69 protein-coding genes and 1 tRNA gene (2 of these 70 cut by a window edge) are annotated in these 55,640 nt (G+C 43.8%); 56 read left to right on the top strand and 14 right to left on the bottom strand.

Features of this window, described 5'->3' with window-relative positions; all coding sequences use genetic code 11:
- From NFX39_RS02315 to NFX39_RS02150, 34 genes are all read left to right on the top strand, one after another.
- A protein-coding gene (locus tag NFX39_RS02315) for a RusA family crossover junction endodeoxyribonuclease (RefSeq protein WP_252442652.1) crosses the window boundary here: on the top strand, positions 1–145 show its final stretch. 326 nt of this gene lie to the left of the window's left edge; 145 of the gene's 471 nt are visible here — the last part of the coding sequence; its start codon lies off the left edge, out of view; its stop codon occupies positions 143–145.
- 14 nt (positions 146–159) lie between these two features.
- On the top strand, positions 160–591 hold the full coding sequence (locus NFX39_RS02310; protein WP_252442650.1) for a RinA family protein: 432 nt from the start codon (positions 160–162) through the stop codon (positions 589–591).
- Between the two features lie 380 nt (positions 592–971).
- Entirely contained in the window at positions 972–1,385 is a 414-nt protein-coding gene (locus tag NFX39_RS02305; RefSeq protein WP_252442649.1) for a hypothetical protein, read from the top strand.
- On the top strand, positions 1,382–1,531 hold the full coding sequence (locus NFX39_RS02300) for a hypothetical protein (RefSeq protein ID WP_252442647.1): 150 nt from the start codon (positions 1,382–1,384) through the stop codon (positions 1,529–1,531). The genes NFX39_RS02305 and NFX39_RS02300 overlap by 4 nt, the downstream gene beginning before the upstream one ends.
- 2 nt (positions 1,532–1,533) lie before the next feature.
- Positions 1,534–1,728, top strand: coding sequence for a hypothetical protein (locus tag NFX39_RS02295; RefSeq protein ID WP_252442645.1), 195 nt, complete (start codon positions 1,534–1,536; stop codon positions 1,726–1,728).
- Between the two features lie 219 nt (positions 1,729–1,947).
- On the top strand, positions 1,948–2,310 hold the full coding sequence (locus NFX39_RS02290; RefSeq protein ID WP_252442643.1) for a hypothetical protein: 363 nt from the start codon (positions 1,948–1,950) through the stop codon (positions 2,308–2,310).
- Between the two features lie 163 nt (positions 2,311–2,473).
- The gene (locus NFX39_RS02285) at positions 2,474–3,304 is read left to right on the top strand and encodes a terminase small subunit (RefSeq protein ID WP_252442641.1); all 831 of its coding nucleotides are present in this window, start codon (positions 2,474–2,476) and stop codon (positions 3,302–3,304) included.
- On the top strand, positions 3,301–4,536 hold the full coding sequence (locus NFX39_RS02280) for a PBSX family phage terminase large subunit (RefSeq protein WP_252442639.1): 1,236 nt from the start codon (positions 3,301–3,303) through the stop codon (positions 4,534–4,536). Before NFX39_RS02285 ends, NFX39_RS02280 begins: the two co-directional genes overlap by 4 nt.
- The gene (locus NFX39_RS02275) at positions 4,536–6,041 is read left to right on the top strand and encodes a phage portal protein (RefSeq protein ID WP_252442637.1); all 1,506 of its coding nucleotides are present in this window, start codon (positions 4,536–4,538) and stop codon (positions 6,039–6,041) included. The genes NFX39_RS02280 and NFX39_RS02275 overlap by 1 nt, the downstream gene beginning before the upstream one ends.
- Positions 6,022–7,359, top strand: coding sequence for a minor capsid protein (locus tag NFX39_RS02270; RefSeq protein ID WP_248657289.1), 1,338 nt, complete (start codon positions 6,022–6,024; stop codon positions 7,357–7,359). The genes NFX39_RS02275 and NFX39_RS02270 overlap by 20 nt, the downstream gene beginning before the upstream one ends.
- Positions 7,349–7,561 carry a hypothetical protein gene (locus NFX39_RS02265; RefSeq protein WP_248657290.1) on the top strand — a complete coding sequence of 71 codons (213 nt, stop codon included), beginning with the start codon at positions 7,349–7,351 and terminating at the stop codon, positions 7,559–7,561. The genes NFX39_RS02270 and NFX39_RS02265 overlap by 11 nt, the downstream gene beginning before the upstream one ends.
- Before the next feature lie 191 nt (positions 7,562–7,752).
- On the top strand, positions 7,753–8,304 hold the full coding sequence (locus NFX39_RS02260) for a DUF4355 domain-containing protein (RefSeq protein ID WP_248657291.1): 552 nt from the start codon (positions 7,753–7,755) through the stop codon (positions 8,302–8,304).
- 13 nt (positions 8,305–8,317) lie between these two features.
- A complete protein-coding gene (locus NFX39_RS02255; protein WP_248657292.1) occupies positions 8,318–9,301 on the top strand; it encodes a phage major capsid protein in 984 nt (327 codons plus the stop codon).
- 11 nt (positions 9,302–9,312) lie between these two features.
- A complete protein-coding gene (locus NFX39_RS02250) occupies positions 9,313–9,642 on the top strand; it encodes a phage head-tail connector protein (RefSeq protein WP_248657293.1) in 330 nt (109 codons plus the stop codon).
- A 263-nt stretch (positions 9,643–9,905) separates the two neighbouring features.
- On the top strand, positions 9,906–10,289 hold the full coding sequence (locus NFX39_RS02245) for an HK97-gp10 family putative phage morphogenesis protein (protein ID WP_213792970.1): 384 nt from the start codon (positions 9,906–9,908) through the stop codon (positions 10,287–10,289).
- The gene (locus NFX39_RS02240) at positions 10,286–10,666 is read left to right on the top strand and encodes a hypothetical protein (RefSeq protein WP_252442635.1); all 381 of its coding nucleotides are present in this window, start codon (positions 10,286–10,288) and stop codon (positions 10,664–10,666) included. Before NFX39_RS02245 ends, NFX39_RS02240 begins: the two co-directional genes overlap by 4 nt.
- 15 nt (positions 10,667–10,681) lie before the next feature.
- Positions 10,682–11,257 (top strand): phage major tail protein, TP901-1 family, encoded by a 576-nt coding sequence (locus tag NFX39_RS02235; RefSeq protein WP_252442634.1) that lies wholly within the window; start codon positions 10,682–10,684, stop codon positions 11,255–11,257.
- A gap of 68 nt (positions 11,258–11,325) precedes the next feature.
- The gene (locus tag NFX39_RS02230; protein WP_252442632.1) at positions 11,326–11,733 is read left to right on the top strand and encodes a tail assembly chaperone; all 408 of its coding nucleotides are present in this window, start codon (positions 11,326–11,328) and stop codon (positions 11,731–11,733) included.
- A gap of 35 nt (positions 11,734–11,768) precedes the next feature.
- Positions 11,769–12,083, top strand: coding sequence for a hypothetical protein (locus NFX39_RS02225; protein ID WP_252442631.1), 315 nt, complete (start codon positions 11,769–11,771; stop codon positions 12,081–12,083).
- On the top strand, positions 12,083–14,353 hold the full coding sequence (locus NFX39_RS02220; protein ID WP_252442629.1) for a phage tail protein: 2,271 nt from the start codon (positions 12,083–12,085) through the stop codon (positions 14,351–14,353). Before NFX39_RS02225 ends, NFX39_RS02220 begins: the two co-directional genes overlap by 1 nt.
- The gene (locus NFX39_RS02215; RefSeq protein WP_252442627.1) at positions 14,350–15,069 is read left to right on the top strand and encodes a hypothetical protein; all 720 of its coding nucleotides are present in this window, start codon (positions 14,350–14,352) and stop codon (positions 15,067–15,069) included. Before NFX39_RS02220 ends, NFX39_RS02215 begins: the two co-directional genes overlap by 4 nt.
- Positions 15,069–16,988 (top strand): phage tail spike protein, encoded by a 1,920-nt coding sequence (locus NFX39_RS02210; protein WP_252442625.1) that lies wholly within the window; start codon positions 15,069–15,071, stop codon positions 16,986–16,988. Before NFX39_RS02215 ends, NFX39_RS02210 begins: the two co-directional genes overlap by 1 nt.
- 2 nt (positions 16,989–16,990) lie before the next feature.
- Entirely contained in the window at positions 16,991–17,725 is a 735-nt protein-coding gene (locus tag NFX39_RS02205) for a hypothetical protein (RefSeq protein ID WP_252442623.1), read from the top strand.
- Positions 17,726–17,735: 10 nt separating this feature from the next.
- A complete protein-coding gene (locus NFX39_RS02200; RefSeq protein ID WP_252442622.1) occupies positions 17,736–18,191 on the top strand; it encodes a hypothetical protein in 456 nt (151 codons plus the stop codon).
- A gap of 8 nt (positions 18,192–18,199) precedes the next feature.
- Positions 18,200–18,532, top strand: coding sequence for a hypothetical protein (locus NFX39_RS02195; protein WP_252442621.1), 333 nt, complete (start codon positions 18,200–18,202; stop codon positions 18,530–18,532).
- On the top strand, positions 18,532–18,666 hold the full coding sequence (locus tag NFX39_RS02190; protein WP_252442620.1) for an XkdX family protein: 135 nt from the start codon (positions 18,532–18,534) through the stop codon (positions 18,664–18,666). Before NFX39_RS02195 ends, NFX39_RS02190 begins: the two co-directional genes overlap by 1 nt.
- 3 nt (positions 18,667–18,669) lie before the next feature.
- Positions 18,670–18,921, top strand: coding sequence for a hypothetical protein (locus tag NFX39_RS02185; protein ID WP_252442619.1), 252 nt, complete (start codon positions 18,670–18,672; stop codon positions 18,919–18,921).
- 29 nt (positions 18,922–18,950) lie between these two features.
- A complete protein-coding gene (locus NFX39_RS02180) occupies positions 18,951–19,262 on the top strand; it encodes a phage holin, LLH family (protein WP_252442617.1) in 312 nt (103 codons plus the stop codon).
- Complete coding sequence (locus NFX39_RS02175) at positions 19,262–20,329, top strand: GH25 family lysozyme (protein ID WP_252442615.1); 1,068 nt, start codon at positions 19,262–19,264, stop codon at positions 20,327–20,329. Before NFX39_RS02180 ends, NFX39_RS02175 begins: the two co-directional genes overlap by 1 nt.
- Before the next feature lie 93 nt (positions 20,330–20,422).
- Complete coding sequence (locus NFX39_RS02170) at positions 20,423–20,860, top strand: Panacea domain-containing protein (protein WP_252442613.1); 438 nt, start codon at positions 20,423–20,425, stop codon at positions 20,858–20,860.
- A 3-nt stretch (positions 20,861–20,863) separates the two neighbouring features.
- Positions 20,864–21,892: a hypothetical protein gene (locus NFX39_RS02165; RefSeq protein ID WP_252442611.1), complete on the top strand. Its 1,029-nt coding sequence runs from the start codon at positions 20,864–20,866 to the stop codon at positions 21,890–21,892.
- 492 nt (positions 21,893–22,384) lie between these two features.
- The gene (locus NFX39_RS02160) at positions 22,385–22,555 is read left to right on the top strand and encodes a hypothetical protein (protein ID WP_252442609.1); all 171 of its coding nucleotides are present in this window, start codon (positions 22,385–22,387) and stop codon (positions 22,553–22,555) included.
- Between the two features lie 331 nt (positions 22,556–22,886).
- On the top strand, positions 22,887–23,147 hold the full coding sequence (locus NFX39_RS02155) for a hypothetical protein (protein WP_252442607.1): 261 nt from the start codon (positions 22,887–22,889) through the stop codon (positions 23,145–23,147).
- A 75-nt stretch (positions 23,148–23,222) separates the two neighbouring features.
- The gene (locus NFX39_RS02150) at positions 23,223–23,378 is read left to right on the top strand and encodes a hypothetical protein (RefSeq protein ID WP_252442605.1); all 156 of its coding nucleotides are present in this window, start codon (positions 23,223–23,225) and stop codon (positions 23,376–23,378) included.
- Between the two features lie 163 nt (positions 23,379–23,541).
- Here the strand turns inward: NFX39_RS02150 and NFX39_RS02145 are convergent, their stop codons facing one another.
- Positions 23,542–24,519, bottom strand: a complete 978-nt coding sequence (locus NFX39_RS02145; RefSeq protein WP_252442603.1) for an Abi family protein — start codon at positions 24,517–24,519, stop codon at positions 23,542–23,544.
- A gap of 747 nt (positions 24,520–25,266) precedes the next feature.
- Between NFX39_RS02145 and NFX39_RS02140 the strand changes: the two genes are divergently transcribed.
- Together NFX39_RS02140 and NFX39_RS02135 are read left to right on the top strand one after the other, a co-directional pair.
- Entirely contained in the window at positions 25,267–25,896 is a 630-nt protein-coding gene (locus NFX39_RS02140; protein WP_252442601.1) for a hypothetical protein, read from the top strand.
- A gap of 98 nt (positions 25,897–25,994) precedes the next feature.
- Positions 25,995–26,471 (top strand): pyrimidine dimer DNA glycosylase/endonuclease V, encoded by a 477-nt coding sequence (locus tag NFX39_RS02135; RefSeq protein ID WP_252442599.1) that lies wholly within the window; start codon positions 25,995–25,997, stop codon positions 26,469–26,471.
- Between the two features lie 36 nt (positions 26,472–26,507).
- Here the strand turns inward: NFX39_RS02135 and NFX39_RS02130 are convergent, their stop codons facing one another.
- The 6 genes from NFX39_RS02130 to NFX39_RS02105 all read right to left on the bottom strand — a co-directional run bounded on the left by NFX39_RS02130 (position 26,508) and on the right by NFX39_RS02105 (position 29,810).
- Positions 26,508–26,831, bottom strand: a complete 324-nt coding sequence (locus NFX39_RS02130) for a DUF898 family protein (RefSeq protein ID WP_252442597.1) — start codon at positions 26,829–26,831, stop codon at positions 26,508–26,510.
- Between the two features lie 102 nt (positions 26,832–26,933).
- Positions 26,934–27,173: an NINE protein gene (locus tag NFX39_RS02125; protein WP_252442595.1), complete on the bottom strand. Its 240-nt coding sequence runs from the start codon at positions 27,171–27,173 to the stop codon at positions 26,934–26,936.
- 112 nt (positions 27,174–27,285) lie between these two features.
- Positions 27,286–28,341 carry an ABC transporter permease gene (locus NFX39_RS02120; RefSeq protein WP_252442593.1) on the bottom strand — a complete coding sequence of 352 codons (1,056 nt, stop codon included), beginning with the start codon at positions 28,339–28,341 and terminating at the stop codon, positions 27,286–27,288.
- A 141-nt stretch (positions 28,342–28,482) separates the two neighbouring features.
- Entirely contained in the window at positions 28,483–29,070 is a 588-nt protein-coding gene (locus NFX39_RS02115) for a TetR/AcrR family transcriptional regulator (RefSeq protein ID WP_252442591.1), read from the bottom strand.
- Positions 29,071–29,114: 44 nt separating this feature from the next.
- Complete coding sequence (locus NFX39_RS02110) at positions 29,115–29,639, bottom strand: GNAT family N-acetyltransferase (protein WP_252442589.1); 525 nt, start codon at positions 29,637–29,639, stop codon at positions 29,115–29,117.
- Between the two features lie 99 nt (positions 29,640–29,738).
- Positions 29,739–29,810, bottom strand: a tRNA-Gln gene (locus NFX39_RS02105).
- Between the two features lie 254 nt (positions 29,811–30,064).
- Between NFX39_RS02105 and NFX39_RS02100 the strand changes: the two genes are divergently transcribed.
- The 6 genes from NFX39_RS02100 (at position 30,065) to NFX39_RS02075 (ending at position 33,265) form a co-directional block, all read left to right on the top strand.
- Positions 30,065–30,763 carry a GntR family transcriptional regulator gene (locus tag NFX39_RS02100; protein WP_252442587.1) on the top strand — a complete coding sequence of 233 codons (699 nt, stop codon included), beginning with the start codon at positions 30,065–30,067 and terminating at the stop codon, positions 30,761–30,763.
- Between the two features lie 170 nt (positions 30,764–30,933).
- Positions 30,934–31,077 carry a bacteriocin gene (locus NFX39_RS02095; RefSeq protein WP_252442585.1) on the top strand — a complete coding sequence of 48 codons (144 nt, stop codon included), beginning with the start codon at positions 30,934–30,936 and terminating at the stop codon, positions 31,075–31,077.
- Positions 31,078–31,093: 16 nt separating this feature from the next.
- A complete protein-coding gene (locus NFX39_RS02090; RefSeq protein WP_252442583.1) occupies positions 31,094–31,258 on the top strand; it encodes a hypothetical protein in 165 nt (54 codons plus the stop codon).
- A 108-nt stretch (positions 31,259–31,366) separates the two neighbouring features.
- On the top strand, positions 31,367–32,011 hold the full coding sequence (locus tag NFX39_RS02085; RefSeq protein ID WP_252442581.1) for a CPBP family intramembrane glutamic endopeptidase: 645 nt from the start codon (positions 31,367–31,369) through the stop codon (positions 32,009–32,011).
- Positions 32,012–32,091: 80 nt separating this feature from the next.
- The gene (locus NFX39_RS02080; RefSeq protein WP_252442579.1) at positions 32,092–32,466 is read left to right on the top strand and encodes a helicase HerA domain-containing protein; all 375 of its coding nucleotides are present in this window, start codon (positions 32,092–32,094) and stop codon (positions 32,464–32,466) included.
- 61 nt (positions 32,467–32,527) lie between these two features.
- The gene (locus NFX39_RS02075; RefSeq protein WP_252442577.1) at positions 32,528–33,265 is read left to right on the top strand and encodes an ATP-binding protein; all 738 of its coding nucleotides are present in this window, start codon (positions 32,528–32,530) and stop codon (positions 33,263–33,265) included.
- A 49-nt stretch (positions 33,266–33,314) separates the two neighbouring features.
- On the opposite strand, the gene NFX39_RS02070 is transcribed toward NFX39_RS02075, so the two are convergent.
- From NFX39_RS02070 to NFX39_RS02040, 7 genes are all read right to left on the bottom strand, one after another.
- Positions 33,315–33,980: a YoaK family protein gene (locus tag NFX39_RS02070; RefSeq protein ID WP_252442575.1), complete on the bottom strand. Its 666-nt coding sequence runs from the start codon at positions 33,978–33,980 to the stop codon at positions 33,315–33,317.
- 114 nt (positions 33,981–34,094) lie between these two features.
- Positions 34,095–34,790 (bottom strand): methionine ABC transporter permease, encoded by a 696-nt coding sequence (locus tag NFX39_RS02065; RefSeq protein ID WP_252442573.1) that lies wholly within the window; start codon positions 34,788–34,790, stop codon positions 34,095–34,097.
- Entirely contained in the window at positions 34,787–35,866 is a 1,080-nt protein-coding gene (locus tag NFX39_RS02060) for a methionine ABC transporter ATP-binding protein (protein WP_252442571.1), read from the bottom strand. Before NFX39_RS02060 ends, NFX39_RS02065 begins: the two co-directional genes overlap by 4 nt.
- A gap of 70 nt (positions 35,867–35,936) precedes the next feature.
- Positions 35,937–36,776: a MetQ/NlpA family ABC transporter substrate-binding protein gene (locus NFX39_RS02055; RefSeq protein ID WP_252442569.1), complete on the bottom strand. Its 840-nt coding sequence runs from the start codon at positions 36,774–36,776 to the stop codon at positions 35,937–35,939.
- A 9-nt stretch (positions 36,777–36,785) separates the two neighbouring features.
- Positions 36,786–38,117, bottom strand: coding sequence for a M20/M25/M40 family metallo-hydrolase (locus tag NFX39_RS02050; RefSeq protein ID WP_252442567.1), 1,332 nt, complete (start codon positions 38,115–38,117; stop codon positions 36,786–36,788).
- A 211-nt stretch (positions 38,118–38,328) separates the two neighbouring features.
- Positions 38,329–39,168 carry a MetQ/NlpA family ABC transporter substrate-binding protein gene (locus NFX39_RS02045; RefSeq protein WP_252442565.1) on the bottom strand — a complete coding sequence of 280 codons (840 nt, stop codon included), beginning with the start codon at positions 39,166–39,168 and terminating at the stop codon, positions 38,329–38,331.
- Positions 39,169–39,607: 439 nt separating this feature from the next.
- The gene (locus NFX39_RS02040) at positions 39,608–40,051 is read right to left on the bottom strand and encodes a hypothetical protein (RefSeq protein ID WP_252442563.1); all 444 of its coding nucleotides are present in this window, start codon (positions 40,049–40,051) and stop codon (positions 39,608–39,610) included.
- 384 nt (positions 40,052–40,435) lie between these two features.
- Here NFX39_RS02040 and NFX39_RS02035 point away from each other — a divergent pair, with 384 nt between their 5' ends.
- The 14 genes from NFX39_RS02035 to NFX39_RS01970 all read left to right on the top strand — a co-directional run.
- Positions 40,436–41,779: a lyase family protein gene (locus NFX39_RS02035; RefSeq protein WP_252442561.1), complete on the top strand. Its 1,344-nt coding sequence runs from the start codon at positions 40,436–40,438 to the stop codon at positions 41,777–41,779.
- Position 41,780: 1 nt separating this feature from the next.
- The gene (locus tag NFX39_RS02030) at positions 41,781–42,590 is read left to right on the top strand and encodes a transporter substrate-binding domain-containing protein (protein WP_252442559.1); all 810 of its coding nucleotides are present in this window, start codon (positions 41,781–41,783) and stop codon (positions 42,588–42,590) included.
- 1 nt (position 42,591) lies between these two features.
- Entirely contained in the window at positions 42,592–43,266 is a 675-nt protein-coding gene (locus NFX39_RS02025) for an amino acid ABC transporter permease (protein WP_252442557.1), read from the top strand.
- A complete protein-coding gene (locus NFX39_RS02020) occupies positions 43,263–43,928 on the top strand; it encodes an ATP-binding cassette domain-containing protein (RefSeq protein WP_252442555.1) in 666 nt (221 codons plus the stop codon). The genes NFX39_RS02025 and NFX39_RS02020 overlap by 4 nt, the downstream gene beginning before the upstream one ends.
- A gap of 319 nt (positions 43,929–44,247) precedes the next feature.
- On the top strand, positions 44,248–46,944 hold the full coding sequence (locus NFX39_RS02015) for a cation-translocating P-type ATPase (RefSeq protein ID WP_252442553.1): 2,697 nt from the start codon (positions 44,248–44,250) through the stop codon (positions 46,942–46,944).
- 4 nt (positions 46,945–46,948) lie between these two features.
- On the top strand, positions 46,949–47,386 hold the full coding sequence (locus NFX39_RS02010) for a chemotaxis protein (protein ID WP_252442551.1): 438 nt from the start codon (positions 46,949–46,951) through the stop codon (positions 47,384–47,386).
- A 109-nt stretch (positions 47,387–47,495) separates the two neighbouring features.
- A complete protein-coding gene (locus NFX39_RS02005) occupies positions 47,496–47,963 on the top strand; it encodes a DUF805 domain-containing protein (protein ID WP_252442549.1) in 468 nt (155 codons plus the stop codon).
- Positions 47,964–48,127: 164 nt separating this feature from the next.
- Entirely contained in the window at positions 48,128–48,592 is a 465-nt protein-coding gene (locus NFX39_RS02000) for a DUF805 domain-containing protein (RefSeq protein ID WP_252442546.1), read from the top strand.
- Between the two features lie 152 nt (positions 48,593–48,744).
- Entirely contained in the window at positions 48,745–49,341 is a 597-nt protein-coding gene (locus tag NFX39_RS01995; RefSeq protein WP_252442544.1) for a helix-turn-helix domain-containing protein, read from the top strand.
- 684 nt (positions 49,342–50,025) lie between these two features.
- Positions 50,026–51,474 carry an ABC transporter substrate-binding protein/permease gene (locus NFX39_RS01990; RefSeq protein WP_252442542.1) on the top strand — a complete coding sequence of 483 codons (1,449 nt, stop codon included), beginning with the start codon at positions 50,026–50,028 and terminating at the stop codon, positions 51,472–51,474.
- On the top strand, positions 51,471–52,220 hold the full coding sequence (locus NFX39_RS01985) for an amino acid ABC transporter ATP-binding protein (protein WP_252442540.1): 750 nt from the start codon (positions 51,471–51,473) through the stop codon (positions 52,218–52,220). The genes NFX39_RS01990 and NFX39_RS01985 overlap by 4 nt, the downstream gene beginning before the upstream one ends.
- A 39-nt stretch (positions 52,221–52,259) precedes the next feature.
- Positions 52,260–53,705, top strand: a complete 1,446-nt coding sequence (locus tag NFX39_RS01980; RefSeq protein WP_252442538.1) for an ABC transporter substrate-binding protein/permease — start codon at positions 52,260–52,262, stop codon at positions 53,703–53,705.
- A 298-nt stretch (positions 53,706–54,003) separates the two neighbouring features.
- A complete protein-coding gene (locus NFX39_RS01975) occupies positions 54,004–55,077 on the top strand; it encodes a hypothetical protein (protein ID WP_252442536.1) in 1,074 nt (357 codons plus the stop codon).
- On the top strand, positions 55,074–55,640 hold the start of the coding sequence (locus NFX39_RS01970) for a DUF1542 domain-containing protein (RefSeq protein ID WP_252442534.1). Its footprint extends 6,699 nt past the window's final position; only the first 567 of its 7,266 coding nucleotides appear in the window; the start codon lies at positions 55,074–55,076; its stop codon lies beyond the right edge, outside the window. The genes NFX39_RS01975 and NFX39_RS01970 overlap by 4 nt, the downstream gene beginning before the upstream one ends.

Here is a 55,640-nt window from a genome sequence, read left to right as displayed (position 1 = left end):
CTACATTAAGAGTACCGAGGACGCCTTAAATGGCATTCTGTGGAAGGACGATGCCATGCTGTGTGACATCAACGCTAAGAAGCGGTTTAGCGACGAAGAGAAGATTGTCATTGAGGTAAGCAAGATTAACGATAATCAGTATTAAAGGGGGTGATTAATTTGGCGGACGAAATTGACCGATATTTTAAGGCATGTATCTCAGGTAAAATTGATTCACTAATCAAGTGTCGAATCAAAAAATTAGAGGAAGATACTGGTAGTGCAGATGAGAACTATGGCGGAGGAAGAGTTCAAAACGTCAACGTTGCCAAAAATGGCATTGAAAATCGAATCATCAAAAAGACGGACGACTGGAATATTGCGCAGTGGAACAAGGACAAATGGAACGTGAATCAGTTTATGCTTACGCTAACTCAACATGAACAACAACTTCTTCTAATGCGATACCGACGTAAGCCTTACAGTTGGGATAAAGTGGCCAAAGAACTCTACAAATCAAAGCGTCAGTGCTACAACGACTTGAAGCGAATCAAGCAAGAATTTTCAGAAGGGGCTTACTGGGATCCATCATTCCTGTGGAAAACTTTGTAGTGTCAAAAGACTTCACTTTTATTGCACTTTTTATCCTAAAAAACGTGGTATATTTGTATTGTGGTTATTTCAGATAGATAGGGAATGAGCAGACATGTTTTCTTGTTCATATGCTCTCTTGTTTATAGTTATTTCGCAAATTTGTGAACTCATTTCCTGGTTGGAATAGCCACGGTACATATCGGTGGTTAAATGTGGCGTTCAATCTCGTTAATTCGAGGAAAAAGAATGACCCAGTCGGATTGGTGCCTTGCCGGCTGAAATATATGTTTACTGAATATATGCCTACCAATGGGTGCATTGGATATGCAGGGTCGCTCCCTGTGTACATAACGAACTATTTCCAATAAGGAAATGGTTCTTTTTATTTGGAGGAAGTTATGGAAAAAATCGTCTTCAAAAAAGAAAAAATGAACAACCAACTACCTGAAACTTTGTATGCGGTTGAAAGTCATATGGGTGGTGTTTATTTTGAAGACACTGATTTAGATGTAGACGATGATTATTCATGTAGTGCTGACGACCCTTATTATTGTGAGACCTGTTGTGATAGTGACTGGCCTCTTGGTCCAATTGATACACCATTAGAGATGTTAGCACTACTAGTTGAACGATATGACTGGCGTGAGGACATTAGGGAGATGTCCGATGAAGACGTTTCGGATTGCTTGGTTCGATTTATTGACGATGGTGGTGATGAGATTGTTGTTGAAAAGAAAGATTTTAACGATGCGGTACAGTCGTTGATTGAATACAGAGAAAGTGAGAAACAAAACGCAGGAGGTGAGTCATGAAAGACTATTTGAAATTTAAGTTCACTAAAACAATGGCACACATTGCTAATGTGGCGGCTTACATGTTATTAGGTGGTCTACTTGCCGGATCATGTGGTGTTATGATCATTGGCGCTAAAATGCTGTGGTTTGGAGTGACATTCTAGCTATGGAAGTCAGTAGTGAAGTGGCAGCACAGTATCTGCCTAAGGAAGTCGTTCGGAAGATACAGTCAACGGAAGTTAACCAGCGTGAGATTAAGAAGAGCGACCGCAGTATGGAAGACAGAAAAAGACGACATGCAGCAATGCGTGATGAGTTGAAGAACAGTAGCATGTATGCAAAGCACATGAGTTGGTTATAAATGGTATATTAGTTCCTGAATAATATTTTTAGGAGAGTATGCTATGTCGATTCTTTATACTATATTACAAATTGTGGGTATGTTAATTTTAATATTTGCTGTGGTAACAATTAAACAGATACCATCGGCAGTATCGAAAAAGTAAGTGACGAGCGGTCCTTTTATAGTAGCAAACAACTGCAAATTGATAATTATTTTCGTCAAAGTAATGGTAAGAATATGCAAGAAGTATTGCGTGAGTGGGTTAAAATCATTAATGATGTTGACCATTCTGTTATGCAAAAGCCAAGAGATTTGCAGAATTTATTAAATCAGACATTGACCTATTCATCTGGAAAGACGATTAAATTAATTGGAATATTTTTGCAATCAGTTTATAAAAATGGGGATGAAATTACCGATGATGTTAGCCAGCTTGTATATGTTGCATTAATTGTTGAAAATCTAAAAATCGATTTCACTGGTGAAAAAATTGATGCAATCGATCTATTAAAAGTGAAATATAATGATTATGATCAGCAAAAAGAAGCTTTGTTAACTGCAGAAAAAGAGATAAAAAGACGTTTAGAAAGTGAAGTCTAAATGAATGATATTATTACACAATATGCAATAGGCATGATACTTGTTGCTGTGCCTGTTTTTTATTTATTTTATAAAGTTTATAAATGGTTAAAAAAATGATTTAGACAGCTTAGGCTGTCTTTTTTAGTACATATATCAAGATGAAAGGAGGAGTGGCGATGACATGACAAAACGTGATGAAGCTAAGCAAGACTACTTAGCTGGTATGAAGTATAAGGAGATTGCAGATAAGCATGGTGTGTCTGTTTCAACGGTCAAGATGTGGAAGTCACGTTATTGGTCACAAAACGTCACAGATGGTCACAAAAAAGGTCACAAGGTCACAAAAAAGGTCACACTTGAAAAAGAGTTACATCCTGCCATTCAAGAGCTAGAGAATAGCGACCTTAATGACAAGCAAAAAGCCTTTGTTATGGAGTTTGTCAGACTTTCGAATGCGACACAGGCATACATCAATGCTTATGATGTAACGTACAATACTGCCATGGTTCAAGGTTCTGTGACCCTAAGAAACCCTAAGATAAAAAAAGAAATTAAACGTCTGCGTCAGGCTCGATTAAAAGAGCTTGGCATAGACGTTTTTTCGTTGGTTGATGATATGGCCAAAGAGGCCAAGGCTGATATTGGATCGTATGCCGATTGGGGTTCTGATGAGTTTCAATATACAGATGAAGCGACCGGAAAAGAGCTAACAGGACACAAGTCTTGGGTTGCTTTAAAAGATAAGTCAAAGGTAGATACCAAGGCTATTAAGAAGATTACCGTTGGTAAAGATGGCCCAATTGTAGAATTGCACGACCGAAACAAGGCTCGCAAGGAACTTCTAGAGTATTTGCGAGATAGCGGAGAAATAGCTATTGAAACAAACAAACAACGCAAGGATAAGGCAGAAGCAGACTTGTTTGAAGCTAAGGCTAAGGAACTGCAGGGTGGAGGCGATAACCAAAATGACATGTTGCACACCTTGGTTGACGGTTTAGGAGATGTTAAATGAAACTATCAGCTAAACAACATCAAGTGATTGCCGAAGTAAACCGTAATTTAGAGGATTTGAGTTTGATCGTCTTGTACGGAGCTAAGCGAAGTGGAAAAACGTTCTTAAACAACTTACTTTTCCTCATGATGGTGGCTAATGCTAAGAAGAACGCTGACGAAGTTGGCGTAGCTAACCCGCAGTACATTATTGCAGGATATACGATGTCCAACATTAAACGTAATATTATTGCCGAATTACAGAATATGGGTATTAAAATTCAAATGAACAAGTACAACGAGTTTGAATTGATGGGTGTTCGTATTGTTCAGACTTCCACTGGTTCAATCTCCGGCATTGGTCGTATTCGTGGAATGACAGCATTTGGGGCTTACATTAACGAGGCGAGCCTTTGCAATCGTCTTGTGTTTGATGAAATCCGTTCTCGTTGCTCCGGTAAAGGTGCGGTTGTTATTTGCGACACTAACCCGGACAATCCTGAACATTGGTTACTTAAGGACTACATCGAAAAGTCAGGTGAGGATGGTATCCGGGCTTATCACTTCGAGTTCGACGACAACGAGATGTTGGACGAAGGTTACAAGAAAAACTACAAGGCAACTGTTCCAACTGGCATGCTTTATGACCGCAACATTAAAGGCCTATGGGTCAGCGGGGAAGGTGCTGTCTATCCTGAATTTAACAAAGACACCATGACTGTCACTCGTAATAATGCGTTCGAACAAAGCTATGAACGATTTATGGTTGGTGTCGATTGGGGATTCAATCACCCGACAGCGTTTGCTGTGATTGGATTTAAAGATGGCAAATATACGTTGATGGAAGAGCATGTTGACAACAAGAAGCCGATTGACCATTGGATCAACGTTGCTAAAGATATTCAAGAACGCTTTGGCGATATTATCTTCTATTGTGATACGGCCAACCCAGAGCATATCTATGACCTGAAGCAGAATGGTATCAGGGCGTTTAAGGCAAACAAGAATGTAGCGAATGGTATTGAAGCGGTTGCTGACAAAATTCACAACAATAAGTTCAACGTAGTCTATGACGACTGCCCGACATTTAGGAGTGAAATATACCGCTATGTGTGGGGTAAGAACGGCGATGTAGTGAAGGAGAATGACCACTTGATGGATGCCATTCGCTATGTGATTTATAACGACAAGCTGGCCATGGAGCAGAACACAATGGACATTGCTGACTTGGCTAAGCTGAAAGGATATATGTAATGGCAGTAGTTAATAATTTTGAAAGGGACATTAAGTCGATTATGAACGGTGAGTCATTCCCGTTTGATACGGCAAGTAATATCAATTATCTGGTCAGTTCATTAGACGACCTAACTAATAATAACTATCTGATGCTTGGTAAAATTATCAAGCATTTTTTAGATCACCAAGTCCCACGGTTGCAAGTACTAGACGAGTACTCAAAAGGACTTAATTCAACAATTTATAGCCGCCCTAAGCGCCAGGAAGAAAATAAAGCTGATTACCGTAGGGCACACAACTTTGGCAAGATTATTGCCCAGTTTGTTGCTGGTTATACGACCTCTGTACCAGTTAAGTACACCGTTGGAGATGACAGCGAACAGGAATTAATCGATACGTTCAATCAATACAACGATGTAGCGACACTTGATAATGAGCTGATGTATGACGTGGCCAAATATGGGCGAGCATATGAATTGCAATATCGTGATGAAAACTCGAACAACAACGTTAAGTTATCTAATGTATTCGAAACATTCGTTATCTATGACAACACGATTGAGCGTAATCCATTAGCTGCGGTTCGAATTGTTGAAATTGATACGCTGGACAATAACCAGACACAGTACAGTGTTAGCTTGTACACAGCTAATGAGATTATCACGTTCGCTAACATTACACAGGCTGTTGGTTCGTTGAAGGAAACAGACAGCACGCCTCACTTCTACAACCAAGTGCCAATTATCGAGTATTCAAGCAATCGTTACCGCACAGGTTGGTATGAAGATGTGATTAGTCTGATTGATGCTTATGATGCGGTTAATTCAGACACGTCCAACTATATGACTGACGTGGTTAATTCGTTGCTGGTCATTAGCGGAGATTTCCAAGCTCCCAATGGTAAGGATGGTGTAAGCCAGCTCATCAACAATATTAAGCAGTATGGTGTTCTGGCATTGCAGTCGGGAACTGACAGAGAGGGTAACAGCACAAGCATTGACGCCAAGTACATCAATCCAGAATTTAATTCCACGGCTAGTGAGAACTATCAGCAACGTTTGTTCAAGGATATCTTCATGATGTCCAACGTGCCCAATCTGGCTGATGAATCATTTGGTGGCAATGCTAGTGGCGTTGCAATGCGCTATAAGATTTTTGGTTTTGAGCAGGCGATTGCCCAGACGATGAATTCTTTCAAACGGTCACTTGGTCGGCGGTATGAATTGTTAGGCACATTAACTTCTAATTTGAAGGGTGGATTGTCTAACTATATGCCAGTCAATGTCACGTTTACACCGAACTTGCCATATGCAGTAAGCGAAGAGGTTCAAATGCTTACAAATGCTGGTATTCCACTATCTCGTAAAACAATGTATGACCAGACCCACTTCACGGATGCTACTACCGAAGAAAACAACTTAGCCATTGAACGTGAAGAAGGACTTGATCAGTCAGAGCCAATGGATAATATCAAGTTTGACTCCGACAAAGGAGATGAAGTAGATGGCGGACAAGCAGAGTAAATCATATTGGGTGCAACGTGAGTTAGATCATGCTGACGACATCAAGAAGTCGTCTGGTGAGCAGCTAAAAGTGCTGAACAAGCTATATGACCAAGCACTTAATGATATTACTGACGATATTAACCGCAATTTCATTCGATACGCCAAAGGTCAAGGAATGACGATGGATGAAGCGATGAAGTTGGCAGATAAGACCGATGTGACTCGATTCGTTGATAAAGTGAAGAAATATGTTGCTGATAAGGACTTTTCTGACAACGCTAATGCTGATTTGAAAATGTACAATCTTAAAATCCGTGTTAGTCGGCTCAAGTTATTACAACTTGAAATGGAGCTTGAAATTGATAGATTAAATGGTCGAATAACAAATAGTACAGAAGACTATTTAACGCAGCAAGCTATTGATGAATACAAGCGACAGTCAACGATACTTGGACAAAGTGTTGCTTACACCATGGAATCTGCGTCTCAACTCGTTAATACCGCTTATTCGCTCGCTGGTGAAGGCTCTTATACGTTTAGTACAAACATATGGAAAAACACAGAACAGCTTAAGAACAAGCTAAGCGAGACGTTGAATAAGGTTATCTTGCAGGGTAAGAACCCTAATCAATTCAACAAGGATTTTCGAGATGTATTCAACGTTCAGCCATCACAAGCGGGACGTTTGTTAATCACAGAAACAGCCAGAGTTCAAGGTGACGTTCAGCGTGATTCTTACAAGCAGTCAGGAATTGACATGTACGACATTGTGTATGAACGAAGAGCTTGCCAAACGTGTATTAGCATTGCGAGGTCTGGACCATATAAACTATCAAAAGCAGAAGTTGGTACGAACATGTACCCTTTTCATCCGAATTGTATGTGCTCAATTATGCCAGCTACGGAGAATACGAAAGATGAAAAAATTCATGTTATTAATAGCTCAGGGAAATTAATAGAACGTCTTCGCAAAATTGATTACAAAAACAGTGACACTGGTACTCAGGATACAATTAACAAGTTGCTTAGCGGCGAGTGGACGAGTAAAATCAATAATGAAAAGCAGGCGCCTCATATTGAGAGCACGCGTCAAAAAGGGAAAAGTTATTTTGCGGATGATGTGGATGTTCAAAAGTTGTTGGATAAGTATGCAGGCACTGGTAAACGACAAACTACTTTTTCTGGTAATTTAAAAAATACTGAAACAATAAACATTCCCAATTTAAAGGGTGAAGTGATTAGTAAACAAGGTTCTTTTGATATTGATGGTATCAAGATTCATTATTCAAAAGATAGATTGCATATTGTCCCGTGGAGAGATACAAATGAAAAATAATTTTAAAGTTAAATATGATTTTTTAGGAAAAAGAATTAAGGCAGTTTCTACTGAAGGAGATGTAGTTTACGGAACATTAACTACTCAAAACAACCCATTAGATACTGAAAGCGGTGAAGTTGAATATGACATTCTGGGAGACAATGGTCAACGATATTCCGCTTCTGAAAGTGAGATAAAGTCAATGACTGTAATTGACTAAACTAAGCATTCACATTTGTGAGTGCTTTTTTTGTGACCTGAATATGTCCTAAAACTGTTCGAATAACAATTATCGTGTACGGACTAGTATTTGATAGCAATAAGAATTTAAAGACGTGTATGGGGCTCTGTGAGTCGTGTATGGGTCTTTTTATTTTGCTGTCGATTAGGTGTGTATGGGAGGAGTAAGAAATGGAAAACAAAGATTCACAAACCGAAGTTGTAGAAGAGCAGAACGAAGATAAACAAGCTGAAACCAAGAAAAACGGCATTAGCTTTGAATCTCAATCTGAACTCGATAGCTTTATGGACAAGAAAGTTTCAAAGGCAATTGAAACGGCCCGTAGTAAGTGGGAAGAAGAAGCCAAGGAACGTGAAGACAAGGCTAAGAAGCTGGCCCGCATGACAGAAGCTGATCGAATTAAGGCAGAACAAGCTGACCGAGATAAGGAATTATCAAAGCGTGAGCAGGAATTGAAGCGACTCGAATATTCAATTCAAGCCAAGTCTACATTGGCTGAAGCTGGCCTACCTAATGAAGACGAATTGGTGTCGTTGATTCTAAGCGATGACGTGGAGACAACGAACAATAACATCAACTATCTCAAGAAGGTGATTGCTGATTCTGTCAACAAGCGAGTTGATGAGCTGTCCAAGCAAAAGACGCCTAACGCTTCATCTACCAAGCTAAGTGGTGCTGTTTCAATTGCTGAATTGGCACAAAAAAACCGTGTAATTAAATAAAGGAGAATAAAACATGGTACAACAATTTAACCCGAACAACGTGATGACCACTCAATCTGTTCCATCAGACGTGGCCACAACTATTATTGACCGAATCATGGGTCAATCAGCTATCTTGCAAGTCGCTAAGAACGTTGAAATGCAGGGCCAAAAGACGAAGAAGTTCTCGTTCATGACTGGAGTGGGCGGTGCTTACTGGACTGGTGAAACACAACGCATTGCCACTTCCAAGCCTACATTCTTGCAAGCAAAGTTGGAAGCAAAGAAGTTGGCCGTCATTATTCCTGTGTCTAAGGAATTCTTGAACTATTCCTACTCTAACTTCTTCTCAGAAGTAACACCATTGATTGTTGAACAAATGGACAAGGCAATTGACTTGGCTGTCATCAAGGGAATTAACACCCCTTACGCTGATTCTTTGGCTAACGCTGCTAAGACGAATGGGGCAGTGTTGACTGGCGATATCAACTATGACAACATTTTGGCTTTGGAAAACAAGCTCTATGACAAGGGATTACAAGGTAACGCCTTCCTGTCAACTTTGACGAATAACCCAGCCTTGCGTACATCTATTCAAAAGGATGCTGGTTTGTATCCAGACAAGTTGTATGATTCAGCAGCAAAGACATTGGACGGAATGCCTGTTGTTGATACGCAACAAGGCGTATTGAACAAGGGCGACTTGGTATTTGGTAACTTTGATTACTTGTACTACGGATTGCCAGGTAATTTGGAAGTTGAACTGGACAAGTCAGCTCAATTGTCAACATTGACGAACGCTGATGGTACTCCAATCAATTTGTACGAACAAGACATGGTAGCCATGAAGGTGACAATGGACGTTGCCGTATTGCCAGTACGTCAGGATGCGTTTGCAACTCTGAACGTAACCACTGGTGATGATGTTCTTGGTGCCGTTCCTGGAGAAGGAACAGACTCTAATGACAAGAACGCAAAGGCTAACACTAAGGCAAAGCCAGCTACTGAATCAAAGTAAGGAGGCCTTAAATGACTGATAAGCCAAGTGTCCTTGATACAGTCAAGACATTGGCGGGCATTAAGGACAATTTACAAGATGATGTGATCAAAACGCTAGAAGTAATGACTTGCGACCAATTGGCCATGTTAGTTGATGAAGACTCAGTCCCTAAGAAGCTCGAACCGATTATTCAGCATGTTGTTTTGGCTCGATTTAATCGGTTGGGTAATGAGGGCTATTCTTCGTATTCACAAGAGGGAGAGTCAATCAGCTATCCAAGCAGTGACTTTGATGAGTATTCATCAACAATCTCTCGATATATGGCCGAGCAGAACCGTGGAAAGATTATCATGTGGTGATTATATGCGGTATAACAAGCGATTGCAGTTCGTTGACGACAAGTTAGTCAAGCAACAGGAAGTATACCCAGTCAACGTGACGAGTATGGGAGTTAAAGCCCAGAATCTAGTGTTTGGTTCGGTTAAGCAGGGACGGATTGCGGTTCGATTCCAAAACAAGGTGAATGTGCGGTCAGGGTACATGGTAATTGATGGCGATAATTTTAAGATTGAGAACAGTACCTATACTGATCGTGCTTCAACTATTTACGGGGTAGAATATCGTGGCAGACTTTGAAGTAAAATTTGATGGTTTTGATGATTTGATTAAGCGAATTGATGAAGTTGGCAAGATGAAAGAAGCCAAAGAAGCTGTCAAAGAGTCAACAGTCAATGTTGCAAGAAAGAGTTTGGAACTTGTTCCTGTTGGATATGGCCAGCGCTACTCTGTTAAGTCAAAGAAGCCAAAAGGATATGTAGGTGGAACATTAAAGCGCAGCCAAAAAGTAACAATTACTGACTACACTGGCATGGTTTCATTCAATACTGATTACGCAGCTTATCAGGAATATGGAACACGTTATCAAACGGCCCGTAAGTATCTTGGCACGCCGTTCATCAAAGAAAGAAGTAGCTTTATTTCAAAGCTAAAGAGGTTGGCAAAATGAGCAACCCGTACAACGAAATATTTCAGACAGTAATTGAACTGTCAAAAAAACAAGGATATGACACATTCGACTATTTGCCGGATGAAAACCAGTCATATCCTTTTGTTTTTGTCGGTAATCAGCAAAACACAGATATTCAAACTAAAGGGCGGATGTTAGGGACAACACATATTCAAATCGATGTGTATGCGGAGTTCAATCACCGTTCTGAAGTGCTAGATATCATGGATGATTTACAAGCCACAGTTATCAATTATCAACATACAGATAACTTCAAATATCAAGTGACCAACACCAGTCAGCAAATGATTGCTGATCAATCAACGGATATCCCGTTGTGGCACGGGGTTTTGGAACTTGATATTCAGTATTTATAAGAAGGAGATACAAGAATGAATACACCACTTAAGGGTAAGGACAAGGTCTTGATGTTCCGCTTGTTCCAGGATAAGGATAAGGCGAGTGCAACACGATTGGCCTTGCAAACGACTCATTCAATTAAGAATAGTCGCAAAAATGATTCAACGCCAACTAAGGATGGCAACATCGTTTCTGCTGGAACGTTGGAAACGACTATCGACATTGAGGCCATTGCTTCGGATGATTTGACAAATCAAGTTTTGGCTTATGCCCAAAAGAAGGGCCTGGAAGTTGAAGTATGGGAAATTGACTTTTCTCAAGATCCACAAAATGGCAAGTATGTGGCGCAATATGGTGTCGGGTACTTGTCTGATTGGGAAGTTCCAGCCGAAGTTGATAGCAACACCACGATCAAGACCACTTTGACCATTTCTGGTGAATTGGTTAAGGGTCTTGCAACGGTATCTGCCGTAGACGTTGCTACTGTTAAAAACTTCTTCCGTGACACAGTGAAGAACCCAACAGAAGTTACCCCAATTGATGAAGCACCAGATTATGGTACGGAGAAAAAGGGTACACAATCTTCATCCGCTACACCATCTAAGTAAATTAACTAAACGTCGCCGAGTAAATACACAGTACTGGAAAGGGCGGCTGATTATGAAAGGAATTAATTATGGCACAAACAACGATTACTATTAACGGAAACCAATACGACTTGAAGGTTACATTTAAGTTCTTGTCTGCTTTTGGAATTGTGAAGAACGATTTTGAAAACAATATCGAAGCGATGGGAAACATCGTCATGGGAATTGTAGGTGGGGACGCCTTCGCTCTTACAAAAGCATTGTCTGCAATGTCAGGTAAAAGCGAAGCAGATGTTCAAGCGGACGTTGAAAATGCGGACGATTTGGACGAGGCATTTGAAGCCGTTGAAAATTTATTAGTAACCAGTCCATTAACCAAGACGACGGTGTCAAAGATTATCAATCCAATCAAGGAAACGTTCGACAACATGGACAAGAAGATGGAAGAAGCAATGAAGGACGGAAGCCTGACGGCAAACTCAAATACTCCAGCTTAATTCGTCGAGCATTCTATGTATGGCCTAGTGCCAGCATGGAACAAATTGAAATGATGACTATGGAGGAGCTTCATCTAAGGGAGCAGGCCCATGATTTGCACTCGATTGACAAGAAAGAGTTAATGACAAACTTTGCTTTTGAGAATCGCATGGTTCAGGGCGCAGATGAGCAAGGTAAATATGTTATTAAGGAACCTTCGCAAATGTACGACTTCAAAAAAATGCGCAAGCAAATTACGGGCGAAATTGCGCAAGATGAAGTGAAGGTCAATCATCTAAAAGAATTGTCCGAGCGAGCCAAAAAAGCTCGTGAAGAAGCGTTAAAAGAATTGAGGAAAGGAGGTAATTAATGGCAGATAATTACAGCATTAATGCTGTTTTTAGCTTAAAGGATATGTTTTCCGGTCCGCTTGATAAGATTAAGCGGAATATGCACGATACCGCTCAAGAACCTAAAAAGCTGACGGATAGTTTAGCTGGCATCGCCAAAGGAGCTGGTGTTTTTACTGTTGTTAGTAAAGGACTAGATACCGTTAAAGATAGCGTAGGTAGTGCGGTTGCCCGTTTTGATACGTTGAATCAATACCCAAAAGTGATGAAGCAAATGGGCTACAGCACTGATGACACAAATCAGGCTATTAATGTTTTGAAGAGCGGAATTGAAGGTCTTCCAACTGCTTTACAAGACATCACTAAAAACGCACAAAGCTTTGCTATATTGACCGGTTCTGCCAAAAAAGGTGCAGATACCGCTAACGCTCTTAACGATGCTTTCTTGGCTTCTGGTGCAAGCGCGGCCGATGCAAGCCGTGGTGTTCAGCAATACAGCCAAATGTTGGCTGCTGGTAAGGTTGATATGCAATCTTGGAAAACGCTTCAAGAAACAATGCCTTATGCCTTAAACGAAGTGGCAAAGTCCTTTGGTTTAACCGGGGATTCTGCTCAAAAAGACTTGTATGCCAAATTGCAAAGTGGAGACATAACAATGTCTCAACTAAATGACCGATTTATGCAGCTTGATGGAGGATTAAACGGCTTCGCAACAACCGCTCGAACCGCAACTGGTGGAATTAACACGTCATTCGCCAACATGAAGAACGCCATTGTCAAAGGGATTACAGATTCTCTGACATCCGTTGATAATGGGCTTAAGTCTGCAGGTATTAACCGAGGAATTGCAGGACTATTGGATCAAGTGACAACTACTATCAAGTCAGCCTCTGCTAAGATTAATACATTTATAGGTTCAGCTATTCCTGAAGTTGTATCCATGCTAAGCGGTTTGTTCAGTTTTGTTGAAAACAACAAAGATTGGCTAGGTCCTTTAGTAGCCGGAATATTGTCAGCTACAATTGCTTTTAAAGCATTCATGATAACGATGAAAGCAACCGCCGTAATATCAAGTATTGTTAAAGAAATCCAACTAATTGTATTTGCATTTAATAACGTTCGTGCTTCAATAGGCGCAGCTAAAGCGGCCATGTTTGCTTTTAATGTTGCTACTGGGGCTAACCCTATCGGAGCAATTGTGTTAGCAGTCGTAGCCCTTGTTGGTGCCCTAGTTTGGTTCTTTACCCAGACAAAAATAGGAAAGCAATTGTGGGCAGACTTTGTAGAATTCTTAAAAAACTCTCTAAGTGCTTTAGCTCCAATTTTTAACGAAGCGATGAACGCTCTAAAAGAAGTAGTTTTGCCAGTGTTGGAAGTCATTGCTTCTGAGATTGGTATGTGGATTAGTGTTATTTGGAACATTATTACAACGGCTTTTAATTCAATCATGATTACGATAAAAACGGTTTGGAATATCATTGTTATCGTAATCTCAACGGCATGGAACAATATTACGGCGATTATCTCAATAGCAATTAATGTGGTTGCTAACCTCATCAAGCTAGCCACGAGCCTTATAACCGGCGATTGGTCCGGAGCGATGGAGGCTATCTCAAACATTGCTGGAGCAATTTGGGATGGTGTAACATCGATTTTTTCTAATAGTCTAAATGCTATTGGACAAATTGTTGGCCAAATTGGAAATTGGATTGTAAGTCAGTTTAATAATGCTATTAGTGGATTTTCAGATATTGCAAGGTCTATCTTTAATGGTGTTCGAAAGACTATCAGTGAAGCTATGGATATTGATTTGTTCCGAGCAGGTAAGGCAATTATTGATGGTTTTGTCAAAGGAGTGAAGGAAACCTGGGAAAAGGGAAAGAAAATTTTTAAAGATATCACCGACGCCATCCCTAAATTGAAGGGGCCTTATTCATACGATAAGGTTTTGCTAACCCCGGCAGGTAATGCCATTATGGATGGGTTGAACAACGGTATTATGAATGGCTACAAAACTGTTAAATCTAATCTTTCAGGTATGGCTGATAATCTTGAAAGCGAGTTTAGCGGACAGCTAAGTGCTGATACAAGTCAGACAAACCGAAGTATTAACCAAGTTGAATTGACGGCTAATAACTCAACCAATGGGTTATTGCGAGAAGTCGTGAAGGCTATTCGCGAAGGCCAAGTGATTACTATTAACGGTAATCAAATGATTGGCGCAACGGCCAATGGATATGACGGCGCACTGGGAGACATTATGACTGATAGGAGGCGCAACCAACTATGATTGACATTGTTGAAAAAATAGAATTTGGTCAGTTTGATTCTAAGGAAGAAGGTTTTTATTTGGTCGAGCGAGACGCGCCCACTCCTTCGGAAAAGACGGTCACTGAAAACTTAAGTTATGCCAACGGAATCTTGGACTTCTCCAATATCACTGGTGAACGCTTTTATGACCAGCGAACGATTACTTATCAATTTACGATGCCAAACGTTGCTTATTCGGAGCGAAAGCTCGTAGAAAACAAGGTTAAGCGAATGATTATGGCGCCGTTTGACCAACGCCTCTATGACAGTCACGATAAGGGTTATTACTGGGTTGGCAAAGCCAAGAACGTTAAAATTGATGATGACCAAGCTAACAACAAGTTAGTTTTAAGTATCGATTTTGACCTCTACCCGTTTGCTATCAAAAATAATAGCAGTGTTGATAACTATGACGATTGGGATAGCTTTGACTTCGATAACGATTTCATTCAACCGTTTTCATACGAAGTTGACGGGCAACGTGAACTTGATTTGATGAACATTGGCGAAAATAGCCTAAGTCCAACCGTTGTGACGAGTGATGTCATTGAAGTAATCAAGAATGGGCAGTCGTACCAATTCAGCCCTGAGAAGGCGAAGGACTACCTATTTTCTCTGGAGCGTGGCAACAACCATGTGACGATTAGGGGCAAGGCAACGATTCGTTTTGTTATTCAAAGTGAGGTGTTGCTCTAATGTATCGAGTAATTGTTTATAAAAACGCCAGTGACCAAGTGGGCGAGGTTCTTCATGAACCACGTAACTATGGCAATAAGGCCATTTCTGGTGAATTGGATATGCAGTTTAACGGCGTATCGACCGCCTCATTTACTATCACAATGAAAAATAGCCTCTATCGTCAGTCAGAAGCCATTGCTAACCTTGTTAAGGTGATTGATACCAACACAGGGAAAGTCGCCTTTGACGGGCGCGTGGTAAAGATTGACGGGGCGTTTAGTGGTAGCCACACCCAAACGTTACAGTGCGAGGACTGTTTGGCCTATTTGCACGATAGCACGCAGGTTTATCGCAAGGTTCAAAACACGAGCATTCGTGACTTCTTGCAGATGATTGTCGATGAGCACAATCGGCAAGTTGAGCCCTACAAGCGTTTCCAATTAGGTCGTGTAACCGTCGTTAATAGTACGGACAATGTCTATCGTTACACGGATGATGCTCAAGACACTTTTGACACAATTAAAGACAAGCTGGTCAGTCGCTTAGGCGGCTTTTTAATTTGGCATCGTGATGGCAATGGTCAATTAGTGTTGGAGTATTTAGCCAGTGTTGGCGAACATATCGACACACCCATCAAGTTGGGTAAGAACCTTAAGAGTGCCAAGCGTGAGTATGATGTCCGAGACATTATCACTCGACTAGTGCCAATTGGGTCGCCGCTTGAACAGGGGCAGACGGAACAGTCCAGTGATGACACGGCCGCTGCTCAACCAAAAACGACGATTGAGTCGGTCAATAATGGGATTCGATACTTAGATGATACGGCTTTGGTCAGTCGATTTGGAATTATTCAAAAGGCGGTCGAATGGAACAACGTGAAGGTGCCTAGTATCTTGAAGACGAAAGGGCAAGAATACCTGCAAAAGCAACGAGTGGGTCTCTTGACTTGGTCCGTTGATGTGGTTGATATTTCGCTTTTAGACCCGACTTACAAGTCCTTTGAAATGGGCAACTTTTACCCCATCCATGACCAGTTTTTAGGATTGGTTGAAGATTTGCAGGTTGTTGCTAAGAAGTTAGATATTACGCAACCACACAAGATGTCCTTAACGATTGGCACTAAGAACCGAACCTTGTCGCAGTATCAGCTCGACTATCAGGCGGCCATGCAGTATGCCGAACAACAAAGGCAGAATGCACAACAGACGGCTAATGATTTGAAGAACCGTATCAAAGAGCTGGTTGAAACGACGAATCGTATTCCAGAACAAGATGCGGAAATTGCCGAGTTGCAAAAACGATTGAAGGAACTAGAAAGCCAACAAGAAGCGCAGTATCACGAAGGAGTCATCATTGACGTATCAGAGTTCCAGGGAGACATTGACTGGTCAAAGGTGGTTCAGTCGGGACTGTCCTTGGCAATTGTTCGCGTTCAGTATGGCGCCAATCGTGCTGATTTAAAGTATCAACAAAACATATCTGCCTTAGGACGCACAGGAGCTAATTATGCCGTTTATTCGTACATGACGGCTGATGACACTGTTAGTGCAGAAAAAGAGGCACAGGCGCTTTATACGAGAACACAGCAGGCAGGAAATGGCAAGTCGCCTCGCTTCTATATGGTTGACGTAGAAGAGACCACGGGCAACGATATGCGAGGAATTGTTGAAGCCTACATGAACAAGTTGAATAGCTTGGGCGTTGCTGATAACAAGATTGTCTTGTATATCTCTAACCACTTGTACAGATCGTTTAATCTCAACGTCGGCCGAGCAGGTTCAGTGATGATTCCGGCTTATCGTGCAACGCCACCAGACCATGCTTATGATTTATGGCAATACACAAGTACTGGGTCAGTCAGTGGTATCACTGGCAATGTTGATATGAACAAAGATTATTCAAACCGCTTTAAGGAGCGTTATTTGAGAAAGGAGTAGAAATGGCAAACGATAAAGGTTTCGTGGATATGACACCGCAGGCCGGAAATGGTGATGATTACCGTGACCCAACGCACATTCCGAGTGAAAACGAGTTCACGAATGACATTAATAATGGCGTTGTGGATAAGAACAGCCGCACGTTAGCTAAATGGCTGCGTGAAAAACAATGGGGAGTCGATGTCCGAGAGGCATTGGCTCTTTTTGTTGAGTGGCTAAGCACAAAATGGCACAGCAACAAGGAACTGATTGATAAAAACTCTGATCGTCAGTCGCAAGTCGAAAAACGGCAGACAGATTTGGAGGGCCGTTTCACTGGTGTGTTGAGTGGTGCGACTCAGGATAGCGAGGTTATCGACGCGCGAAACAGTGAAACATACGGCAGCTTTGACGTATTAGACAAGCGGTTCGAAAATATCGAAAACCTATTGTCTAAGTATGTGCCCCAAGGATTCGAAGTAACCATCAAGCACAATTTAGGACACATGCCTACCGTTGATGTTTTCACTTACGATTGGGCTATCGGTACAGCTCCTAATGGATTTGGGACTGAACCAGACGGCTTATTTGGTGGTACAGATAGAGCTTCTGTCATTCGAAACGTGATTCACTTAGACGCCAACACGGTTAAGGTTATCTTGCCGCTTGATTATAAGGTAGACGGGGAATTAGAACGTCACGGGAACGACTTTTATTTAATTGACGGGATTCGAACAATCGAGTTCCGCCTAAACTAAGGAGGAAAAAATGAAGCATATTTTTAAAGGTATGTCGAACGAGAGTATCGACGTCATCAACAACAACTTCGATGAACTAGATGACCCTAACCGTGACCAGACGGTCAACGACCTGACGGTTAAGGGGGAACTAATTGTCAATCCTGGGCAGAAGGTTTATGAATCAGATGCTAATGAAGGAACGTTCCAAATTAAACTACGAAGAGTTGGAAACCTTGTTACGTTAAATTTCTACGGAGATATTGGAAACATTTCAACTGTTGGTGGGGCAACAATGAATTATGGAAAACCAATGATTAAACCTGGTTTTCGACCTTTATCTATTGTATTTAGTTCTGTTTCAACAACGGATATTGGGATGTTGTTTATCGCTGATAATGGAAATGTTGGTGTTTCAAAATCTTTTAATACCGGATATGTGAGTTCGTTCGTAACTTATATCACGCAGGATGACTTTCCAGAATAGGAGGAATCATGAATAACGAAAAATGGTTTTATATTTTTGATGAAACGAGCAAAAGATATCTTCATGCAGTTAAGCAAATGGAACAACCTGAAAACTCAACGGCTATCGACCCTTCAAATGTTATGTTTGCAAAATGGGATGAATTAAACGGATGTTGGAAATCAGACGAAGAAGAATTAAAAAACTTTAACGAAGTTCTAAATCAAAATAATAGTAACCCAGTTCAAGAACGTATGGCTACAATTGTCAAGTCAACGATGACGCAAATGACCGCGCAAAACGTACGCATTACGAAGTTGGAAACGCTTGTAAAGCAATTAACGGAAGGCGGTGCTAAATAATGTTTGACGCATTGAAAGATTGGTTCAAAGCTGGTTATTTCACTGAAAAAGACGTTGCAATGTTTGTCCCTTCCGAAATTAGGGAAGGACAATACTTCGAAATTACAGGTAAGGAATATACAAAGGAGGTGTAGCATTTGCCGAATTTAGGAATTGACCAATGGTGTGAAATCATTGGAGCTATCGGTACGCTTTCAGCAGGTATTGCTTGGGCAATTCGTTGGGGTATGAAACCAATGATGATGATGATTGATAGCTTAAAGGAACAAATTGCCGTGATGAACAAACGTGACGAAAAAACGCAGACGACCATTGAGGAAATGGACGACCGTTTGAATGATCACGAAACGAGAATCAAGGTAATCGAATATCAAAACAAGACGGCTTAATTAGTCGTTTTTTTAGTTAGGAGAAACAAATGAATTTCACAGATACAATTATTTTGGTAGGAGCGTTCGTCGGTATTTTTTCAATTCCTTTGATTCGCTTGTCACAGTACATTAAGGCACACACACGCAACGCCCATATTAAGACGGCGATGGACTGGGCAGGACAAGCGGTGTCATATGTTTCCGGTACAGAAGTTTCTAGCGACCAGAACAAGGAGCAGGCAATTGCAACGCTGACGGCACGAATTAAGGCGAACGGTTTGGCTAAGAACTTTACCGATGAACAGATTAAGTTTTATATCAATCAAGCCATTAACGAATTAAACAAGGAGGTCAAGTAATGACGTTATATGTAGGAGACGTTGCCTCACACCAAGGCGATAACATCGATGGCATTGTAAATGACAACAACGCTGTGATTGTTAAGGTGACAGAGGGTAATTACTATGTAAACCCCAACTGGCAGACACAAGCCAAAAAGGTTCTTAATGCCGGCAAGAAGTTAGGTTTGTACCACTTCATTAACGCCGGTGTAGATAACCAGACACAAGCCCAATTCTTCTTGGATAACATTGGCGACTTGGCTACTCAAGCAGGCGTGGCGCTTATTCTTGACTTTGAGAATATGTCAAACCGTGAACAGTACCCAACGTTGACTGGCGAGGAGCCAAAGGCGATTGCCGACTATATCGACGCTAATACTGGCAAGACGACTTGGTTGTATATCGGCTACGCTGACATTCAAAACGGATACTCATGGGACGATATGAAAGACCGTCCACTGTGGGTAGCTGATTATCCAACGAACGATGGCGGACCATACACACAAGAGTTGCAGGACTGGGTCGATAAGAACCACTTCAACAAGCTTAAGTTCTGGAGCATCGTGACGATGTGGCAGTATGACTCTGTTCCATATGATCGTTCTGTCTTTTATGGCGACGAAGGAACATGGGATAAGCTCGTGGGGGCTGGTCAATCACGGGAACAAGCCACGTTTCGAGTCCAATCGGCAAGTGTTGCGAATGATAGCACTGGCACAGTGGCTAAGCCATACATCGACAACTTCAAGCGAGTAGGCGATATTTGGGTGATTAAGGGTTCGTTCCGAAACACAACAACTCAATTTGTTAATAGTATTTATCAGTCACGAGTTGACGACTTATGTGCTGACCCTTTTGACTGGCTACACAATGGTATCTACACCAAGCTGCTTGATGACTTGGACGATATGGAAGGTCGCTCATTTGAAGACGGGCATTCCTTGAAGTTTAAGCCAGAATATCAACGTGGAACAATTGCCAAGTATGCACCAAATGTTGGCGAACACGGAGCAGTTGCGGTCGACTTTGGCGATGGTAACGGCTTGATTTGGTTTGACGCTAAGAAACTGTGGGAACACGAATAAAAAAGCCCTTCGGGGCGTACATAAAAAAGTTATACAACAGTATGTTATAATCTAATAACCTGATGGAGTATTCATGAAAAAGGAGTATGGGATATGAATATGAAAGAATTTTCTGATTATATAATCGATGTAGCAAACAGAAATAGTATTGCCATCTCTAATTTACAACTTCAAAAAGTAATGTTTTTTGGGTTGAGGTATGCTTTACAAAACAAAATTTATGATGAAAACTTCGTAAATCAATTGTATGATGAGAAATTTTTGGTTTGGCGTTATGGACCAGTAATTGAATCCATTTATGATAAATATCAAATTTATGGTGCTGAACCATTAATTGAGGCTCCAGATGTGAACCAATTATTTGTTGATGCCCAGTTAGAAAATAAATTGTGTGAGTTATTGAGGGAAAAGCCTTTTGATTTAGTGAATAAGTCTCATCAAGATGAATATTGGCAACGTAACCAAAAATATATTTCTGGTTGGCGAAGCGATGTAGAATATTCAATTCGAAGTGTAAGAACCGGTGAATAACAAATGGTTGATAAAAAGGATAATCCCGATTTAAATAGAGAATTAATTGATGGAATCAATAAATGTTTGGTTGATGACACCTCTGGTCAATTACCGGTAAGCAATTTGGTGAAGATTGTTGACCAGTTTAAAAACATTCCTATTCCATATTCAAAAATTACGAAAGTAATTTATGAACAAGAATCTGTAAACAAGCATGGTGTCGTTGCCCTCATTGAACAGCTTAGGAGCCATTTGTCAGAAATGGGTGAGCTCACAGCTGATAATCAACCTTTAGCTAAAATATATGAACATATTTCATTAGCACATACTCAGGTTGAGTATTTGCTTGGAGATGAGAAAATAAAAAAATTACAACTAAGTCTAGATGACACGGGTAATAAAGTAGAACAAAATATAACTAAAATAGATGAGAGAATTAGTGGAGTATATGCGGGATTTGTTTCAGTCCTTGGTATTTTTATAACGATTTCATTTACTTTATTTGGAGGAGTTGGTTTATTAAATAATCTTTTTTCAAATATTAAGTACGGATCGGATCCATCTGTAATCGGAAATTCTATTATGTTGTCGGGCATAGCAACCATACTCATATACTTATTGTCATTTACGTTAATGAATGGTGTACAAAGGTTAGCTAATCGATTTAGTTATAGTTATAAATTTCAATATATGTACATGAATAGGCCAAATGAAGACATCCGATATAGAAATTTGTTTATTGTACTTTCTATTGGAATTGGAATTATAATTTTTGGTTCAAAGTATGGACAACATTGGTCAATTATTCTTGGAATTCAATTGAATTACTTTACTATAATGATTCCATATTTTATTGTTTGTCTAATAGTTTTAAAACATGGTGTTATAATTCGTAGATTGGCGACAAACTTTTATGGACGATGGGGTAGAACATACCATTTCAAAGAAGTATGTGGTGCAGTACAAAAAAGAACTGGAATAATCGAAAAGTTAGAATTGGTATTTTTAATACTGAGTTTACTGGTATTAATTCATTCATTATCAATATGAAGACCTGCTTAATTGCAGGTCTTTTTTGTGTTCAAACATAAATTCAGCAGTAAGTCAGCATTAAATTGTGATTATAAAAGGAAAGACAGAACGACTGGCGCAGTAGGCGTTTGAAGTTTTGTTGATTTACTCAGCAAAGAAAAATCAAACATAAACGGAATAAAATCAAACATAAAATAGTAAGCAAAAACGTTGACAAATGGTACTATCAGTAGTATTGTAATAAGTATAGAAAGGAGGAAAGATATGAAGAAGCACAAAAGAAAAAAGCTGACAAATGCAAGAATTATGCGACAAGTTGCTGTAATCAACTTAATCGCTGCACTAATCAGCTTAATATCAAACCTGTTCAAATGAACAGTCAGCCCGCAAGGGCTGTTTTGTGTACCTTCATATTAACAAATTATGAACAAGAAAACAAAATACAACTACATTACATTAGGAATTAGCGCTTTGGCGCTTGTGATTGCAGTAATTGCATTGGTGATTTAAATGGCATTAACACAGACTGAAAAAAATAAAGCCTGGCAGGATAAGAATAAAGAGCACAGCAAGTATTTGAAGTACCGATCAACTTCACGATCGTTTATTAGGAAGTTAGCAACTGCTGACGACCTGGACGAGTTAGCGGTATTGATTGAAGAACGACGCAATATGTTATAACGAGACAGTCGTAACTACCGTAGCGACCTCTAAAAAACCACTCGATTTTTTTACTAAAATTGGGTGGTTTTTTGTATGTATATCACAGAAATATCACACTTTTTAGTTTTATCTTTGATATAAAGCTGTTTATAAGTTCGTTAGTCGGCATCATTTAAAAAGTCCCAACTGCAAAAAGCGGTTGGGACTTTTTTGTTGTGTTTATTAAAAAGCATAAGGAATCGATGATTATAGTCGATTCCTTTTTTATTGATTATTAATCCATAAATTCAAAGGCTGTTTTAACTGGCGATTTCGTATAAATCTGTGTAAAGGAAGGTGGGTTTCCAGTTTGAAGAGATTTGCATTGCCCTTTGAAATACATCGTTTATTAAAAGAAGCGAGGAATAAAAGAACGGCAATACTATCAGGTTTAGTTTTTCTGAAATTAAATGTCATACGTTTTGTAAATCCTGATCAAAACGTTCTTTATAAAATGACGGTAAAAATTGCTGAAGGGAAAATGACACAAAGTCAGCTGAAAAAATTTATTATGGAAAATGTCATTTTGGACTTTGAAACAATAAATGCATATAATGAAAGTGAAAATTAGCATGCTCTTGGTCATTGGGATTTGTTTTAATACTTAATATTAGTTATTCAACTTCAATAGATAAGGAGAAATTACATGGAAAATGAACATGTCGGTTTGGACCCGAGAATCTTTGCCGTTCATGACGAAGAGTGGCAAAAAATCGCCGATAAAGAATTCAAAAGAGTTGTGGAAGAACTTGTTGCTAACGAGGAAATTCGTGGAGCACTTAAAAAATTATCGGAAATATAGTCAAAAGAAAGCAATCAGATAAGCGCGGTTGCTTTTTTTATGAAAATGAAAAAAGCCTCCGTTCATTTCTTATGAACGAAGACTTTTTCCCGCGGTGGTCCTCGTAAGGATACCACAGCTATCGCTAGACTTATTATATAACGAAAAAGGTAGGCGTCAACGATTAAAGTTGCTCAAGATCATAATTTTCCGGAAAACCCATAGCTTTCATGAGATAAGGAATTTGATTTTTATTATCTTGTTTATAAGCTTGTAAGGCTTCATGAATGCCAGACTTTAGTAAAAGGAAACTGTTAGCAGCATTTGTATAGGAAAGCATATTAAAAAGAACGAACAAACTTGTGTTTGGATGCTTGTTGTTTTTTACTGATGTTTTTGAGATGCAAGAGTCACTATATAAACGACTATTATAAGAAATTTTTTTCTTTGTAAAATAATTGTATATTCTACCGCCGTGTGCCGCACGGTTTCGAAATTTATGGGTTAGAAAAATAATAGAGGAAAAGAGTTCAATCAATTCCTGGTCATCATGAGTATCAACGATTTCTTTCTTAAGCAAACGTTTGGCAAGCAATAATTTATCGGTAGGATTCAGAATTGTTATAGCCAATCGCAATGTCCCAAAATCAATTCCCTTTAATAAAATCCAAGGTGGAACATTTCCATGATTAGTGCGATAGTTTTTGAAAGGTTCGAAACGACTATTTTTAATCATTTTGAACTTACTAAAAAGTAAGTCGCGATCATAAAATAGCCCTTTTTTAGATGTTGGAGAACTAAGCTTTTTTCCACTTCTAAAAACTGATGGACTGATATATTTCTCAAATAATTCGGTATGCCTTTCGGATAAAAGATAGGAAAGGTACTGCTTTAAGGAGTTTTCGAAATTAATAAGGGAATCAATGACTGCAATACGAATTCGTGAATCGGTAAAATATAACGCGTAAATTTCCTCGAAAGTCGTTCCATCTATAAAGCAATCTGTAGATGAAAGAAATGGTTCCTGATATCCATTAATAATTTCATAATAACCGTCTGATGTAATTCTTTCAGCAGCTTTAACTTCATTTACAAATGTTAAATTTCTGGTTTTCAATAAAGTTATTTGCTGAGAGAGGGGAAGAAATGGTTTTTGGTTCATAAAATCCCTCCAAATGACAAGAGGCTCTTAGGAATAAACCTAAGAGCCTCTTGCTGGACGACATGTCCTATTCATTGATTAACTTAAGTATAATTTTGCTATTCGATTTTGTCAATAAACATTGGACGTTTCGATTTCTGACTGTTTCTGCAGACAGTTTAGCACGGATTCTGTCATTTTTAACTGTCGAAAATGGAATAATGCAGAATAAACATAATAATGAAATTCTTGATAAACAAGGATGATGGTTAAAAGGGCCAGACAGCCGTTGCTGTTTGGCTCTTTTTGTGTCGAAGCATTGCATGATCAATGACATATATTGATTTGTGTTGCAAGATAACGCAACCGTGTAAAGAACTATAACAACATCGGTAAAAAGAGCCCGGTTTTCGGGCTTTTTTGCAACATGTTGCGGGCTTCTGTAACAGCCGAAGGAAAAGATGATTTGTTCTAGGAAAAGTCTGTATTTTTTAATTTACAAAATAGAAAGTGGCGACTTTAACTGGAATAAAAGCAATGTTTTTGTCTTGTTAAATCGGTCAACTGAATGTAACAGATGCTTGTTGACGTCAGGGAATGCCTTTATAGCAAGGTTCATAAACTGTTTTATAAGTCACATCAGTGTAAGAAATATCCTTGTTATCTTTCTATAATCGTTGCGTGACTTTTCGTTATTCTTCGGCAATATCCCCCTTGTTATTCTAAGACTGTTAAATCACAGGGAAGAAAAAACAAGGAGAGATTGATATGCAAAAACGCTCATTAATCATCACGACAGTAACTGCTTTGACTTTCGGAGTTGTTGCCGGAGTTTCTTACAACCAACTCCAAGGAACGACTGAAACAGGTCAAACGACAAAGGTTGAAAAGAAGGTTAACCAAAAGGCTGCTGACCAACAAGTAACTTCTAATGAAGAAAACGCTGCTCAAGTTGAAAACACGGACTACAAGTCAAACGACCAAAAGACCGAAGCGCCAACGACTGCTCCTGCTAAGGAAGAAAAAGCTGCGGAAGCACCTGCACAACGCACTGACGGCTTTAACTTCTTGGGACAACACTTTGACGTGACTGACTTCTCAGACACGCAAGGTGGACGTACGCCAAGCTGGACGCCATACATCTTTAAGTGGTCTGCTTTGAACAACTACTACCTTGCAGAAGCCGCATCAAAGGGTGGACAAACACTCCGTGGCTTGCAGGAAGGTTCAGAAATCGTCTTGGACGGCCAAACGTACCACGTGACAGAAATTCGTCATGGTATGACGCGTAAGAGCGCCTACCAAGATGTTGTGGCTTTGACGCAACAACACGCTGTTGGAATCCAAACCTGTGATAACGAAACTGGTAGCTTGATCTCTACTTACTGGTTCGACTAAATAAGATAAAGAAAAAGCACCTTCGGGTGCTTTTTTAATTGAATTGGACGAATAAGTCCGTATACTAAAGAAAGATATTCAAAAGGAGGCCGGCGCGGATGCGACTTTGGCATTATAAAATCATCAAAACAATGTCTCGGCAACATTTGTTAGGGCAGTGGCGTGAATGTTTAGCCATTACGGGTGCGATCAAGAAGCACGGGGAAGTGAATCACGCGACGGTGAACCGATTGAACGAGTTCTCACTCGATCACTTGAAGCTTTATACGGAGCTGGTGAAGCAGGAGATGCAGCGGCGGGGTTACAAGACCTCTGAGAAGTCGCATCAAAAGCTTATTGATGACATCGGCTATGACTTGGAGACGCCGATACCGTTTGAGGAAAACGAGGAGGGGGATGTGTTTTTGGATGACGGTACCGAGCTCTACGCTGGTTTCCACGACTACCGTTACTTGCTGCAGAACCTTTATATGATGCAGGAGAAGGCCGATACGAATCAGATTGAACAGGAAGTATGGGACAACATGCTTGCTTCTGTTTCGAAAAAATATTCTGAATTAGCCGATTTAAAGTAAAAGAAAAAGCCTCGCAGGAAAGCGAGGCTTTTTTATTTATTCTTCAAGAAAGTGGGTGTTCTTTGCTTTCCAGTCTTCCAACTTAATGGTCAACCAGAACGAGTAAATTCCAAGCGTGATGATTGAAAGTAGGAACCATTTAATCCAGTTTCCGAAAAGTCCAAGAGCTGAACCTGAGAAATGCAGGCGCTTACCATTAACAACGCGGTGGTTAGTAAACCAGCCGTACTTTAAAACGATTGCTAATGGGGACAAGATACCCAATGTGCAAACTGTAATCAAGAAACTAAGAACTGAAATACCGATATAGTTCAAAATATTCCCATCAAAAAATGATGTGCGTCCAAATTTTTCTTCCAAAACCATTCTCCTTTTGTATCGTTCTAAACAAATTACAAGTTTAGTATACTCTTTTAGAAAAAAGATACAAAAAAGGCAGGAGTATCTCCTGCCTTTTTCTTATTATCGGCTATAACGACCGTTTACGAACGTCAAGTCTTCCGTGTCAGAATATGTGCTGTACGCCTTCACGATGGCGATGATCAAATCAATCAAAGCCCAAAGCCCAAATGTACCGGCGTTGATAATCAACTTTAAGATTCCAATTCCGATTTGACCACGCATGAAGCGATCGACGGCAAGGTTTCCAAACAAGAAAGCCCCCAGCCAAACGAAGAGGTGCTTGTTAATTGTCTTTTCCATGATTTTCTCCTTTAAAATAAATACGGTAAATTTTCTAACGATTCTATTCTACAGAAGCGATGTATATAAAAAAAGCACATTACCTCAGGTAATGCGCTTTTTTATATGATTCTTATGCTTTCACGTCTTCAATCATGACGGACTTCTTCCCAATGGCGAAGAGGATCAATCCAAAGGCGATGTAGGCACCGAGTACGAGGAGTGGCATAAGCGTTGCGTTTCCGTCAAAGAATGTCAGGTTACGTAAGAGCGTTCCCGTTGCACCAGGTGGCAAGAGTTGTCCAAAGGCTCCAAAGCCGGCTGGTAACATCTCGGGTGCGGATGGCAAACCGGAGAGTGGGTTACCAAGCAAGATGAGCATGATGGCCGCGATGATCAATCCCTTGTTTCCCATGACTTCCAACAGTCCGAGGACGAAGAAGGCTGTGGCTGCGATACCGAGCATGGCACCGAGTGACGTTAAGAAGTAGTTTCCGTCAAAGGTACCGACACCGAACTGGATAACGGCGGTCAAGCCGAGTCCACCGATGATGGCAAAGACGATGGCAGCCCAGAACTTTTGGCGCTTTCCTTTGACCGCGTTGGCAATGGCGACGGAACCAATCCAACCACCCAAGGCGATTGGCAAGGCACCGGCGGCCAAACCTGTTCCCTTCGGGTCAGCGGATGGGAAGCCCTTCAATTCGACCGTCTTGAGCGACTTTTGGTCGATGGCGGCCAGCTTCTGGTTCAAGACCTTTACTGTTTGAATATCTTGGGCTTGGTTCAACATCGGCATGATTTGTGACTTGGCTGCTGCCTTTTGTCCAGAGACGATGTTCTCACCGATTTGGTCGAGCATCTGTGAAACAGCGGCGGATGCTGCCGTAGCCTTGTAGAGGGTGAGATCGCCCTGTTCAGATAAGGCGAAGGCCCCGTAGACTTCACGGTGGTTCACGGCCTTCTTCATTTCAGAAACGGACTGGTACTGCGTGACGTCGAAGTCCTTATCCTTCAATGGCTTGGCCATCTTTTGGTAGGCCTGGTCGTTTGTGGTGACGATTCCAATCGGCACGTTGTGCACGCCGGACTTAACGGCTGGGAGTGAGAAGGCGGTCATCATGATTCCGAGAACCACCGTCAACCCAACAGCTAAGCTTAAAATAAACTTTGGTGATGATACTTTCATTTTTCTTTCCTCACTTATGTTTTGCTGTTTTTAATTATAGAAAGTCCGCGCAAATAAAAAAACCAACAATCGTTGGTTAAAAGTTGGATATCTTTGATGTGGAAGCGATTTGAAATCCCGACAAGTGTTGTTTTAAAGCGCTCAACTGAGGTTTTTATCGTCCAGAATTTTGAGCAAAATATCTGGCATTAATTGACCCAAGATTTCGGCCAGTTCCTCTGGGCTCTCTTCAAAGTCAGACCGAACCCAGGTCGTCAAGAAGTTGATGACAGACGAGGAAAGCAGCGCCAGGGCGTATTTGGATGGGATGGTCAGTGATAAATCTTGGGTGAGTGCTGAAAACGTGTCTTCGGCTCGGGCGCGCATGCGACTTTCAAAGGAGTGTTCGGCGTTGTCTGAGAGGAGCAAGGAGACGAGGTCTTTGTGCTTGAACGTGATGGTGACAAACGATCTGGAGCGTAGGCGGAGCTGTTCTTGGATGCTGCCGGACAACCAGTCGACATCGGGCAAGGAATTGATAAGTTTGTCCATGAGATCAACTTGGATTTTTTCCATCAAGTCTTCTTTGTCCAGGTAGTGGGCGTAAAAAGTCGAGCGGTTCACGCTCGCGCTTTCGATGATATCTTTGACAGAAATCTTGTTATAGTTCTTTTTCTCGAGTAATCCTAAGAAGGCCTGACGGATGGCGTAGTCGGCTTTTGAGTATCGTACGTCGTCTTTTACTTTCATCATTTTCTCCTAAAAAAAGCTGCCCGAAACGGGCAGCTAGTGAATCAATCAGCTTTGACTGTTACTTTCTGCTTGGCGCGGAAGTCGGCGCTAAACAGGCCCATCATATAAGAATCGTGGTATTCGCCTTCGGCGAAAAAGTGTTGTTTCAAGCAACCTTCTTCTTGGAAGCCAAGCTTCTTATAAATATGGATGGCCGCGGCGTTTTCAGCGTCCACGAAGAGGTAAATCTTGTGGAGGTTCAACACGTTGAAGCCGTATTCGATTCCGGCCTTCATACCAGCCTGGGCCAAGCCGTGCCCCTGGTACTTGGAATCGATGATGATCTGAATTTCGGCGTGGCGGTGAATCGTGTTGATTTCCATCAACTCAACCACCCCCGCAAAAGCGTTATCCTTTTCAATCACAAAACGACGCTCCGTCTGGTCTAAGACGTGGCGGTCGTAAAGTAAAGTCAGTTCGTCAAAAGAGTTGTATGGTTCTTCGAACCACAAGGCCATGACGGAACGGGAGTTCTTCTGCCGGTATATGTGGGGCAGGTCGCGCTTTTCTAATGGACGGATGTTCATTATTTGCCTCTTTCTGATTTTTTAGTATCATAACATATTTCTCGGAAAAGAAAGTAAAAACAAAAAAAGCGAGACCTTTCGGTCTCGCTTTTTATCAAATTGCCCTTGCTGGATTCGAACCAGCGCATAATGGCACCAGAAGCCACCGCCTTACCGCTTGGCTAAAGGGCAATTACTTGATATATATTATCGGTTTTTTCTAGAAATTGCAAGTCTATTCGGCAAAAAAGTTGGGATTTCTTTGCCTTAGAAGAGGGGAGGATGAGCCTGCTTATATCAAACCGGGACAAGTCGATCTGATTTCGAAAGAAGATGAATGAAATATAAGACAGATTTGAAATTGCTGACTAGACCAATTATAATAAAACAAGAAGATACCTTGAAAACTAAAGGAATGAAGGACTTATCCAAAGGGAGGTTTTGAGATGGCGATACCCCGCTACATTGAAATTCATAACGAGATTAGACAGCGTATTGCAGCAGGTGAGTGGAAGACAAACAAGCGCTTACCCGCCGAACGTGAACTGGCTGCTTCCTTCGATGTTTCCCGGATGACGCTCCGTCAAGCCATTCAGACATTGGTTGACGAAGGAATCCTGGAACGCCGTGTTGGATCCGGAACGTTCGTTGCCGAAAAGAAGGTTTCCGAACGTGCTTTGGGCGTCACTTCCTTTACAGAATTGATGAAAAAGTCCGGCCGTGAAGCACAATCTGTCACGGTTTCGTACAAAATCACAACGCCATCTGTTTCCGAAATGGATCACTTAAAGTTGAAGGCCGAAGACGAAGTCTTGGTCATGGAACGTCTGCGGATGGGGGATGACGAACCAATCTTGCTCGAGCAAACGACTTTGCCCGTCTCACTCGTCAACAATTTCACCCGTTCATCTTTGACGGACTCCCTTTACAAGACGTTGATTGACGCCGGTATTCAACCGGGTCGCGCCGACCAGACGGTGACGGCTTCGCTCGCCACGGAACGTCAAGCCGCCCTGCTTGAAATCAAGCGTGGTGACCCAATCTTGTCTGTTCGCCAGGTCTCATACGACCAAGAGGACAATCCATTCGAATACGTTCGCTCCTACTACGTGGGTGACCGCTTCGAATTTAAGTTAACACGATAATAAACAAAACCTTAGGTGATGCCTCACTTAAGGTTTTTTTATTTTGCATTTTTGTTAAACAAAAAGAAAGAAAAAGTATAAAATAGTGAAAGTTTGCACAAAACAAAAAATACCTGTTATAAAGAGGAGGGATCAAGTTTCATCCAAATAAAATAAGGAGTCATAAAAAGATGAATAATAAATTTGGAATCGAATTAACGGATAATGAGTTAATGAAGATTAATGGTGGAAGCAAAGCCACTCGAAATGCAGGACGTGCCTTCGGATTCGTAGCTGGTACCACCTTAAAGGTCTTGTTAACCTGTCCTATCTAAGTGTGAGGTAAAAATAATGGAAATAATGTTAGATAAAAACAATATCCTGACGAACGAACAGTTAGCTTCTGTTAATGGAGGGATGCTTTGGAAACCGTTTCCTCCGCATGTTGCTGATAATCGTGATTTTGCGGTTGGATTTGGCGAAGGATTTATAGCAGGTTTCCGCGGTAAGCGATAATAAAATCGAATGAATCGTCATTTGAACAATTAAGAAACTTGATTCTACTGGAAGGGCTATTGCTAAAAGTAGCCCTTTTGGTGGTTAATAAACTACAAGGAGATGTCGATGGATTATACACTTAAAAGACCAAAGTTTTTACCGATTATATTTATTGCCACGGTTGCGATGTATTACTCGGTAACGCTTCAATCTGATTTTGCTTTTTTGAGCACTGCTTTAATTGGTAGTGCCATAACGCTCACTTTATTTGGAACAGAAGGCTTTAATAAGCTGTACAGTAAAATGGTAGCGCCAATCTGGTTCCCGATTTTCATGGCCGTTATCAATGATGTATTCGTCGGCTTAGTAGCGGCCTTAGAAAAGACTTCTACAAACAATTCAGATTTATTTACGAGCTCTGCTATTCTTGGTGTCAGAGAAATTCATAGTTTTTGGGATACTTTTTGGTACATTGTTGAATTTATGTTTTCAGCTGTGAATGAAGAATTGTTCATTCTACCGGTTCTTTTAGCGGGGTATGTTTTCTTTAAGAAATCGCAGGTTGCCTGGTATGCAAGCAGCCTCGTGACTGGAATTATCTTTGCATTGCTACATTTTGCGGTTTACCCATTGTCTGCTTGGACAATCGTAGCACTTGCTGGTAGTCGGATGATAATGAATGAAACATTCCGCTTGACTGAATCGATTTATGGGCCGATGATCATGCATTTTGTTATTGATTCAGTGGTTTTAGCATCTATACTTCTCTAAGTTGCGATATCAAAAGCCTTTCGCTTTAGCGGAAGGCTTTTTGCTATCATAAAGAAAGAACAAGTAGGGAGAGTGCAACCATGACAAGTAGCCGAATTTTCTTAGGAAAAAAGTCTTTTTCTCGTTCCTTTAAAATGACCTATGACCAATTAATGGCAAAGCAGCTTTTGATAACCGGACAAACGGGTTCAGGAAAGTCTACGTCTGCAAAACGCATGATTCACGAACTGCAGAAAAACGATTTGACCAACATTGTTTTTGATCCAACCGGAGAATATGGCCTTGATTTGGATAATTGCGTTGAATACCGATTGACGCAAAATGCGTATATTGACCTGTCGAATCAATCGGCAGAAACGCTCGTAGGACTATTTAACCTTAATTGGGACGGGCTATTAATAACGAAGCTAGCCGCAGCCATCACTTCTTTACGTATCCAGCAAAAAAAATGGTAAGCGAGGTGCCTTATCCAAAATCAATCTTTCTGTGGATGACTTTGAGCGGGAAGAACAGGGCTTGAATTCGTTACATAAAACCTACAATATGGAACTGTTACCCGAGCAAATTATCGAAGAATTTGCTCGCCCGTTTTCAACCGATGATGCTAACTTTAAGTTGTGCGGACAAGAAATTGACAGAGTGAAAGTACGCTACTATTGGGAGGATATTCAACAGCTCAAACAATTACTGAAGGACAGCACACTTAATCAAATCTTCCATTTTAAGCCAGTAGAAAATGGAGGAACCCATTACGAATTGTCCTTTATTTTGAGGACTTTTGAAAAGCGAATCAATAAAAAACGTTCATTAATCGTTAATTTATCAGCCCTTCAACCACATATCGCCATACAAAAAAGAGTTTTGTCTTATTTAATGGATGAGGTACTATTAAACAGATTGAGTGAAAATGCCCAAATACCTGTCGCCATCTTTATAGATGAAATCCATCGTTATATACCGGAACAACAACCAATAAACGAAAATGGCCTCTTCCATTTACTGCGTGAGGGTCGTAAACACAAGCTAAACGTTGTGGTTTCGACGCAATCCTTAAAGGATTTGCCTGAAGTATTACGGGGCCAGTTCGGGTCTAATCTGATTCATCGTTACCAGTCCAAAGAAGAGCTCGAAGGTTTTGGATTGTCGAAAAGGTTACTGAATAAATTACCAAAACTTGGAGTAGGAGAAGCATTGTTGCTGACAGCTGATAAGCGCCCTTCATTTGTAAAAATTCAAAAACCAAATACTATGTAAAAAGCCGGACGCGAGGAGCGTCCGGCTTTGACTTTGCCATTTTAAATTGCTAATCCCAGTGCACCATGTAGCTCATGGAAAGCGTCAAAAGTGCTGAGAAGAGGATGGCGTAGACACCAACAACGGGGATGAGCAGTGAAACAAACAGTGCGCCAAAGAAGAAGGCGAGCACTGCGGTCGCTACGTCCTTTGAACGGTGGGCCATCTCGACGTCCTTCTTAAAGAGTCCGTCGTAGGCGGCTTCGCAAAGTGCCCGAAGGTTTCCGGTCATCAAAAGCGGCATGAAAGGGGAACCTTCCAAGACACGGAACTCCTGCAGGGCCGCAGCGGCTGCACAGGAGAGGATGGCCGTTCCGACAATGTTTGGAACTGAATGTCCAAAGAAGGCGGACAAGGTCAGCAACATGGTCATGTATAAGAGAACGTATTGACGTTCTTTGTCCTTTGAGAAGCCTTTGATTTCACGAAGGTGTTGGAACATCTTCACGAGAATTGTACCGATTGTAAAGGCCATCAGTGAAAAGGCATATTGCCCAACGCTGCCCCAGTTAAACTGGCTGACGTTGATTCCGAGTAAGACGATGTTTCCAGTCTGCAGACCGGCAAAGACCTGGCCGTGCACGTGATAGGAATAGGCATCGAGTGAGCCAGCAGTCATTGTAAGCAAGCTCATGAATAAGACGCGCTCATGCGCGGGATAGTGATGTTCTGTCAATTTCTGCTACCTCCAACAAGGTTATTATTGTACAACAAAACGGTACACTTTGGCTAATGGCGTATAAAAAAGCACCCGGGATTCCGGGTGCTTTTTGACTTTTATAGCGGTAAATTACTTGTGGTTGTACTTCTTTGCCAACCAGTCACCAGTGACCTGGACGATCAAGACCATGATCAACACGAGGATGGTTGCGACCAGGGTCGTGTCGTTGGCGAAGCGGTTGTAACCGTAAGCCACGGCCATGTTTCCAAGACCACCGGCACCGATGGCACCGGCCATTGCCGTCAAACCAATCAAGGAAATCAACGTCACCGTAGACACGCGGATGATTTCAGAGCGGCCTTCCTTGATGTATACCCCAAAGATGATTTGGGAGAAGGAAGCACCGATTGATTGCGCGGCTTCGATGATACCAGCGTCCACTTCGGACAAGGCCACTTGGATTTGGCGCGCGTAGAATGGGAAGACACCCAATGACAATGGGACCAAAGCGGCGTTTACACCGATTTGTGTTCCGACGATGAGCTTCGTGAACGGTGCGATGAAGGCCAACAAGATGATGAATGGTACCGCACGGAAGACGGAAACGACCTTATCAAAAATCCAGAAGAGCGTCTTGTTTGGCGTGATACCGCGCGGTGCGGTCACGACCAATCCGACTCCAAAGACCAAGCCGAGCAGGCCACCGAAGACGGCTGACCAGAAGGTCATGAAGAGCGTTTGGAAGATGGCTGTCCACCAACCAGTGTCACCCGTCCACCCTTGGTAGACGACGTTTGGGAATGTTTCTGCAAACCATGTACTCATGCTTGTTCTCCTTTCAAGATGTTAACGGTAACGGATTGGGCTTCTAAGAAGTCGAGGGCGTCTTGAACGTTTTCCGTCTTGCCCGAGAAGATAACCAAGAGGGAACCAACTTCTTCACCTTGAAGGATTTCAACGTTTCCGAAGAGGATGTTGGCCACGATGCCGAAGCGTTCGTAGATGCTCGTGATCAGTGGTTCGTTCGTGGCGTTACCGGAGTACGTGAGCTGGGCGAAGATTTCGCCTGGCTTCAAGTCAGTGACGGCGTCGCTTTGGCTAATCGTTTCGATGGCCTGGTCTTGGTTCGTGGCCGTCTTGATGAATTCCTTCGTCAATTCAGCTTGTGGCTTCGTGAAGATGTCCAACGTGGAGCCCTTTTCCAAGAGCTGTCCGTTTTGCATCACGGCGACCTTGTTGGCGATTTCCTTAACGGCTTCCATTTCGTGGGTGATCAAGAGCACCGTCAAGCCGTATTCTTGGTTCAACTTCTTGAGCAAAGCCAAAATTTGGCGGGTTGTCTTGGGATCCAAGGCGGAGGTTGCTTCATCGGAAATCAAAATTTCAGGGTCGTTGGCCAAGGCGCGGGCGATGGCAACACGTTGCTTTTGTCCACCGGACAATTGACTTGGGTATTGCTTAGCACGGTCGGAAAGGTCAACCAAATCCAAAAGCTTAGCGACCTTTTCCTTCTTCACGTTTTCTTTTTCCTTGCTATTTTCCAAGGCGAAGAGCACGTTTTCTTCAACCGTTCGTTCGTTTAGGAGGTTGAAGTGCTGGAAGATCATACCAATCTTACGACGCTTTTCCTTTAATTCGTTTCCCTTGATGACCTGACGGTTTTGACCTTCGCCATTTGAGAAGAAGGTTTCGCCGTTGATGATCACAGAACCGTTCGTTGGTTCCTGCAAGAGGTTCACCGTACGAACAAGCGTTGACTTACCGGCACCAGAGTAACCGACGATTCCGTAAATGTCACCCTTTTGGACGTCGATGGAGACGTTTTGAACGGCGTGAATCACCCGACCCTTTGGTCGGAAGGTCACGTCAATGTTTTGCAATGAAACAATAGGCGTTGTCATGTAAAATCCTTTCGTTTTAAGCGGCCCGGAAGGGGCGCGTTTTTATATAAGTAATAATGAAAATAAACGATTAGTTAAAGTTCTTGTCCCAAGCAGGTTCTTCAGCATTACCGTACTGCTTTTCGATGATCTTCTTCACCGCGTCCGTCTGGTAGGACTTCACCACCGCCTGGATTTCCTTCTTGTGCTGGTCCTTTGCGCGGGCAGCAAAGATGTTCACCCAAAGCTTGGCGTCCTTGTTCAAAGGCTCCGTGTAGATGGCATCCTTGTCAGACAAGCTAGCTGCCGTTGCGAAGTTTCCGTTCACCACGACACCCTTGGCATCACCCAACGTACGGGCCGTCTGGTCAGCCGCGATTTCCTTGATCTTCAAGTTCTTCGGGTTCGACGTGATGTCCTTGGTCGTCTTCAATCCAGAACCGGCTGACAGTTCAATCAAGCCCGCGTTCTTCAAAACGAAGAGGGCACGGCTCTCATTTGACGCGTCGTTTGGCACGACAATCGTGTCGCCGTTTTGGTACTCGGACACGTTTTTGTACGTCTTTGAGTAGATGTGGATTGGGGCGATGTAGGTGTCACCAACCGCCTTCAAGTCCGACTTGTTCTTGTCGTTGTATGCGTCCAAGAAGGCGTTGTGCTGGAAGGAGTTGATGTCGACGTCCCCGTTTTCCAAGGCTTTGTTTGGCTGGGAGTAGTCAGTGAAACGCTTGAATGTCAGTGTCACGTGGTACTTTTCCTTGGCCGTCTTCGCGACTTCCTGCCAGATGGCGTCGTCTTCCTTGTTGGCGGACATGAGTCCTACGGTCACCGTCTGGTTCGTTTTCTGATTTGGAAAAACGAAGGAGAAGTAACCGAGAATCAGGATGACGAGGAGGATAATGCTGTTGATGATTTTGCTTTTATTAGACATGAGTTCTCTTTATGTTTCGTAACTAGCGATAATTTCTTTCAGGACTTCTATATTATCATCATAGTCCTTTAAGCGTATATTTTCATTGGGGGCGTGGTCCAATGAACCGGGGTAGCCGATTCCGAATCCGACGATGGGCGCCTTGATTGCCTGGTAGGCGTAGTTCATTGGGCCTGTACCGGCTGAGGTCGGAATGACGACCGGTTCTTCATCGAAGTGGTCTTTGTGCACGTCGATGGTGCGGATGATTTCAGGATCCGTCATATCGGACCGGTACCCAGCTTGGCCGAGGGTCTTTTCGACGACGATGTCGTCGAATCCGCGTGCGGCCAAGTGGCTCTCAATGGCCTTAAGGGTGAGATCTGGATCCATACCCGGGACAAGACGGGCTTCGAGTTTGGCAAGTGCTTCCGCAGGAAGCACTGTTTTCACACCAGCGCCCTGATAACCCGTCGTAATCCTCTCAATATTCAGCGTCGGCTCAAAGTAGAGCGCCTGCTTCCAATCCTCATCCCGCAAGTCCGTCAAGAGCGGCGCCAGCACCTCGTTTTTTTGAACGAAATCCTCGCGGGTGTCCTTTAAATCGGCCACCAATTGTTTCTCACGCTCGTTTGGCTTGCGCACCTCATCGTAAAAGTGGGGCACCGCAATCCGACCATTCTCATCGAACAGCGTTGAAAGCGCCTGGCTCAAACGGAATGGCGCCGACTGCACGACCGCCGCCAGCGACGAATGCAAATCGAATCCGCCCGTCTTCGCCTTCAAGTTAAAGGTCACGATTCCCTTGTTACCACCGGTGATGACCGGGTGCTCGTCCTTATCCTTTGCACCCGACTCCCAGATAATCAGGTCTGCCTGCAGCTCCGGGTGCTTTTTGAAGTAGTCGTCCAAGTGCTGCGAAGCGGTTTCCTCTGATCCTTCCACTACGAAAGTCACATCCACGGGCAACCCATTCTCGTGCTCCTCTAGGTACTCCGCCACAGCAGTGAGCCGCGCCGTCAGGTTCCCCTTATCATCGTCCACGCCTCGTCCAATCAGCAGACCGTCCTTTTGGGTTAACGTCCAGGGATCGCTCTTCCAAAGGTCGAAGGGCTCAGCCGGCTGCACGTCGTAGTGGTTATAAATCATCACCTTCTTGGCATCCGGCTTTTCACTCTTGAAGTGGCTAATCACGAGCGGTGCGAAGTAACTGTCGTCGACCGTCGTCTCACCACCAAGTTCGGTTAAAGCTTTTGCAATTCGGTTTGCTGCTTCCGGCAGGTGTTCGCGCTTTGCCGAAACGGAGGGGATCGCGATGAGCTCTTTTAGTAGCTCTAAGTATTTTTCTTTTGCGGTCGTCATGTTGTTCTCCTTTCTTCTATTATGTATGCGGAAGAATCCGCGTGTTTTTGAAACGGCTTCCGCCGTGCCTTTCAATCCAGCGGAAGAATCCGCGTGTTTTGTGAGGCGGCTTTCGCCGTGCCTTTCAATTTAGCTAAAGCGTCGTGATTCAATCGTCACGGTCGCTTCTGACTTTGACATCGTCAGCCAAATCGTGCGTCACAACGAAATCTTAGTTAAATGAGCGGTCAAAGGCTGGCAATGACACGTTGTTGTATGCCTTTTCGATGGCCTTCTTCACGTCGTCTGACTGGTAAGCCTTCACCAATTCTTTGATGATCTTCTTATTCTTGTCCTTGGCGTTTGTTGCAATTAAGTTCACCCATTCCTTTGAATCCTTGTTCAATGGTTCGGCGAAGATTGACTTGTCGAGTGACAAGTTTGCTGAAAGGGCGTAGTTCGTGTTCACGACTGCTCCTTGAACGTCGTTGATCGTGCGGGCCGTTTGGTCGGCTGGCAATTCCTTGATCTTCAAGTTCTTAGGGTTCTTCGTGATGTCCTTAACCGTGACAAGTTCTTGTCCGTCCTTCACCTCAATCAAACCAGCGTACTTCAAGAGCTTCAAGGCACGGCTTTCGTTTGATGGGTCGTTTGGCACGACAATCGTGTCACCATCTTGGTATTCAGAAACTGACTTGTACTGCGTTGAGTACAAGTGGATAGGGGTGATAATCGTGTCACCAACGGCCTTGATGTCCGTCTTGTTCTTCTTGTTATAAGCGTTTAAGAATGCGTAGTGTTGGAAGGCGTTCACATCGATGTCACCACTCGTCAACGCCTTGTTTGGCTGTGAGTAGTCCGTGAAGTTCTTGTACTTCACCGTGATGCCGTATTCGTCTTTGGCTTTCTTTGAAACGGCGTCCCAGACGATGTCGTCTTGCTTGGTTGTGGTCATGCGCCCAACCGTAATCGTTTTATCGGCTTTGGCGTCGTGTCCCCCAAAGCTAAAGTAACCAGCGGCAGCAACTGCCACGACAGCGATTCCTGAAACAATCCATTTTTTCTTTGACATAATTCTTCTCCTATTGCTTTTGAAGGTAACAAAAAAAGCCGCCTCTGTTTCCACGTGGAAAAAAACAGAAGCGACTTCGCGTTACCATTCTGAGGTTTTTGTACCGAGTTACCCCGATACTGCTCACTAACCATCGGGCCGCGGAGAATGATCCTAGCCGAATGGTGTGCCTTGGTAACAGAGGCCAATCCGTCAACTGCTAACGGTAAACCGATTCACAGTTGCCAATCACAGGTCATTTTCGCTAGCGCCCGCACGCAACCTTTCACCATCCGGTTGCTCTCTAAGCTTTGCTTGCTAGGTACTTTCCTGATCAACTTGTTTAGTATGATATCTTGTCATTAATCATAAGGGCAGGGCGATTGAATGTCAAGGTGAAAATGAGAAAAAGATGAAAATTTCTTATTTTTCTACTGAGAATGTCAAAGTCAAGGGCGCATCATAGCCGCGCGCCGTCTTCTATTTGTTCATTATTGGCATCGCCTTCCTCTTCTTCTAAACGGCCCTTCTTCTTTTGATAGAAGAAAAGGACAGTCGTTGCCAAAACAATCGGCAGGACGTAGAGGTTGTGCATTACGATTTGAAAGATGAGCGACACGATTAAGGCGTAGGGTGCAAACCAAGTGAACTTGAAGGCGCCCCGCTTTTCCCAATCGGCGTACTTTTCGACATGGCGCACTTCGTATTGGAAGTTCATGTAAAGGCGTTTGAAGAAATAGTAGAAAATGACGGGCCGACGAACGCCAAAGAAGAGCGCCAGGCCGACAATCCAAAGGTCGTCGCTAAGCCCAAGGTTCTTCAGGACACCGTAGTAAACGATGGTCAGCCAGAGAAAGAAGAAGGACGCATAACGATTTTGGTTGCTGATTTGGGTTGGGGTCATGGGAGGCTCCTTGTGGGATTTACTAGGAGTTAGTGTATCATTTTTTTCTTATCCGGACAGAGTGAGAGAAAGACAGAAATTAAAAAGATTGACAGGGTTTGTCAGCCATGGTTTAATTTACGACAAGGAGAAAGCAGCCATGAATATTTTTCAAACTGTAAAATTCAATAACTGCTGTACTAACGCCAAAAATTTAATTGGTAGGCGTTAGTTTTTTCTCGTGCCTACTTTTCATGCGGTAGGCGGATAATCAAACAATTTGAACCTTAAGAGTTCAACTGCTACGGCAGTTGGACTCTTTTTTTTTATGCAAAAAAAGGAGAATAACCATGTGTCAGTGTCAAAACAAGCAGCGTAACCAACAGTATTCACGGAGAAAACAACATGAACACAACAATCGAAACGGGGCATCCACTTGACGATGCCATCATCGGCGGAAACTTCACCACGCCCGAAATGAAGACTATCTGGTCCAGTCAAAATCGCCTGCGCCAGCAATTTATAGTCGAAAAAGGACTTGCCAAAGTCGAAGCCGCGCTGGGCATGATTCCCGCGTCAGCTGGGCAAGCCATCCAGGCCTTGACCTTCGATCAACTCTCGCTGGCCAACATCCAACGCGTTTCTAGCCAGAGCCAACACTCGCTTTTAGGTCTGATTCAAAACATGCAAACAGAAGCCGGTGCGTCCGGCGAGTTCGTCCACTACGGCGCTACTACCCAGGACATCGTCGATACGGGGATGGTTTTGCAGATTAAATCCAGCATCTCTTTGATGCAAAAGCGATTGAGCAACATTAACCAGACACTCGGTCAGTTGAGTGAGAAATACAAAAGAACTAAAATCGTCGCACACACGCACGGCGTTCAAGCCGTTCCGAGCACCTACGGTTTTCAACTCATTCGCTACTACGACGAACTAACACGCCAACAAAAGCGCCTGACGCAGGCGGAAGATGACGTGCTCGTTGGTAATTTAGCAGACGCGGTTGGCAGTCATTCTGCTCTTGGTAAGGACGGAATTGAGGTCGAAAAAGCCTTGATGGAGGAACTGGGTCTGAAGCGAACACCGATTGCCTTCCATGCTTCACCCGATCGAATCGTTCACTATACTAGTGCTCTCACGATTCTTTCCGCCCAACTCGGTAAGATGGCCAAAAATTTCTTCCACCAGGCTGGAAACGAAGTCGGTGAAATCAGCGAGTCCTACGTCGGACAGGTTGGTTCGTCCACAATGCCGCACAAACAAAATCCGGAACAACTGGAAGCGGTGATGGCCCTCGTCGAACCTGTTTTTCAGGCGCAGAACCTACTCCAACACAGTTTACTCAGTTTGGGGGAACGGGATGCCGTGAGCTGGAAGATGCTCTGGCTGGCCTTGCCGGAAATCCACCAGTACGTGGACAGACAGCTGTCTTTGATGGAAGGGTTGCTGCCGACTCTGCAGGCGCACTTGGACCGCATGGCGGAAAACGCCGAGGTGATGGGCGACTTCCTTTATTCCGAAAACCTGATGATGGTGCTCGGAAAAAAGCTCGGGAAGCAAACGGCGCACCACATAATCCATGAGGCGGCCATGCAAGCAATGGCAGGCGGGTTGGACTTTATCAGCCACATCGCCAATCAAGAAGAAGTGCCATACACGGTTGAAGAGTTGAGAATGAAAATTAACCACGAGCAAGTCACGGAAGCTATTCCAGTGTTGATCGACGAAGTTTTGGGAGGAAAGTAAGATGAGTTTGAAAGTAAAGATTTGGGTGTTAGCGATTTTGACGACGTTGAGTGTTGTCGTTGTGGGTTCGGTTACCTTGTTGAAACAGAGCGCAAAGGAAACGGACGACGCCACGAAAGTGATTAAAATGGGATCAACGGGGCTCTCGTTCCCGAACTCCTATAAGGAAAACGGTCAGCTGAAGGGGTTCGACGTTGAAGTGGCGGAGGCGGCTGCGAAGGCCCAGGGTTACAAGGTGAAGTGGGTCAACGCCGAATTCGACGGTCTCTGGGGACAGTTGGATAACGGACACATCCAGGGCATCGCCAATGCGGTTGAAAAGACGGCCGCTCGCGAGAACAAGTACGACTTTTCAAAGACCTACTTGATTGACGAAACCAAGATTGCGGTTCGAAAAGACAGCGCCTATCAACACGTTTCCGATTTGAAGGGGCAAAAAGTGGCTGGTGTGGCCGGGTCGAATAAAATTGCGCTTCTCAACAAGTACGACAGCGCGATTCCGGTTGTTGGGTTTGAAAACCGCGACATTGCCTTGCAGTCCGTTCTTTCTGATCGAGTGGAAGGGGTCGTGAACTCAAGCTCGCTTGCTGCAACGATTAATAAGAAGAACCTAGATTTGCGCTTGTTGCCGGAAGACATCTCGGATTCTGAAATGGGGATGGCCTTTGCAAAGACGAACGAGGGAAAGAAGTACCGTCAAATCTTCAACGAAGGATTGCAGAAGATTAAAAACGACGGCACGCTGAAAAAGCTGTCGCTCAAGTACTTCCAAACTGACCTGACGCAGCAGGTGTTAAAGGAGAACAAGTAAGATGCAGTTTGACGGATTCTATTTTCTTTCGACCTTTGTTCCGCTCTTGGAGTACCTGCCGGTCACGCTACTGGTTTCGGTTGAAGTAGTTGTCTTGGCCTTCGTTCTTGGGGTGATTCTCTCTTCGTTTACCTTGAGCCGTTTCAATCTTTTGAACCTTATTAGTAGTATTTACCGCTCGATTTTCCGTTCCATTCCGGCCGTGGCACTGATTTTCTTATCCTACTACGGGCTGCCGCAGATTTTTCCGGTGCTAAAGGGCGTGGTTGCGGAGCAGATGGTTGTCCTTTCCTTGGGCGCCAAGTACGCCGCCTACATGGCGGAAACCTTCCGTTCGGCGGTTCAATCGGTCGACCGTGGCCAACTGGAAGCGGCGAGCACGCTCCACATTCCAGAGCGTAAGTACCTGCTCAAGGTGATGTTGCCTCAGACGGCGGTCAACGCGCTGCCGGCCTTTGGAAACTATGTCACGGGGATTTTGAAGGAGAGCTCACTCGTCTTCGTTATCGGTGTGACGGATCTGTTTGGTGAGGGGAAGTTGTTAGCGGGTGCTTCGTTTAAATACCTGGAAGTGTACACGGCAGTTGCCATCATCTACTGGACAATCGTTTCGCTATACAGTCTCTTCCAATCCGTCTTAGAAGAATACTTGGGTCGCTATGAGGTGTCATCATGAACAAAGGACAAATGAATGTACAAAATTTAACCGTCCAAATGAAGGATAAGGTCATTCTGAAGGACATTAGCTTTGCGGTTGAAGCTGGCGAGACGATTGCCATCCTCGGTCCTTCGGGTTCGGGAAAGTCCACGTTAATTCGAACGTTAGCCGGGCTTCAAAAGAAGACTGATGGTGACATTTTGGTCAATGGTCAAAGCACTAATGAAAAAGAGTTGCTGAAAATCGGGACACTACTATTCCAGAACTTCAACCTCTTTAAGAATCTCAAGGTTTTGGAAAACGTGGCTTCGCCAGCCTGGCTATCCGGTCAGTTGAAAAAGGAGGAGGCCTTGGAACGAGCTTCCGATCTATTAGACTACTTCCACTTGTCCGGACAAAAAAGTGTTTTTCCAGCTGCGCTTTCCGGAGGACAACAACAACGCGTGGCCATTGCCCGTGCCATCATGTCGGATGCGCCGATTCTGTTCTTTGATGAGCCGACGTCCGCCTTGGATCGTGAAAACTGGGAGAACCTGTTGAATTACCTTTCTGAAAGCCCGGCCTTAAAAGAACGCACGAAGGTCTTTGTGACGCACGAAGTGGAGTTTGCCAAGCGGGTGGCTAACCGGTCGATCACCATTCAGGATGGTCGGATTGTGAAGGATGAAAAGCAGGGCTAACGTCGTGAACGCACGACGCGCGAGTGATTGTCGTTCAAGTGATTATTTTGAGTTCGGGGCGTTTCAGACTTTTTCAAAAGCCTTGTCTTTTTTAAAGGAGCTGATATACTAAAGACAACAATTTCTTTCCTAGGGGAGTAACTGACGACATCGTCGTGGTTTTGTACCGTCAACCCGGAGCGCACGCTCCTTATCGCACATTGAGATGTGCCGGCAAAACCTTAAACAGTGAGACTTATGAAAGCGGAGGTTTTTTCCCTTTGCTTTCATGGGTCTCTTTTTCTTTGCCCAGAAAGAAAGCATCTAAAGGAGATTAAAAGTGAAAAAGACTTTTTACCAAGAAGATTCTTCAGTAATCGCTTCAGACTTGCAGACGGATTTGAAGGCGGGGCTTTCAAGTGACGCTGCCGCTTCTCGGCTCTTAGAAAACGGGCAAAATGCCCTCACAACGAAGGGAAAAAAGTCCCTTTTTTCCAAGTTTGTTGACCAGTTCAAAGATTTGATGATTGGGATCCTGTTGGCCGCAGCGGCTGTCGCCGCCATGACTGGTGAGCAGACCGATGCCATTTTCATCCTCGCCATCGTGATCATCAACGCCATCTTCGGTGTCTTCCAGGAATCCAAGTCCGAAAACGCCATTGATGCGTTAAAGAAGATGGCCACGCCAAAGGCCACGGTCATTCGAGACGGACAGCCGAACCAGGTGCCCGCCACCGACCTCGTCGTTGGTGACCTCGTGGAATTGGAGGCCGGTGACATTGTTCCGGCGGACCTCCGCTTGACGAGCGTGCAAAACTTACGTGTCGAGGAAGCCGCACTGACTGGAGAGTCGGTGCCTGTGAACAAGACGGACGTGACTTTGCCAGCAGAAAAATTACCATTGGGAGACCAGAAGAACCTGGCCTTCATGAACGCCCACGTCGTTTACGGACGCGCGCAGGGAATCGTGGTGAAGACCGGAATGCAGACCGAGGTCGGCCAAATCGCCGGTGCTTTGCAGGAACAGGACGAGACGAAGACACCCTTGCAGGAAAACCTGAAGTCCTTGTCCAAGTTCTTGACCTACTTGATTTTGGGAATCGCGGCGTTGACCTTCGTCATCGGATACTTCACGCAGAACATGTCCATCATTGACTTGATTTTGACGGCCATCTCATTGGCCGTGGCGGCCATTCCGGAAGGATTGCCAGCCATCGTGACGATCACTTTGGCCCTGGGAACCGCCCGCATGGCCAAGAAGGCTGCGTTGATGCGCAAGTTGCCAGCCGTTGAAACGCTGGGTTCAACCGATATCATCGGTTCCGACAAAACCGGAACGTTGACGCAAAACAAGATGACGGTCGAAAAGGTCGTCTTGAACGGTCAGGTCGTTGACCTTGCTGGGCAAAACCCATTCGAGGACAGCGACTTATCCCAAGGCGCTGACCGCTTGGCCGACATTATGGCCTTGAACAACGACAGTTCCTTTACCGACGACGGTTTGGTTGGTGATCCAACCGAAACGGCCTTGATTGACTTCAATAGTAAGTATCGTCAGGAAGCACTCGACGAATTGCGCAAGCAAGAACGTTTGCAGGAAGTGCCCTTTGATTCCGAACGGAAGATGATGACGACGGTTTACGGCGCGCAGGACGAATCTGAACATGAGGCCGTCTACCGCGTCACCGTCAAGGGAGCGCCCGACTCAATCCTTGAACGTGTCACGACGGTGCTCGAAAACGGGCAGGTCCGTGCCTTCACCGAAGAAGACAAAGCCAACTTCCAGGCCATCAACGGCCAGTTGGCCGACCAAGCCCTCCGTGTTCTGGCCTTTGCCGAAAAGCAGGTTTCTTCTATAGAAGAGAACGCGGATGCGGAGAATCTCGAACAGGGACTCACCCTCATCGGGTTCGTGGCCATGATTGACCCCGAACGTCCAGAAGTAAAGGATTCGGTTGCCCAAGCCAAGAAGGCCGGAATTCGTCCGATGATGATTACCGGTGACCACCCACAAACGGCGGCTGCGATTGCGGCCCGCTTGGGTATCTTGGAAGAGGGGGATGACCGTGAAAAGGCCGTGATGACCGGATCAGATTTGGACGACATCTCCGATGAAGATTTCGCCGACCGTGTTGAAGACATTAAGGTATACGCCCGAGTGGCACCCGCCCACAAGGTCCGCATCGTGAAGGCCTGGCAGAAAAAGGGCAAAGTCGTTGCCATGACCGGAGACGGTGTGAACGACGCGCCTGCCTTGAAGGCAGCCGACATCGGGGTTGCCATGGGAATCACCGGAACGGAAGTTTCCAAGGAAGCGGCCGACATGGTGCTCGCCGACGACAACTTCTCGACTATTGTTTCCGCTGTGAAGGAAGGTCGCAAGGTCTTCGCCAACATCCAAAAGGCGCTGCAGTACCTGCTCGCCTCGAACCTGGCCGAAGTAATCGCCATCTTCACGATGACCTTGCTTGGTTGGGAAGTGCTCGCGCCCGTCATGATTTTGTGGATCAACTTGGTGACGGACACGTTCCCAGCCATCGCGCTGGGATTGGAACCGGCACAACCGGGCATCATGGACCGCAAGCCACGTGGTAAGATGGCCAACTTCCTTTCCGGAGGCGTGGGTCCTGCCATCGTTTGGCAGGGAATCTTACAAGCGGTGATCGTCTTGACGGTCTACGGGTTGGCCCTGACTTTCCCAGACCACACCGGAACGACGCTGGTGCACGGGGATGCCTTGACGATGGCCTTCATGACCCTTGGATTGATGCAGATGGTCAATGCCATTAACGTCAAGTCGGTTTACCAAAGTCAACTGCGACCAAGCACCTTTAGCAACCACTTCTTCAACGGCGCCTTGGTCTTCTCCTTGATTGCCATGATGGCGGTTGTTGTGATTAAGCCGTTGAACCCAATCTTCCACGTAACGAATTTGGATGCCTACCAGTGGCTGATTGTCATCGGTGCCTCGGTATCTATCATTGTCATCGTTGAGCTGGTAAAATGGGTACAACGAAAACTTTTTAATCGAGGATAAGACATTGGCAAAATTTAACCCAAAGCAATTGGAATACTACGTGACGACCTTGCAAGACGTGTTGACGAAGACGCAAGAAACGGCTGACCACGTGTCACCGTTCTTCGTGAAGTTGGACGAAGCAAAGGAAGCCGGCAAGTTGGCTGATATGGAAAAGGCCGACTTCGTTGAAATCAAGGCGGAATTCGACGATGCCGTTGAAAACTACCAAGCAAACGCTAAGACTTTGGCTGGCTTGCAAGTGCCCGTCCGCTTCATGGGTGTCCACAAGACGTTGGCAAAGGCTTACGCGGACTATGCAAACGCAACGCAGATGATGGCGGATTCTTTGAACGAAAAAGATCAAAGCATCAACGAAGCAGACTTCAAGCAATCAGAAGAAGACCAAGCAACGTTCTTGAGCAAGATTCAAGCACAAGTTTCAAAGATCTTCGGGGCCTAATCCCCCCTAAAAGGCCGAGCCAAGCGCTCGGTCTTTTTATTGTTCACGGGAATGGGGCTGGAATTCTGTGTTACAATTGTATCTTGGAAAAAGCGTTTAGGGATTTATCATGATTGAAGCTTATCGAGATTTTTGGAAAAACTACTTTAACTTCAAAGGACGCACGACGCGTGAGGAGTTCTGGTGGGTCGTTTTGATTAACGTCATCATTGATGTGGTACTTGGCATCATTGGGCTTACCGGTTTTGTTTCAACGACTTTGCAGGGGTATGCCATTGAGGATTCGGCCCCTGTTATGGCTTCTTTGCCACTTGCCGCAGTCATCGTGTTTTTGGTGTACAATTTGGCCGTTCTGATTCCTGAACTGTCGATGGCCTTTCGACGATTGAAGGACACGGGCTTGTCTCTTTGGTGGTTTAGCATCGTCATCGCCTACGCCGTCCTGCGACGAGTCGGCTTTGTCCTTTGGTTTGACAGTGTTGCGGGCATTACCGTGAATCTCTTGGCCTTTCTCGTTGGCCTTTCCATCATCGTTATTGCGGTACAGCCCAGCGGTAAATTCAATCAAGAGAATTAGTTTCATGAGCAAAAAGCGTGGACCGGTGGTCGACGCTTTTTTGATTCACTCCTTTTGATCCGACGATTAAGCGTTCAAAAGCTTGTCGCTTCGCTTGTTTTGATTCAAGACTAGAAGGAGTCTATGTTACACTACACATGGAAGAAACGATAAGAGGAGTAATTATGATTCAAGCATACATCGACTACTGGAAGAACTACGCAAACTTTAAGGGGCAATCATCCCGCTCTGATTACTGGTGGGTTTTCTTGGCGAACCTCATCATTGTCTGGGTTCTTGGAATCATTGGATTCACTGGGGCTTTGATGTCATATGCAGAAAACCACTCCATTCACGAAGCGGTGAAGGGGATGTCAATCATTCCAATGATCGCCGTCATCATCCTCATTCTTTACCTGTTGGCAACCATCATTCCGCACTTGTCATTGGTTTATCGTCGCATTAAGGACACTGGCTTGTCCGGTTGGTGGTTCCTTGTGGAAATCGTCTACCTTATTTCAGGTAACGCGAACCATTTAGGTGGACTTGGAAACGTGGCTGCTTTTGATAGCCTCATTTCCCTGGTCGCGGCTATTACATTGATTGTGATTTACTGCCAGCCAACTGGAAAGTTTGATAAAAAGAATTAAATTTGATGAATGAAAAGCGTGGACCGTTCGGTCCGCGCTTTTCGCGTTATAATGGGTTTTAGAGAACCTGTCAGGTTACTGTCAGGGCGCTGTCGTGCCATTGTCGGGCGACTGTCGTGTTCACTTTTATTGGTTGGGAGTGTTGTTGAGGCATGGACAAAACAAATGTAGCTAAGTTAAGAAAAGAAAAGGGCTGGACCCAGGAAGAGTTGGCTGAAAAGTCTTACCTCACGGTTCGAACCATTCAACGAATGGAAGCGGGATCCGATGTTTCCCTATCAACACTATCCTCCGTGGCTCAGGGCTTATCCGTTTCTCTTAGTGACTTGTTCGAACAAATCGAAGAAGATTCAAAGGAGATTCAAATCATGGAAATGTCACAGGATCAAGCACGCCAAGTGCGGCAACGTCGGGCTGAGAAGAACGCGGTTCTTCTATTGGTTGTTGCCGTTGATTTTGTTCTTTTATCCTTATTAGGAATTGGCGTTCACCACTTACCCGAAAGCCAGCAAGCAACTGCTGGTACGCTCTGGGATGGAGCGCTCTTCCTAGCCATCGCGCTATCAATTTATGTCGTACGAATCCTGCATGCGAACTACTTAGATAAGAAGTATCCGCTTTCAGTTGGTTACAAGAAGGAACGCCATTACGAACCCGTTCAAAACGGTTGGGACTTCTTGGGCCGTTACTGGTGGATTGTTTTTCCAATCGGTGGTTTCCTCTTTGGCCTCTGGTCAGCCATGCATTAATGGAAGAAAAGGCCATCGGGTGGATGCTATCATTTCGTTGAAGATTTTAAGGATTCAAATTCAATATAAAAAAAGTCTATCACCTGCCAGTGATAGGCTTTTTTATTTACAAAAATACAGCTGCCTTTTTCGAGTGGGTGGTGTTATAATCTTGGTGAAAAGATTTAATATCAAAATGTAAAAAAGTCTATTGCCTGCCAGCAAAAGGCTTTTTTAATACAAAAAGACACCCCATCTGCCAATGGGGTGCCTCGGCTATCACTTTTTACGGTGTAGCCATTGTTCGATTCGGTTCGAAATCAAGCGGATGACGACTTGCTTGAAAACTTCAAACAGAATCAGAACAACAAAAATGAAAAGATTTAAAATCACAGGAGTATCCTCCTTTCCGGTGTCGTGTTTCTAACACCTCAAGGATTAATACGCAAAATGGCCGCTTTTATGAGCAGGCTTTTTTATTTCCTATCAAAGTAGACCAATTCTAAAAAATACACTCTTTACCTCCTTCAAAAGTCAAAGACGACCATCGAAAACGATTTGCTAATCATCTTTTAATTTATCCTCACTCCAGTCTGGTAAAGGACTAGACCACTTATTAGATAAATGTTAGAATAGCTGACGTAATTTCTTTTGGGCCTGCACGTGGTTGCTAGACTAATAGCAGATACCATGAAGGAGTTACGCATGAAAAAAGGGATATTAACAGCCATTTTGGCTACGGTTTCTGCCGTTTTGGCTTTTGGGTTCTTTCATCCAACGGCCGACGCTAGCAAGCCGGACTACACCATTACGGCGGATGCCACATACGCACCTTTTGATTTCCAGGACAAGGACAACAAGTACGTTGGGATTGATCAGGATTTGCTGAAGGAAATTGCGAAGGCGTCTGGCTTCACCTACAATGTGAAGCCGATGACCTTTAACGCGGCGATGCAGTCGGTTGCCTCATCACAGGCCGATGGGGTGATTGCCGGAACAACGATTACGGATGAGCGTAAGAAGGTTTACGACTTCTCGGACGCCTACTACAAAACTGGAATCGCTTGGGCAACGGCTAAGAAGAGCAACATCAAGTCCCTGGATGATTTGAAGGGCAAGGTTGTTGCGCTGAAGACCGGAACGGCCGGGGCGGAATACGCTGAAAAGATCAAGGACCAATACGGATTCAAGATTTCTTACTTCTCCGATTCTGACACGGTTTACCGCGATGTGATTAATGGGAACTCCGACGCAACCTTCGCGGACTTGCCCGTCTTGCAATATACGATTAAAAACGGTACGGATTTGCGCGTTCAAAACGCCCAAGACCCATTTGATGCCGGTTACCTTGGTTTTGCCGTCAAGAAGGGAAGCAACCAACAGCTCCTCTCGGACTTCAATAAGGGTCTTGCAATCATCAAAAAGAACGGGACTTACGATAAGGTCGTAAACAAGTATTTGTCCGCCAAGGCCGAGACTTTTACAGGGTCTGCTAAGGACAACAAGACCGTTTGGGGCATCTTGACATCAAACAAGAAAACCTTCTTGTCAGGATTGAGTCAAACAGCCTACTTAACGGTTGTTGGAATCGTCTTGGCATCGCTCTGGGGAATGCTCCTCGGTGTGATGGGGGTTTCAAAGAACCGCTTTGTTCGCGGCTTGTCCACAACGGTTGTTTACACCTTCCGTGGAATGCCAATGCTGGTACTGGCCTTCTTCTTGTACATTGGATTCCCAGCCTTAACTGGAATTAAGATTTCTGCCTGGACGGCTGGGATTTTGACCTTGGTCTTGAACGAAGGAGCCTATACGGGTGCTTTCGTCCGCGGGGGATTCAATTCGGTGGATTCCGGTCAGATGGAAGCAGCTCGCTCATTAGGCCTTTCCCACGCACAGGCCATGCGCCGCGTCATCATTCCGCAAGGATTGAAGTTGATGGTGCCAAGCTTCATCAACCAGTTCATCATCACCTTGAAGGACACGTCACTGTTGTCAGCCATCGGAATCCTTGAATTAACACAGACGGGAACGCTGATTGTGACCCGAAATTCCCAAGGTTTCCGTGTCTGGGCTATCGTGGCTATGATATACTTAGTAGTAATAACGTTACTGACTCTGCTTAGTAACTGGGTTGAAAAAAGGACAAACGCATGAGTGAAGAGAAACAAGTGAAAGTACACGTTGACAAGGTCAACAAGTCATATGGTGACAACCATGTCTTACGCGATATTTCCCTGGACGTCATGGACAACGAAGTGGTCGTAATGATTGGCCCTTCAGGTTCTGGTAAGTCGACGTTCTTGCGAATGTTAAATCAATTGGAAAAGCCAAATTCTGGCTTGATTGAAGTAGACGGATACGATATTTCCGATCCAAAGACTAACATCAATAAGGTTCGCGAAAACATCGGAATGGTTTTCCAGAATTTCAACCTCTTCAATAATTACACGGTTTTGGAAAACATTACCTTGGCACCCGTTCAATTGGGAAAGATGACCAAGGAAGAAGCCGAAAAGAAGGCAATGGAATTGTTGGATACAGTTGGTTTGCCCGATAAGGCAAACGTTTCCGTTAACTCTTTGTCCGGTGGACAAAAGCAACGGATTGCCATCGCTCGCGCCTTGGCAATGGATCCTGACATCATGCTCTTTGACGAACCAACGTCAGCTTTGGATCCCGAAGTGGTTGGGGATGTCTTGGACGTGATGAAGCACTTGGCAAAGCTTGGTATGACGATGATTATCGTGACCCACGAAATGGGTTTTGCCAAGCAAGTTGCTGACCGCGTTGTCTTCTTCGAATCTGGAAAGATTCAGGAATCTGGTACGCCAGAACAAATCTTTAGCGCACCAAAGAACGCTCGTTTGCAAACCTTCTTATCAAAGGTCATGCAAGCCTAAGGCAAATCAAAAAATAACTAAACTGAGAGGAATTAACTAATGGTCATCAAACGGCTCAAACCGATTTGGGCTGCTTTGGCTGTTTTGTTTGCACTGCTTGCATTCGGAACAAAAGCTGACGCAGCAAAACCCAACTACGTGATTTCAACGGATGCAACGTATGCTCCGTTCGACTTTCAAGATAAGAATAATCAGTACGTTGGAATCGATATGGACATCTTGAAGGAAGTGGCCAAGCGAAATAATTTCGATTATACGTTGAAGCCAATGTCCTTCAACGCTGCCGCTCAGATGGTAGCGAATGGTCAAGCTGACGGTATCATCGCCGGAATGATGATTAATGACTCTCGTAAGGAAGTTTACGACGTTTCAAATCCTTACTATCAATCCGGGGTTGCCTGGATTACAAAACCTAACTCTTCTATCAAGTCACTCGACGACTTGAAGGGGAAGACGGTTGCCTTGAAAACTGGAACTGCCGCTGCGGCCTACGGGGCTTCCCTGAAGGATCAATACGGATTCAAGATTAAATACTTTAACGACACGGACACGATGTACAACGACGTCGTGAACGGCAACACTGCCGCCACTTTCGAAGACTACCCAGTTATTCAATACGCCATTAAAAACGGTGTGAAATTGCAGGTTCGAAACGCCGACAACCTAGGTCGCGCCGGTGGCGTTGGTTTCTTCGTTAAGAAGGGCCAAAACGCTCAGTTGTTGGAGCAATTCAACACGACATTGGATGAGATGAAGAAAGATGGTTCTTACGACAAGATCATCAACAAGTACTTGAACTCAAGTCAAAAGACCTTTGTTGGAAACGCTTCTGACAACAAGACGACCTTTGGTATCTTGAAGTCCAACTCAAAAGCCTTCATGTCAGGGTTGTGGCAAACGACTGAATTGACGGTTGCCGGAATCGTCTTGGCCTCACTCTTCGGATTGATTTTGGGTGTGATGGGAATTTCCCAATCCAAGTTGATTCGTGGAATTTCCACGACCATCATTTACATCTTCCGTGGATTGCCATTAATGGTGTTGGCCTTCTTCATCTACATCGGATTGCCTGGTGTTCTTGGAATGAAGATTCCAGCCTTCACTGCTGGTATCTTGACATTGATTCTGAACGAAGGGGCCTACACGGGTGCCTTTGTCCGCGGTGGATTCGAAGCCGTTGATCCTGGCCAGATGGAAGCGGCCCGTTCCCTTGGTTTGACTCACCGTCAAGCAACTTGGAAAGTCATCGTCCCTCAGGGATTGAAGATTACGGTGCCATCCTTTGTTAACCAGTTCATCATCACGCTGAAGGATACGTCAATCTTGTCAGCAATCGGTATCTTGGAACTGACACAAACGGGTACGTTGATTGTTGCGCGAAACTCACAAGGTTTCCGCGTATGGGCAATCATCGCTGTGATTTACTTGATCGTCATCACGCTCTTGTCATGGTTCTCAAACTGGTTGAAGAAAAAGATTTCTTAATCGATACAAATAAAAAGACAAGCACTTTCGCAAAAAAATGCGAAAGTGCTTTTTGTTTTTAATGACTCTAATCAGGATGAAAAAATATCGAATTTTTTAAAAAAAACAAGCTGAATTAAGAAATGCCTAAGAATAGGCATTCGTTGCGTTCCATTTTTAATGGAACGTATTTTTTTCTAAAGTACACCAAATGAATTTTAAAAATTAGGACAAATATTTCAATATTGTTACTATTATAATTCAAAAATGGTGTTATCATGTAGCAGTAACGTAATTATCAAAAATACACGAGGTGCTTATGTACCACAATTTAAACAGCCATAAAGTTGGCGAACGCAAGATGATGAAAAAAGTGAAGAAGCAATGGGTTGTTGCTTCTGTCTCTTTGTTCGCCTTCATGGGGGCTGGTGCCGTGTCATCTGTTCACGTTTCGGCCGATGATACAACCAACCAAAAGCACACTCAAGACAACAAGTCTGAAGAATCTGACAGCGGTAGTGCCAGCATTGCTGCCGCCTCTGGCAACGGTGATGGGGATAAGTCAAAGCAAACGACTGAAACAGTAAACCAGAACCAAACTTCAGCAACACAGTCTACTGAACAGGCTCAGACTGCCCAAACGCAGGCAGCACAAAACACTGCAGCCCAAGATCAAAAGACTGAATCCCAAAACCAAGGGGACCAGTCTGTCCAAACGCAGACAGAACAAATCACTGCAGCTCAAAATCAAACTTCTGAATCAGAAAACTCAGGGGATAAGTCTGCCCAAAACGAAGGTCTTTCTTTGCGTGATGGGGATGATTCTCAATCAACGACTGAAATGACTGCTGCCGAAAAGCAGGCTTTGATCGACGAAGTGACTGCTGACTTCATGTCTGGTAAGGAATTGACCAGCGACATGAGCGACAACTACAAGGCTTATTGGAACGTTTTGGCTAACTTCAAGGCCGAATACGACGCCAAGGTTGCTGGCTATGGAACGAGCAAGGAAGACTACACTGCTTTCAAGGCTTCTGATCCAACAAACGTTGAGCAATCAAAGAAGGAAGTCGACGCTTACGAACAAGCACTGAAGGATAAGCTGAACTCAACGACGAACGTTTCGGTTCACAAGCCTGCTGGTAAGGGGGCTTTGAATTCTAGTGACTTGAATAAGTCGACGAATCAAACGGACGAAAACAAAGGAATCTTTGACGCCTACATGGCAAAGCAGGGTGCTGCAGATGCCGAAAGTGGTCGTTTTAACGGTTACAACACGGCTGGTTCAAACGCTATTTTGAAACTTTCGGACGATGTCAACGATTCTTACTCACAGGCCTACAAGGGTGCACAGGCAGCCATGGCCCTCAGTTTAAGAATGACAAGACTTTGAACAGTTCAATGAACCTTTTGAGCGGTTCACAATACTCTGACGCTTATTTGGCTGGATACAACGATGTTGTCAACCAGTTTAAGCAGGGAACGGTCTTTGTTTCGAATGAAGCTCAGTTTACTACTGCCGTTGACGGAAATGGTAAGGCAAACATTAGGGGCGGTGGTACTGTTCCGTCAAGTGTTAAAAACGTGAAGTTGACAACTGACATTGATTTCACCGGGTTTAATACAGGTGGTAACACTTATACTAGCGTTTCGGGTCTTGATCAGCTGACAATTGATGGTCAAGATCACATGATTGACTTCCACGGTGGACAATTGAAGTTCAGTCCAAAGTCAACGAAGTCTAACTTGATTGTTCAGAACTTCCAAACGATTGGTGGATCTGATTACTACGGTCCGTTTGCTTTGTCTAGCCAAGCCACGTTGACATACTCCAACATGAACTACGTTGGTCCACAACTTCTTTCTTCAACCAACACCAGTATTGCCTTCGCAGGTAACGTCAACGTACTTAGTCTCGCAAATTACTCAACTCCGTTTTCCTCAAACGCTAAAACT

The organism is Fructobacillus apis (assembly GCF_023893635.1).
Classification (GTDB): Bacteria; Bacillota; Bacilli; order Lactobacillales; family Lactobacillaceae; genus Fructobacillus; species Fructobacillus apis.
Note: the sequence above shows the minus strand (reverse complement) of the source record. Positions and strands in the feature narration are given on the sequence as shown.

Excerpts from the sequence above, each read along its gene's own strand:
- NFX39_RS02095 (WP_252442585.1), top strand. The coding sequence starts at position 30,934 with ATGAATAATAAATTTGGAATCGAATTAACGGATAATGAGTTAATGAAG.
- NFX39_RS02090 (WP_252442583.1), top strand. The coding sequence starts at position 31,094 with ATGGAAATAATGTTAGATAAAAACAATATCCTGACGAACGAACAGTTA.
- NFX39_RS02190 (WP_252442620.1), top strand. The coding sequence starts at position 18,532 with ATGTTTGACGCATTGAAAGATTGGTTCAAAGCTGGTTATTTCACTGAA.
- NFX39_RS01980 (WP_252442538.1), top strand. The coding sequence starts at position 52,260 with ATGGTCATCAAACGGCTCAAACCGATTTGGGCTGCTTTGGCTGTTTTG.
- NFX39_RS02135 (WP_252442599.1), top strand. The coding sequence starts at position 25,995 with ATGCGACTTTGGCATTATAAAATCATCAAAACAATGTCTCGGCAACAT.
- NFX39_RS01985 (WP_252442540.1), top strand. The coding sequence starts at position 51,471 with ATGAGTGAAGAGAAACAAGTGAAAGTACACGTTGACAAGGTCAACAAG.
- NFX39_RS02200 (WP_252442622.1), top strand. The coding sequence starts at position 17,736 with ATGAAGCATATTTTTAAAGGTATGTCGAACGAGAGTATCGACGTCATC.
- NFX39_RS02140 (WP_252442601.1), top strand. The coding sequence starts at position 25,267 with ATGCAAAAACGCTCATTAATCATCACGACAGTAACTGCTTTGACTTTC.
- NFX39_RS01975 (WP_252442536.1), top strand. The coding sequence starts at position 54,004 with ATGTACCACAATTTAAACAGCCATAAAGTTGGCGAACGCAAGATGATG.
- NFX39_RS02225 (WP_252442631.1), top strand. The coding sequence starts at position 11,769 with ATGGAACAAATTGAAATGATGACTATGGAGGAGCTTCATCTAAGGGAG.
- NFX39_RS02195 (WP_252442621.1), top strand. The coding sequence starts at position 18,200 with ATGAATAACGAAAAATGGTTTTATATTTTTGATGAAACGAGCAAAAGA.
- NFX39_RS02175 (WP_252442615.1), top strand. The coding sequence starts at position 19,262 with ATGACGTTATATGTAGGAGACGTTGCCTCACACCAAGGCGATAACATC.
- NFX39_RS02300 (WP_252442647.1), top strand. The coding sequence starts at position 1,382 with ATGAAAGACTATTTGAAATTTAAGTTCACTAAAACAATGGCACACATT.
- NFX39_RS02150 (WP_252442605.1), top strand. The coding sequence starts at position 23,223 with ATGGAAAATGAACATGTCGGTTTGGACCCGAGAATCTTTGCCGTTCAT.
- NFX39_RS02080 (WP_252442579.1), top strand. The coding sequence starts at position 32,092 with ATGACAAGTAGCCGAATTTTCTTAGGAAAAAAGTCTTTTTCTCGTTCC.
- NFX39_RS02030 (WP_252442559.1), top strand. The coding sequence starts at position 41,781 with ATGAGTTTGAAAGTAAAGATTTGGGTGTTAGCGATTTTGACGACGTTG.
- NFX39_RS02005 (WP_252442549.1), top strand. The coding sequence starts at position 47,496 with ATGATTGAAGCTTATCGAGATTTTTGGAAAAACTACTTTAACTTCAAA.
- NFX39_RS02250 (WP_248657293.1), top strand. The coding sequence starts at position 9,313 with ATGACTGATAAGCCAAGTGTCCTTGATACAGTCAAGACATTGGCGGGC.
- NFX39_RS02165 (WP_252442611.1), top strand. The coding sequence starts at position 20,864 with ATGGTTGATAAAAAGGATAATCCCGATTTAAATAGAGAATTAATTGAT.
- NFX39_RS02215 (WP_252442627.1), top strand. The coding sequence starts at position 14,350 with ATGATTGACATTGTTGAAAAAATAGAATTTGGTCAGTTTGATTCTAAG.
- NFX39_RS01990 (WP_252442542.1), top strand. The coding sequence starts at position 50,026 with ATGAAAAAAGGGATATTAACAGCCATTTTGGCTACGGTTTCTGCCGTT.
- NFX39_RS02295 (WP_252442645.1), top strand. The coding sequence starts at position 1,534 with ATGGAAGTCAGTAGTGAAGTGGCAGCACAGTATCTGCCTAAGGAAGTC.
- NFX39_RS02115 (WP_252442591.1), bottom strand. The coding sequence starts at position 29,070 with ATGAAAGTAAAAGACGACGTACGATACTCAAAAGCCGACTACGCCATC.
- NFX39_RS02060 (WP_252442571.1), bottom strand. The coding sequence starts at position 35,866 with ATGACAACGCCTATTGTTTCATTGCAAAACATTGACGTGACCTTCCGA.
- NFX39_RS02220 (WP_252442629.1), top strand. The coding sequence starts at position 12,083 with ATGGCAGATAATTACAGCATTAATGCTGTTTTTAGCTTAAAGGATATG.
- NFX39_RS02240 (WP_252442635.1), top strand. The coding sequence starts at position 10,286 with ATGAGCAACCCGTACAACGAAATATTTCAGACAGTAATTGAACTGTCA.
- NFX39_RS02045 (WP_252442565.1), bottom strand. The coding sequence starts at position 39,168 with ATGTCAAAGAAAAAATGGATTGTTTCAGGAATCGCTGTCGTGGCAGTT.
- NFX39_RS02100 (WP_252442587.1), top strand. The coding sequence starts at position 30,065 with ATGGCGATACCCCGCTACATTGAAATTCATAACGAGATTAGACAGCGT.
- NFX39_RS02270 (WP_248657289.1), top strand. The coding sequence starts at position 6,022 with ATGGCGGACAAGCAGAGTAAATCATATTGGGTGCAACGTGAGTTAGAT.
- NFX39_RS02000 (WP_252442546.1), top strand. The coding sequence starts at position 48,128 with ATGATTCAAGCATACATCGACTACTGGAAGAACTACGCAAACTTTAAG.
- NFX39_RS02230 (WP_252442632.1), top strand. The coding sequence starts at position 11,326 with ATGGCACAAACAACGATTACTATTAACGGAAACCAATACGACTTGAAG.
- NFX39_RS02275 (WP_252442637.1), top strand. The coding sequence starts at position 4,536 with ATGGCAGTAGTTAATAATTTTGAAAGGGACATTAAGTCGATTATGAAC.
- NFX39_RS02235 (WP_252442634.1), top strand. The coding sequence starts at position 10,682 with ATGAATACACCACTTAAGGGTAAGGACAAGGTCTTGATGTTCCGCTTG.
- NFX39_RS02125 (WP_252442595.1), bottom strand. The coding sequence starts at position 27,173 with ATGGAAAAGACAATTAACAAGCACCTCTTCGTTTGGCTGGGGGCTTTC.
- NFX39_RS02050 (WP_252442567.1), bottom strand. The coding sequence starts at position 38,117 with ATGACGACCGCAAAAGAAAAATACTTAGAGCTACTAAAAGAGCTCATC.
- NFX39_RS01995 (WP_252442544.1), top strand. The coding sequence starts at position 48,745 with ATGGACAAAACAAATGTAGCTAAGTTAAGAAAAGAAAAGGGCTGGACC.
- NFX39_RS02260 (WP_248657291.1), top strand. The coding sequence starts at position 7,753 with ATGGAAAACAAAGATTCACAAACCGAAGTTGTAGAAGAGCAGAACGAA.
- NFX39_RS02280 (WP_252442639.1), top strand. The coding sequence starts at position 3,301 with ATGAAACTATCAGCTAAACAACATCAAGTGATTGCCGAAGTAAACCGT.
- NFX39_RS02210 (WP_252442625.1), top strand. The coding sequence starts at position 15,069 with ATGTATCGAGTAATTGTTTATAAAAACGCCAGTGACCAAGTGGGCGAG.
- NFX39_RS02085 (WP_252442581.1), top strand. The coding sequence starts at position 31,367 with ATGGATTATACACTTAAAAGACCAAAGTTTTTACCGATTATATTTATT.
- NFX39_RS02020 (WP_252442555.1), top strand. The coding sequence starts at position 43,263 with ATGAACAAAGGACAAATGAATGTACAAAATTTAACCGTCCAAATGAAG.
- NFX39_RS02065 (WP_252442573.1), bottom strand. The coding sequence starts at position 34,790 with ATGAGTACATGGTTTGCAGAAACATTCCCAAACGTCGTCTACCAAGGG.
- NFX39_RS02285 (WP_252442641.1), top strand. The coding sequence starts at position 2,474 with ATGACAAAACGTGATGAAGCTAAGCAAGACTACTTAGCTGGTATGAAG.
- NFX39_RS02265 (WP_248657290.1), top strand. The coding sequence starts at position 7,349 with ATGAAAAATAATTTTAAAGTTAAATATGATTTTTTAGGAAAAAGAATT.
- NFX39_RS02170 (WP_252442613.1), top strand. The coding sequence starts at position 20,423 with ATGAATATGAAAGAATTTTCTGATTATATAATCGATGTAGCAAACAGA.
- NFX39_RS02145 (WP_252442603.1), bottom strand. The coding sequence starts at position 24,519 with ATGAACCAAAAACCATTTCTTCCCCTCTCTCAGCAAATAACTTTATTG.
- NFX39_RS02305 (WP_252442649.1), top strand. The coding sequence starts at position 972 with ATGGAAAAAATCGTCTTCAAAAAAGAAAAAATGAACAACCAACTACCT.
- NFX39_RS02120 (WP_252442593.1), bottom strand. The coding sequence starts at position 28,341 with ATGAAAGTATCATCACCAAAGTTTATTTTAAGCTTAGCTGTTGGGTTG.
- NFX39_RS02160 (WP_252442609.1), top strand. The coding sequence starts at position 22,385 with ATGGCATTAACACAGACTGAAAAAAATAAAGCCTGGCAGGATAAGAAT.
- NFX39_RS02035 (WP_252442561.1), top strand. The coding sequence starts at position 40,436 with ATGAACACAACAATCGAAACGGGGCATCCACTTGACGATGCCATCATC.
- NFX39_RS02180 (WP_252442617.1), top strand. The coding sequence starts at position 18,951 with ATGAATTTCACAGATACAATTATTTTGGTAGGAGCGTTCGTCGGTATT.
- NFX39_RS02290 (WP_252442643.1), top strand. The coding sequence starts at position 1,948 with ATGCAAGAAGTATTGCGTGAGTGGGTTAAAATCATTAATGATGTTGAC.
- NFX39_RS02055 (WP_252442569.1), bottom strand. The coding sequence starts at position 36,776 with ATGTCTAATAAAAGCAAAATCATCAACAGCATTATCCTCCTCGTCATC.
- NFX39_RS02040 (WP_252442563.1), bottom strand. The coding sequence starts at position 40,051 with ATGACCCCAACCCAAATCAGCAACCAAAATCGTTATGCGTCCTTCTTC.
- NFX39_RS02025 (WP_252442557.1), top strand. The coding sequence starts at position 42,592 with ATGCAGTTTGACGGATTCTATTTTCTTTCGACCTTTGTTCCGCTCTTG.
- NFX39_RS02205 (WP_252442623.1), top strand. The coding sequence starts at position 16,991 with ATGGCAAACGATAAAGGTTTCGTGGATATGACACCGCAGGCCGGAAAT.
- NFX39_RS02255 (WP_248657292.1), top strand. The coding sequence starts at position 8,318 with ATGGTACAACAATTTAACCCGAACAACGTGATGACCACTCAATCTGTT.
- NFX39_RS02110 (WP_252442589.1), bottom strand. The coding sequence starts at position 29,639 with ATGAACATCCGTCCATTAGAAAAGCGCGACCTGCCCCACATATACCGG.